Origin of the sequence: Mycobacterium sp. AT1 (assembly GCF_002043095.1) — a bacterium.
Taxonomy (GTDB): Bacteria; Actinomycetota; Actinomycetes; order Mycobacteriales; family Mycobacteriaceae; genus Mycobacterium.
Map to the genome: position 1 here is coordinate 1 of NZ_MVOC01000075.1, position 56,569 is coordinate 56,569.

58 protein-coding genes (1 of these 58 cut by a window edge) are annotated in these 56,569 nt (G+C 68.1%); 12 read left to right on the forward strand and 46 right to left on the reverse strand.

The window, feature by feature from the left end; translation table 11 throughout:
* Positions 1-638: 638 nt before the first annotated feature.
* Entirely contained in the window at positions 639-1,559 is a 921-nt protein-coding gene (gene puuE, locus B1790_RS30035; protein WP_079926937.1) for an allantoinase PuuE, read from the reverse strand.
* A 90-nt stretch (positions 1,560-1,649) separates the two neighbouring features.
* Here puuE and B1790_RS30040 point away from each other — a divergent pair, with 90 nt between their 5' ends.
* On the forward strand, positions 1,650-2,942 hold the full coding sequence (locus B1790_RS30040) for a deoxyribodipyrimidine photo-lyase (RefSeq protein ID WP_079926938.1): 1,293 nt from the start codon (positions 1,650-1,652) through the stop codon (positions 2,940-2,942).
* A gap of 61 nt (positions 2,943-3,003) precedes the next feature.
* Positions 3,004-3,258 (forward strand): DUF2631 domain-containing protein, encoded by a 255-nt coding sequence (locus B1790_RS30045; RefSeq protein ID WP_079926939.1) that lies wholly within the window; start codon positions 3,004-3,006, stop codon positions 3,256-3,258.
* Here the strand turns inward: B1790_RS30045 and B1790_RS30050 are convergent.
* The 3 genes from B1790_RS30050 to B1790_RS30060 are packed head-to-tail and all read right to left on the reverse strand — an operon-like array spanning position 3,255 to position 6,667.
* A complete protein-coding gene (locus B1790_RS30050; RefSeq protein WP_079926940.1) occupies positions 3,255-4,694 on the reverse strand; it encodes a wax ester/triacylglycerol synthase family O-acyltransferase in 1,440 nt (479 codons plus the stop codon). The two genes, B1790_RS30045 and B1790_RS30050, sit on opposite strands and share 4 nt — an antisense overlap.
* Positions 4,695-4,709: 15 nt before the next feature.
* The gene (gene rlmN / locus B1790_RS30055; protein WP_079926983.1) at positions 4,710-5,801 is read right to left on the reverse strand and encodes a 23S rRNA (adenine(2503)-C(2))-methyltransferase RlmN; all 1,092 of its coding nucleotides are present in this window, start codon (positions 5,799-5,801) and stop codon (positions 4,710-4,712) included.
* Between the two features lie 14 nt (positions 5,802-5,815).
* Positions 5,816-6,667 carry a LysR substrate-binding domain-containing protein gene (locus B1790_RS30060; protein WP_079926941.1) on the reverse strand — a complete coding sequence of 284 codons (852 nt, stop codon included), beginning with the start codon at positions 6,665-6,667 and terminating at the stop codon, positions 5,816-5,818.
* 169 nt (positions 6,668-6,836) lie between these two features.
* Between B1790_RS30060 and B1790_RS30065 the strand changes: the two genes are divergently transcribed.
* Positions 6,837-7,775 (forward strand): DMT family transporter, encoded by a 939-nt coding sequence (locus tag B1790_RS30065; protein ID WP_079926984.1) that lies wholly within the window; start codon positions 6,837-6,839, stop codon positions 7,773-7,775.
* On the opposite strand, the gene B1790_RS30070 is transcribed toward B1790_RS30065, so the two are convergent.
* The 4 genes from B1790_RS30070 to B1790_RS30085 all read right to left on the reverse strand — a co-directional run bounded on the left by B1790_RS30070 (position 7,686) and on the right by B1790_RS30085 (position 10,694).
* Positions 7,686-8,564 (reverse strand): phosphatidate cytidylyltransferase, encoded by an 879-nt coding sequence (locus B1790_RS30070; RefSeq protein WP_079926942.1) that lies wholly within the window; start codon positions 8,562-8,564, stop codon positions 7,686-7,688. The genes B1790_RS30065 and B1790_RS30070 overlap by 90 nt on opposite strands.
* A 33-nt stretch (positions 8,565-8,597) precedes the next feature.
* Positions 8,598-9,155 (reverse strand): ribosome recycling factor, encoded by a 558-nt coding sequence (gene frr, locus B1790_RS30075; protein ID WP_056548857.1) that lies wholly within the window; start codon positions 9,153-9,155, stop codon positions 8,598-8,600.
* A 36-nt stretch (positions 9,156-9,191) separates the two neighbouring features.
* Positions 9,192-9,932, reverse strand: coding sequence for a UMP kinase (gene pyrH / locus B1790_RS30080; RefSeq protein ID WP_079926943.1), 741 nt, complete (start codon positions 9,930-9,932; stop codon positions 9,192-9,194).
* Positions 9,933-10,007: 75 nt separating this feature from the next.
* Positions 10,008-10,694 (reverse strand): class I SAM-dependent methyltransferase, encoded by a 687-nt coding sequence (locus B1790_RS30085; RefSeq protein ID WP_079926944.1) that lies wholly within the window; start codon positions 10,692-10,694, stop codon positions 10,008-10,010.
* 37 nt (positions 10,695-10,731) lie between these two features.
* On the opposite strand from B1790_RS30085, the gene B1790_RS30090 reads away from it, so the two are divergent.
* A complete protein-coding gene (locus tag B1790_RS30090; protein WP_079926945.1) occupies positions 10,732-11,160 on the forward strand; it encodes a MarR family winged helix-turn-helix transcriptional regulator in 429 nt (142 codons plus the stop codon).
* Between the two features lie 4 nt (positions 11,161-11,164).
* Here the strand turns inward: B1790_RS30090 and B1790_RS30095 are convergent, their stop codons facing one another.
* The 9 genes from B1790_RS30095 to rpsB all read right to left on the reverse strand — a co-directional run bounded on the left by B1790_RS30095 (position 11,165) and on the right by rpsB (position 21,962).
* Positions 11,165-12,472 carry a DUF1254 domain-containing protein gene (locus B1790_RS30095; protein ID WP_079926946.1) on the reverse strand — a complete coding sequence of 436 codons (1,308 nt, stop codon included), beginning with the start codon at positions 12,470-12,472 and terminating at the stop codon, positions 11,165-11,167.
* Positions 12,473-12,535: 63 nt separating this feature from the next.
* Complete coding sequence (locus tag B1790_RS30100) at positions 12,536-14,551, reverse strand: primary-amine oxidase (RefSeq protein ID WP_079926947.1); 2,016 nt, start codon at positions 14,549-14,551, stop codon at positions 12,536-12,538.
* 4 nt (positions 14,552-14,555) lie between these two features.
* Complete coding sequence (locus tag B1790_RS30105) at positions 14,556-16,022, reverse strand: APC family permease (protein WP_142271581.1); 1,467 nt, start codon at positions 16,020-16,022, stop codon at positions 14,556-14,558.
* Between the two features lie 86 nt (positions 16,023-16,108).
* Entirely contained in the window at positions 16,109-16,849 is a 741-nt protein-coding gene (locus B1790_RS30110; protein ID WP_079926949.1) for an ABC transporter ATP-binding protein, read from the reverse strand.
* A 3-nt stretch (positions 16,850-16,852) separates the two neighbouring features.
* A complete protein-coding gene (locus B1790_RS30115; protein ID WP_079926950.1) occupies positions 16,853-17,419 on the reverse strand; it encodes an FtsX-like permease family protein in 567 nt (188 codons plus the stop codon).
* Positions 17,420-18,583 (reverse strand): ABC transporter permease, encoded by a 1,164-nt coding sequence (locus B1790_RS30120; protein ID WP_233165386.1) that lies wholly within the window; start codon positions 18,581-18,583, stop codon positions 17,420-17,422.
* Positions 18,584-18,733: 150 nt separating this feature from the next.
* Complete coding sequence (locus B1790_RS30125; protein WP_079926952.1) at positions 18,734-20,176, reverse strand: amidase; 1,443 nt, start codon at positions 20,174-20,176, stop codon at positions 18,734-18,736.
* A gap of 120 nt (positions 20,177-20,296) precedes the next feature.
* Complete coding sequence (tsf, locus tag B1790_RS30130) at positions 20,297-21,112, reverse strand: translation elongation factor Ts (RefSeq protein WP_079926953.1); 816 nt, start codon at positions 21,110-21,112, stop codon at positions 20,297-20,299.
* Positions 21,113-21,122: 10 nt separating this feature from the next.
* Complete coding sequence (gene rpsB / locus B1790_RS30135) at positions 21,123-21,962, reverse strand: 30S ribosomal protein S2 (RefSeq protein WP_079926954.1); 840 nt, start codon at positions 21,960-21,962, stop codon at positions 21,123-21,125.
* 310 nt (positions 21,963-22,272) lie between these two features.
* On the opposite strand from rpsB, the gene B1790_RS30140 reads away from it, so the two are divergent.
* A complete protein-coding gene (locus tag B1790_RS30140) occupies positions 22,273-22,797 on the forward strand; it encodes a M23 family metallopeptidase (RefSeq protein WP_079926955.1) in 525 nt (174 codons plus the stop codon).
* Here B1790_RS30140 and B1790_RS30145 read toward each other — a convergent pair.
* The 11 genes from B1790_RS30145 to B1790_RS30195 all read right to left on the reverse strand — a co-directional run bounded on the left by B1790_RS30145 (position 22,745) and on the right by B1790_RS30195 (position 34,833).
* Positions 22,745-23,644 carry a tyrosine recombinase XerC gene (locus B1790_RS30145; protein WP_369832455.1) on the reverse strand — a complete coding sequence of 300 codons (900 nt, stop codon included), beginning with the start codon at positions 23,642-23,644 and terminating at the stop codon, positions 22,745-22,747. The genes B1790_RS30140 and B1790_RS30145 overlap by 53 nt on opposite strands.
* A gap of 99 nt (positions 23,645-23,743) precedes the next feature.
* Complete coding sequence (locus B1790_RS30150) at positions 23,744-24,901, reverse strand: zinc-binding dehydrogenase (protein ID WP_079926957.1); 1,158 nt, start codon at positions 24,899-24,901, stop codon at positions 23,744-23,746.
* A complete protein-coding gene (locus B1790_RS30155; protein WP_079926958.1) occupies positions 24,898-26,076 on the reverse strand; it encodes an alpha-hydroxy-acid oxidizing protein in 1,179 nt (392 codons plus the stop codon). The genes B1790_RS30150 and B1790_RS30155 overlap by 4 nt, the downstream gene beginning before the upstream one ends.
* 23 nt (positions 26,077-26,099) lie before the next feature.
* The gene (locus B1790_RS30160) at positions 26,100-26,948 is read right to left on the reverse strand and encodes a siderophore-interacting protein (protein WP_079926985.1); all 849 of its coding nucleotides are present in this window, start codon (positions 26,946-26,948) and stop codon (positions 26,100-26,102) included.
* Between the two features lie 66 nt (positions 26,949-27,014).
* Positions 27,015-28,055, reverse strand: coding sequence for a cellulase family glycosylhydrolase (locus B1790_RS30165; RefSeq protein WP_079926959.1), 1,041 nt, complete (start codon positions 28,053-28,055; stop codon positions 27,015-27,017).
* A 24-nt stretch (positions 28,056-28,079) separates the two neighbouring features.
* The gene (locus B1790_RS30170) at positions 28,080-29,945 is read right to left on the reverse strand and encodes a fatty acyl-AMP ligase (protein WP_079926960.1); all 1,866 of its coding nucleotides are present in this window, start codon (positions 29,943-29,945) and stop codon (positions 28,080-28,082) included.
* 118 nt (positions 29,946-30,063) lie between these two features.
* Positions 30,064-31,188, reverse strand: coding sequence for a DNA-processing protein DprA (gene dprA / locus B1790_RS30175; protein WP_079926961.1), 1,125 nt, complete (start codon positions 31,186-31,188; stop codon positions 30,064-30,066).
* Positions 31,185-32,696 carry a YifB family Mg chelatase-like AAA ATPase gene (locus B1790_RS30180; protein WP_079926962.1) on the reverse strand — a complete coding sequence of 504 codons (1,512 nt, stop codon included), beginning with the start codon at positions 32,694-32,696 and terminating at the stop codon, positions 31,185-31,187. The genes dprA and B1790_RS30180 overlap by 4 nt, the downstream gene beginning before the upstream one ends.
* Entirely contained in the window at positions 32,696-33,067 is a 372-nt protein-coding gene (locus B1790_RS30185; protein WP_079926963.1) for a YraN family protein, read from the reverse strand. The genes B1790_RS30180 and B1790_RS30185 overlap by 1 nt, the downstream gene beginning before the upstream one ends.
* Before the next feature lie 68 nt (positions 33,068-33,135).
* Entirely contained in the window at positions 33,136-34,035 is a 900-nt protein-coding gene (locus B1790_RS30190) for an AraC family transcriptional regulator (protein ID WP_079926986.1), read from the reverse strand.
* 54 nt (positions 34,036-34,089) lie between these two features.
* On the reverse strand, positions 34,090-34,833 hold the full coding sequence (locus B1790_RS30195) for an SDR family oxidoreductase (protein WP_079926964.1): 744 nt from the start codon (positions 34,831-34,833) through the stop codon (positions 34,090-34,092).
* A gap of 98 nt (positions 34,834-34,931) precedes the next feature.
* On the opposite strand from B1790_RS30195, the gene B1790_RS30200 reads away from it, so the two are divergent.
* Entirely contained in the window at positions 34,932-35,546 is a 615-nt protein-coding gene (locus B1790_RS30200) for a hypothetical protein (RefSeq protein ID WP_079926987.1), read from the forward strand.
* Between the two features lie 15 nt (positions 35,547-35,561).
* Here the strand turns inward: B1790_RS30200 and B1790_RS30205 are convergent, their stop codons facing one another.
* Both B1790_RS30205 and B1790_RS30210 read right to left on the reverse strand, forming a co-directional pair.
* Positions 35,562-36,635 carry a glycoside hydrolase gene (locus tag B1790_RS30205; protein WP_079926988.1) on the reverse strand — a complete coding sequence of 358 codons (1,074 nt, stop codon included), beginning with the start codon at positions 36,633-36,635 and terminating at the stop codon, positions 35,562-35,564.
* A gap of 107 nt (positions 36,636-36,742) precedes the next feature.
* Entirely contained in the window at positions 36,743-37,789 is a 1,047-nt protein-coding gene (locus B1790_RS30210) for an aldo/keto reductase (RefSeq protein ID WP_079926965.1), read from the reverse strand.
* Positions 37,790-37,878: 89 nt separating this feature from the next.
* Here B1790_RS30210 and B1790_RS30215 point away from each other — a divergent pair, with 89 nt between their 5' ends.
* Positions 37,879-38,472, forward strand: a complete 594-nt coding sequence (locus B1790_RS30215) for a TetR/AcrR family transcriptional regulator (protein ID WP_079926966.1) — start codon at positions 37,879-37,881, stop codon at positions 38,470-38,472.
* A 10-nt stretch (positions 38,473-38,482) separates the two neighbouring features.
* Here B1790_RS30215 and B1790_RS30220 read toward each other — a convergent pair whose 3' ends face one another.
* The gene (locus tag B1790_RS30220) at positions 38,483-38,875 is read right to left on the reverse strand and encodes a heme-binding protein (RefSeq protein WP_079926967.1); all 393 of its coding nucleotides are present in this window, start codon (positions 38,873-38,875) and stop codon (positions 38,483-38,485) included.
* 174 nt (positions 38,876-39,049) lie between these two features.
* Between B1790_RS30220 and B1790_RS30225 the strand changes: the two genes are divergently transcribed.
* Genes B1790_RS30225 through B1790_RS30240 form a run of 4 tightly spaced genes read left to right on the forward strand, consistent with a single transcriptional unit; the run spans position 39,050 to position 45,176 of the window.
* Positions 39,050-40,069, forward strand: a complete 1,020-nt coding sequence (locus B1790_RS30225) for an iron ABC transporter substrate-binding protein (RefSeq protein ID WP_079926989.1) — start codon at positions 39,050-39,052, stop codon at positions 40,067-40,069.
* Positions 40,070-40,081: 12 nt separating this feature from the next.
* A complete protein-coding gene (locus B1790_RS30230) occupies positions 40,082-41,644 on the forward strand; it encodes an iron ABC transporter permease (RefSeq protein ID WP_079926968.1) in 1,563 nt (520 codons plus the stop codon).
* Positions 41,641-42,693 (forward strand): ABC transporter ATP-binding protein, encoded by a 1,053-nt coding sequence (locus B1790_RS30235; RefSeq protein WP_079926969.1) that lies wholly within the window; start codon positions 41,641-41,643, stop codon positions 42,691-42,693. The genes B1790_RS30230 and B1790_RS30235 overlap by 4 nt, the downstream gene beginning before the upstream one ends.
* Positions 42,693-45,176, forward strand: coding sequence for an AMP-binding protein (locus tag B1790_RS30240; RefSeq protein WP_079926970.1), 2,484 nt, complete (start codon positions 42,693-42,695; stop codon positions 45,174-45,176). Before B1790_RS30235 ends, B1790_RS30240 begins: the two co-directional genes overlap by 1 nt.
* Here B1790_RS30240 and B1790_RS30245 read toward each other — a convergent pair.
* The 8 genes from B1790_RS30245 to rplS all read right to left on the reverse strand — a co-directional run bounded on the left by B1790_RS30245 (position 45,154) and on the right by rplS (position 51,040).
* Positions 45,154-45,960 (reverse strand): acyl-CoA thioesterase II, encoded by an 807-nt coding sequence (locus B1790_RS30245; RefSeq protein ID WP_079926971.1) that lies wholly within the window; start codon positions 45,958-45,960, stop codon positions 45,154-45,156. The two genes, B1790_RS30240 and B1790_RS30245, sit on opposite strands and share 23 nt — an antisense overlap.
* Entirely contained in the window at positions 45,957-47,165 is a 1,209-nt protein-coding gene (locus B1790_RS30250) for a CoA transferase (protein WP_369832456.1), read from the reverse strand. Before B1790_RS30250 ends, B1790_RS30245 begins: the two co-directional genes overlap by 4 nt.
* Positions 47,162-47,935 (reverse strand): HAD-IIA family hydrolase, encoded by a 774-nt coding sequence (locus B1790_RS30255; protein ID WP_079926973.1) that lies wholly within the window; start codon positions 47,933-47,935, stop codon positions 47,162-47,164. The genes B1790_RS30250 and B1790_RS30255 overlap by 4 nt, the downstream gene beginning before the upstream one ends.
* Before the next feature lie 4 nt (positions 47,936-47,939).
* On the reverse strand, positions 47,940-48,752 hold the full coding sequence (locus tag B1790_RS30260; protein ID WP_079926974.1) for an SDR family NAD(P)-dependent oxidoreductase: 813 nt from the start codon (positions 48,750-48,752) through the stop codon (positions 47,940-47,942).
* 2 nt (positions 48,753-48,754) lie between these two features.
* A complete protein-coding gene (locus B1790_RS30265; protein WP_024450376.1) occupies positions 48,755-49,060 on the reverse strand; it encodes a DUF2469 domain-containing protein in 306 nt (101 codons plus the stop codon).
* A gap of 41 nt (positions 49,061-49,101) precedes the next feature.
* Positions 49,102-49,785 carry a ribonuclease HII gene (locus B1790_RS30270; protein ID WP_079926975.1) on the reverse strand — a complete coding sequence of 228 codons (684 nt, stop codon included), beginning with the start codon at positions 49,783-49,785 and terminating at the stop codon, positions 49,102-49,104.
* Positions 49,786-49,793: 8 nt separating this feature from the next.
* Entirely contained in the window at positions 49,794-50,612 is an 819-nt protein-coding gene (gene lepB, locus B1790_RS30275) for a signal peptidase I (RefSeq protein ID WP_079926990.1), read from the reverse strand.
* An 86-nt stretch (positions 50,613-50,698) separates the two neighbouring features.
* Positions 50,699-51,040, reverse strand: a complete 342-nt coding sequence (rplS, locus tag B1790_RS30280; protein ID WP_056548924.1) for a 50S ribosomal protein L19 — start codon at positions 51,038-51,040, stop codon at positions 50,699-50,701.
* Positions 51,041-51,357: 317 nt separating this feature from the next.
* Between rplS and B1790_RS30285 the strand changes: the two genes are divergently transcribed.
* Positions 51,358-52,299: a hypothetical protein gene (locus B1790_RS30285; RefSeq protein WP_079926976.1), complete on the forward strand. Its 942-nt coding sequence runs from the start codon at positions 51,358-51,360 to the stop codon at positions 52,297-52,299.
* A 6-nt stretch (positions 52,300-52,305) separates the two neighbouring features.
* Here B1790_RS30285 and trmD read toward each other — a convergent pair whose 3' ends face one another.
* The 7 genes from trmD to ngg form a co-directional block, all read right to left on the reverse strand.
* Positions 52,306-52,989: a tRNA (guanosine(37)-N1)-methyltransferase TrmD gene (trmD, locus tag B1790_RS30290; RefSeq protein WP_079926977.1), complete on the reverse strand. Its 684-nt coding sequence runs from the start codon at positions 52,987-52,989 to the stop codon at positions 52,306-52,308.
* Between the two features lie 9 nt (positions 52,990-52,998).
* The gene (rimM, locus tag B1790_RS30295) at positions 52,999-53,529 is read right to left on the reverse strand and encodes a ribosome maturation factor RimM (protein WP_079926978.1); all 531 of its coding nucleotides are present in this window, start codon (positions 53,527-53,529) and stop codon (positions 52,999-53,001) included.
* Positions 53,530-53,551: 22 nt separating this feature from the next.
* On the reverse strand, positions 53,552-53,794 hold the full coding sequence (locus B1790_RS30300) for an RNA-binding protein (RefSeq protein WP_056548932.1): 243 nt from the start codon (positions 53,792-53,794) through the stop codon (positions 53,552-53,554).
* A complete protein-coding gene (rpsP, locus tag B1790_RS30305) occupies positions 53,791-54,267 on the reverse strand; it encodes a 30S ribosomal protein S16 (RefSeq protein WP_056548934.1) in 477 nt (158 codons plus the stop codon). The genes B1790_RS30300 and rpsP overlap by 4 nt, the downstream gene beginning before the upstream one ends.
* 200 nt (positions 54,268-54,467) lie before the next feature.
* Positions 54,468-54,884, reverse strand: coding sequence for a nuclear transport factor 2 family protein (locus B1790_RS30310; RefSeq protein WP_079926979.1), 417 nt, complete (start codon positions 54,882-54,884; stop codon positions 54,468-54,470).
* Between the two features lie 28 nt (positions 54,885-54,912).
* Positions 54,913-56,130 (reverse strand): osmoprotectant NAGGN system M42 family peptidase, encoded by a 1,218-nt coding sequence (locus B1790_RS30315; RefSeq protein ID WP_079926980.1) that lies wholly within the window; start codon positions 56,128-56,130, stop codon positions 54,913-54,915.
* A gap of 89 nt (positions 56,131-56,219) precedes the next feature.
* Positions 56,220-56,569: the final stretch of an N-acetylglutaminylglutamine synthetase gene (ngg, locus tag B1790_RS30320; RefSeq protein WP_079926981.1), read on the reverse strand. The gene runs 1,351 nt beyond the window's last position; 350 of the gene's 1,701 nt are visible here — the last part of the coding sequence; its start codon lies off the right edge, out of view; the stop codon is at positions 56,220-56,222.

The window sequence follows — 56,569 nt, forward strand, 5'->3', positions numbered from 1 at the left end:
GCGCAGGCGGCGGACTCCACCCGCGACCACGACTCCACCGCGGAGGCACCCGAGGTACCGACCGCGGTGGCCACCAACGATTCGAACATACAAGCGACTCTACCGCCGCACGCCGACGGGCAACAGATCATTCCACCAGCCTGTGGATAACTCCAAACAGTCAGTGCCGCATGCCAATTGCTAGACAGTCTTGACGGTCCCGCCCACCTCGATGTCGGCGCCGACCACCGACGCCGCGGCTTCGGAGACGCCCGAGGGGAATGCCGCCCAGTGAATCCATCAGCGTCTGCAAGGCGGCTTCCTCATCCGTTCCCGCCGCTCTGGCGATCATTGCGACGAGCGCGTCCGCAGGGCCGCCTTGGCCGGGGCGTATCCCAGCGTGCCGTCATACAGGGGCCCTGTATGGACCCACGTGCACGATCGCACCCGACCCGGCGGCGATCCCCGCCGGCGCCAACGCACGGTCCAGCCGTACCGCACCCAGCAGATTCAGACGCCGCGAATCCACCTGAGGGAGAAAATGATTCGCCCGCCACGTGGATCAGGATTTGCGCACAGCCGCCCCGTCGGGAGTGGTGACGTCGGCCGTTCAGATTCATGCTCGTGTGACCACCGTGAGGTCTCCCCCAGCAGGAGGGTCAAACGCCGGGTGGGAAGTTCTCGATCCAGTGCCGCGCGACGTCGACTCTGCGCGCAACCCAGACCCCGTCGTGCGCCTGCACGTGGTCGAGGAACCGGCCCAGCGCGGCGGTCCTGGCTGGCCGGCCGACGAGCCGACAGTGCAGGCCCACCGACAGCATCTTCGGAGCCCCGGACGCACCCTCGGCGTACAGCACGTCGAACGCGTCACGCAGGTAGGTGAAGAACTCGTCGCCGGAGGGAAAGCCGCTGGCGGACACGTACTTCATGTCGTTGGTGTCCAACGTGTACGGCACGACGAGGTGGTCCTTGCCCGCGACCGTCGTCCAATACGGGAGGTCGTCGGCGTAGGAGTCCGAGTCGTACAGGAAGCCGCCGTGGTCGACGACGAGCCCGCGAGTCCGAGGGGAATCCCGACCGGTGTACCAGCCCAGCGGCGCCTGGCCGGTCAACTCCGTGAGGATGCGGACCGCCTCGGCCATGTCGGCGCGTTCGACGTCCGCGTCGACGAGCTGGTAGCTCCGCCACTTCAGGCCGTGGCAGGCGATCTCGTCTCCGCGTGCCAAGAAGGCCGCCACCGCCTCGGGGTTGCGCGCCAGTGCCGTCGCGACACCGAAGATGGTCAGCGGTAGTCGACGGTCGTCGAACATTCGCAGCACCCGCCACAAACCGGCCCTAGAGCCGTACTCGTAAAGTGACTCCATGCTCATGTGGCGATTCGGAAATGCCTGTGCGCCAACGATTTCGGACAGGAACGTCTCAGATGACTCGTCCCCGTGCAGGACGTTGTTCTCGCCGCCCTCCTCGTAGTTGAGGACGAACTGCAGGGCGATGTTGGCGCCGCCCGGCCAGTGCGGATGCGGTGGATTCTGCCCATACCCGACCATGTCGCGGGGATAGTCGTCGGCGGTCGGCGTCATGGTGGGATTGTCGCAGCGAATCCCTACGGATTCCTGACGAGCGTCCACCTCGACGTTTTTCCGCGGCGCACTACGGGGAAGATCAGGGGCATGCCAACGTTGCTGTGGTTCCGGCGCGACCTTCGCCTCCACGATCTGCCCGCGTTGCTCGACGCTGCCAAGGACGATCAGGAGGTCCTCGCCTGCTACGTACTCGACCCGCGCTTGAAGGCGTCGTCGGGCTCACGGCGACTGAAATATCTGTACGACGCGCTGCGAGAGTTGCGCGACGGGCTCGACGGCAGATTGCTGGTCGTCGAGGGACGGGCCGAGGACTGCATCCCCGCCTTGGTGAAGAAGACCGAGGCCACGTCCGTTCACGTGTCTGGTGACTACTTCCCGTTCGGGCTGCGCAGGGACGAGGCCGTCCGCGAGGCACTGGGCGAGGTGCCGCTCGAGGCGTCTGGGTCGCCCTACCTGGTCTCCCCCGGGCGCGTGACGAAGGACGACGGCACGCCGTACAAGGTCTTCACGCCGTTCTACTCGGCGTGGAAGGCACACGGCTGGCGGGCGCCCGCTCGCACGGGGGCGAAGACGGCACGGTGGATCGACCCGGCCGACGTGGGTGGTGGCGTCGACGTCCCCGCCGGTGACGCCGAACTGGATCACCCGGCCGGTGAGGCCGCGGCACGAAAGGCGTGGAAGGCTTTCGTCTCCTCGACACTGGAGGACTACGCCGACGACCGCAACCGGCCGGATCACGACGGCACCAGCCGGATGTCGGCGCACCTCAAGTTCGGCACCATCCACCCGCGGACGATGGCCGCCGATCTGGGCGGCGGCACCGGCGCGCAGGCCTATTTGCGTGAGCTCGCGTTCCGCGACTTCTACGCCAACGTCGTCTACTCGTGGCCCGAGAGCACGTGGTGGAACTGGAACACGAACTTCGACCGCATCGAGGTCGACGACGATCAGGACGCCAAGAAGCGGTTCGAGACGTGGAAGGCGGGCAAGACGGGTTTCCCGATCGTGGACGCCGGGATGCGTCAGCTGGCCGAGACCGGTTTCATGCACAACCGGGTGCGGATGATCACCGCGTCGTTCCTGGTGAAGGATCTACATCTGCCGTGGCAGTGGGGCGCCCGCTGGTTCCTCGAGCAACTCACCGACGGTGACATGGCGAGCAATCAGCACGGCTGGCAGTGGGCTGCGGGCTGCGGCACCGACGCCGCGCCGTACTTCCGGGTGTTCAACCCGACCACCCAGGGCAACAAGTTCGACCCCGACGGCGCATACGTCAGCCGGTGGGTACCGGAGTTTGGCGGTGACGACTACCCCGAGCCGATGGTCGACCACGCCGCCGAACGCATCGAGGCACTACGGCGATACGAGGCCGTCCGCTAAGTACGACGTGTTGTCGTATGCCAGAATGGGCGCAGTTGACCGGACCCCCTGAGGAGCTAGCGTGGCGAACACCGAGGTCGAACGGCATACCGGCGTAGACGTCGAGGACGTGCCGTCGGCGAACTGGGGTTGGTCGAAGCAGAGTCATCGAGTGAATCAGATCGGTGGCATCCTGGCCGGCTTCTTCATGCTCGCCATGCTTCGTGGCAATCACGTCGGGCACGTCGAGGACGTCTTCCTCGTCGGATTCGCGCTGGCGATTTGGGCAATCGTGTTCCGCGACTGGTGGATGCGCCGTCGCGGCTGGACCCGCTAGCCCGACACCGTCGCCTCCGCGAGGGGCATCGCGTCGCTCACGTCGGTGAGCACGTCGGACAATCCGGCAGCGCTGCGCAGTGCGACGAATGATCGGAACATTGCGTCCGTCACCTCGTGTGGGTCCTCTGTCGTCAGATCGTCGGTGAGCACCGAGACGTTGAGTTGGTCGACGTAACTCCACACCGTGACGTTCATGCCGCTCCCGGCGACCAATGGGCCGACGGAATAGATCTCGCTGATCACCGCTCCCCCGAACGATCCTCGCTCCCTCGGTCCTGGCACGTTGGAGACCGTCAGGTTGAAGATCATGCTGGACTCCATCCGCCTGGACTGCCAGCGGAACGCCGGCGGCGCCATCGCCGGCGGCAGGAAGTTCAACCACGTCGGGATCAGCTTGGGGCCGAGCAGGTGGTTGTTCTCCTTGGCGATCGCCGTGGCCGTGGCCGTCAGCCGAACCCGTTCGACCGGATCGGCGACGTGGACGGCCAATGACGGCGTCATGTAGGTGAACTCGTTGCCCGCCAATCGATCCGGGTCGCCGTAGCTGACCGGCACCCCGGCGATCAGCGGCGCGTCGGCGGCTCCGTCGTACTTCAGGAGCAGCTCGCGCAGCGCCCCGGCGACGGTGGCGAGGACGACGTCGTTGACCGTCACCCCGAGGGTCTTCGCCGCCTCCTTGACGTCGGCCAAGGCCAACGGCGCGGTCGCGAACCGGCGCGCCGGCGACACGACGTGGTTGAGGAACGTCGGCGGCGGGGCGAAGTTGGGCGCCAGTTCGGGGTGGCGTCCACGTTCCTTGGCACGACGACGCACTCGCGAGACACCGCGGGCGGTCTCGGCGAGAAGCATTGGCAGCCACCGAATCTGGCGGGCGTGGTCGCGGCCGGCGGCCAGCATCAGTCCGCTCGTCGTGCGCTCGCGCTCCTCGGTGTGGATTGCCTTCGCCGGGAAATCGGGCGGCTCGGCCTGGATGGCCCAGCCCAGCTGATTCGCCGAGGCGACGCCGTCGGCCAGCACGTGGTGGACCTTGTGGATGATCGCGACGCGGTCGCCGACGAGGCCCTCGGCGACGTACATCTCCCACAGCGGGCGGCTGCGATCCAGTGGGGTGCCCGCGATTTCGCCGATGAGTTGGTCGAGTTCGCGTCGCCCTCCCGGCGCGGGCACCGACACCCGGCGGACGTGGTAGTCGAAGTCGACGTCCGCGTTCTCGGTCCACATGGGGTGGTGGAACCTCATCGGGACGTCGACGAGTTGGTAGCGCAGCGGGGTCAGGGCACGCAACCTCGGCTCGGCCACCCGACGGAACAGCTCGTAGGTGAATTCGCCGTCGAGTTGCGAGACGTCGAGGATGCCGATCTTCAAGGTGTGCATGTGAATCTCGGGGGCCTCGGTGTACAGCAGCAAGGCGTCCACGCCGTTGAGCCGTCTCATCGCGCCCTCGATTCTCTATCCCTCCGCGGCGAGTTGACCGCAGGCAGCGGCAATTTCACGACCCCGGGTATCGCGCACGGTACAGGAAACACCGCGTTCGCGGACCCGCCTGACGAACTCTCGCTCGGCCGGCTTGGGACTGGCGTCCCACTTCGAGCCCGGGGTCGGGTTCAGCGGGATGACGTTGACGTGGACCAGCGGCCCGAGCGCGCCGTGCAGCTTCTTGCCGAGCAGGTCACCGCGCCACGGCTGATCGTTGACGTCGCGGATGAGCGCGTACTCGATGGACACGCGGCGTCCGGTCTCGTCGGCGTAATACCTTGCGGCTTCGAGGACTTCGCCGACGTTCCACTTGTTGTTCACCGGCACCAGGGTGTCGCGAAGCTCGTCGTCGGGGGCGTGCAGGGACAGCGCCAACGTCACCCCGAGCCGTTCGTCGGCCAGCTTGCGGATGGCCGGTGCGAGCCCGACGGTCGACACCGTGACCGAGCGCGCCGAGATGCCGAACCCGTGCGGCGCGGGCGCGATGATGCGTTTGACCGCGGCGAGCACACGGTTGTAGTTGGCCAGGGGCTCACCCATCCCCATGAAGACGACGTTCGACAGTCGCCCGTCGTGATCGTCGCGCATCACGGCCGCCGCGGCGCGGACCTGTTCGAGAATCTCTGCGGTGCTGAGGTTTCTGGTCAGGCCGCCTTGCCCGGTGGCGCAGAACGGGCAGGCCATGCCACACCCGGCCTGAGACGACAGGCACAGCGTGCTGCGGTTGGGATACCGCATCAGCACCGATTCGATGGTGGTGCCGTCGTTCGCGCGCCACAACGTCTTCCTGGTCTCTGCGTCGTCGCACTCGACGGAGCGCACCACGTCGAGCAGACGCGGAAACAGCGTCTCGGCGACCTGGTCGCGGGTCGCGGCCGGCAGATCGGTCATGGCGTGTGGGTCGGCGATCAGCCTGCCGAAGTACTGATTCGCCAACTGCTTGCCACGGAAGGCGGGCAGTCCGAGCTCGGCGACGGCAACGCCGCGAGCGTCGTCGTCGAGGTCGGCGAAGTGGCGCGGGGGCTTCCCGCGTTTGGGCGCGTCGAACACCAATGGAAGTTTCATGGTCCCGCTCATTATCAGCCCTGTTCACTCAAAACGTCACGGACGGCCCGGTCGACGGCGGCCAGGGCGTCGGCGTCGACGCCGGCCCGGCCCCGCACGCACACCGTTGCGCGGCTGGTGGGTGGTAGCCCCTCGGCGAGGCACAGGCCGTCGGGGAGTCGTCCGATCATGGGCAGCAGCGCAACGCCGAGGCCGGAACGGACGGCCGCGAACAGGCCGGACAGATCGGAACTCTCGGCGGCGATCCGGTACGGGACGCCGATGCGATCCAGTGCGGCGAACGTCGGCTCGCGCAGCGTGCACGGTTCGGAGAACATCACCACTGGCAGCGGATCGTTTGCCGGCATCGAAAAGGTCCGGCTTGAAATCCACTTCAGCGCAACGACGCCCGAGGCGTTGGCCGGATCCAGCCCCGAGCCGTCGAGCATCACCGCCAGGTCGAGGGAGCCGTGGTCGATCGCGTCGGCGAGCGTCACGTTGCGGTCCAGCCGGAATCTCAGCCGCCATTCGGGCAACCGCTTGCCGAGCGCGCCGGTCAGGCCGGGCAGCAAGACGTCGGCGCCGTGCTCGGTGGCGCCGATCACCAGCACCCGCTCCTCGGCCGCACCGAGATCGGTGAGCGCCGCGTCGTGCGCGGCGAGGATGGTTCGGGCGTGGGCGAGCAGTCGATGGCCCAACTCGGTGAAGGCGACGCCGCGACCGGACTTCTCGACGACCGGTCCTCCGACGACGGCCTCGATCCGCCGGACGTGCTGGCTGACGGCGGACTGGGTGAGGTGCAGAACGGTCGCGGCACGGTGAAATCCGCCACAGTCGGCGACGGCGACCACGCTCCGCAGCGGCGCGATGTCCAGGACCTGACTCACGCTGACAAGGTACTCCGATCAGCATCGACGATCAAAGAGCCGCCTTTGTGCCCGCAGGGCGTCGTCGCATCCGGGCAATCGATCAGCACAGGCGATCGAATTCGATCACCGATATTCGTTGGACGCCGCCGACGGCCGTCCGCACGATGGGTCCATGACCCCCACCCGCATGCCGATCCAGACGACGGTGGCCGTGACGTTCTTCTATGCGCTCGGCTACCCGATCGGCAACATGGCGGTCAACGCGATGTCCCCGATGGCGGTGCTGGCCTTCCGCTTCGGCCTTGCTGGGGTGATCCTCGGGTCGTGGGCCGCGCTCGCCAAGGTGCGCTGGCCGAGGGGGCGTGTGCTCGGCCACGTCGCCGTCACGGGTCTGCTTATGCAAGCGGTGCAGTTCTGTGCGCTCTATCTCGCCATCCAGCATGGGGCGCCCGCGGTTTTGTGCGCCGTCGTCGTCGCGATGAATCCCGTTGCCACCGCGATGCTCGCCGCGGCGTTCCTGAAGGACCGCCTCACGCCACTTCGAGTCCTCGCGCTGGTGCTCGGCGTCTTCGCGGTGCTCGCGGCCTGCGCCAGTCGGCTTATCTCCGAACGCGGCGTCGACCCTGCGGTCCTGCTGCTCTTGGTCGCACTGGTCGGCTTGGCGGCCGGCGGGGTCTACCAGCAACGGTTCTGCGCCGACGTCGACTTCCGCGCCTCGACGGCCGTGCAAAACGCCGTCGCGCTGATTCCGGCAGTGGCCCTGACCGTCACGACGCCGTTCGCGGTGCACGATCCGACGAAGGCCGCGTTCGCGGTGGCCGGCGTGGTGCTGCTCAACGCGACCCTTGGCGTCTCGCTGTACGTGCGGGCGATCAACCTGCACGGCGCCGCGGCGGTGTCCATGCTGTTCTGCGTGATCCCCGCCGTCGCGGGCGTGCTGTCCTGGCTGATGCTTGGCCAGCGGGTGGACGTCGGGGTCGGGGTGGGTCTGGTGCTCGGAGCGGTGGCCTGCTGGCTCAACTCGCGGGGATCCCGGTCAGGCAAGAAGCGTCAGGACGACCCACGTCGCGACGGCCGACGGCAGGACCGAGTCGAGCCGGTCCATCAGCCCGCCGTGGCCGGGTAGCAGCGTGCCCATGTCCTTGATGCCAAGGTCGCGCTTGACCTGAGACTCGATGAGGTCGCCGAGCGTGCCGGTGATGACGAGCATCAGGCCCAGCGGAATGCCGACCCAGGCCGGCTTCTCGAGCAGGAACGTCACGGCGAGCACCGACGCGGCGGTCCCGAAGATCAGCGACCCGGCGAAGCCCTCCCAGGACTTCTTCGGGCTGATCGCCGGCACCATCGGGTGCTTGCCGAACAGCACTCCCGCGGCGTAGCCGCCGATGTCGGAGAAGACGACGCCGAGCATCAGGCAGAGCACGCGCCAGCGGCCGTCCTCCGGATACACCAGCAGGACGCCGAACGCGCCGAACAGCGGAATCCAGGCGGCCAGGAAGATCGTCGTGGTGACGTCGCGCAGGTAGTTCACCGGGGCGTTCGTCATGCCACCGGAGAGCAACCGCCAGATCATGCAGACCACGACCGTGGCGCCGAACGCGCCAAGGGCGCCCGCGGGGCCGAAGGGCCAGGTCAGCCACACCATGGCCTGACCGCCGACCAGCAGCGGGACGATCGGGATCGAATACCCCGCCGTGCGCAGACGCTTGACGACCTCGTGGGTGGCGACGGCCATCGCGACCGCCACGACCGGAACCCAGCCCAACGGCGCGAACACCAGGATTGCGATGACGCCGAAGCCGAGGAACGCTCCGACCCCGATGGCGGCGGGAAGGTTGCGTCCCGCCCGGCCCGCCTTCTTCGTGGGCTCGGGTGTCCCGGCTCCGTCGGTGGAGGCCGTGTCGGTGTCTGCCACCGTGCTGTTGCTGAAGGTCAGGTCTGCTGCGACCTAGACCTCCAGCAGCTCGCCTTCTTTGTGCTTCACCAGGTCGTCGATCTGGGCGGTGTAGGTCTGGGTGCTCTTGTCCAGGTCCTTCTCCGCGCGCCCGACCTCGTCCTCGCCGGCCTCGCCGTCCTTCTTGATGCGCGCGAGCTCCTCCATGGCCTTGCGGCGGATGTTGCGCACGGTGACCTTGGCGTCCTCGCCCTTGCCCTTGGCCTGCTTGACCAGTTCGCGGCGGCGTTCCTCGGTCAGCTGTGGGATCGAGATCCTGATGACGTTGCCGTCGTTGCCAGGGTTGACGCCGAGATCGGAGTTGCGGATCGCATCCTCGATGGGACGCAACTGGTTCGCCTCGTAGGGCTTGATGACGACGAGCCGGGCTTCCGGCACGTTGATGCTGGAGAGCTGGGTGATCGGCGTCGGCGAACCGTAGTACTCGATCTTGATCCGGTTGAACATGCCGGGATTGGCGCGACCGGTGCGGATGGACGACAGGTCGTCCCGGGCGACCGAGACCGCCTTCTCCATCTTCTCCTCGGCTTCGAAGAGGGTTTCGTCGATCACTTCATATTCTCCCGTCGCTGTCGCTCGCCCCACCCGTCAGGTGGTGACCAGCGTCCCAATCTTCTCACCCGCCACCGCCCGGGCGATATTCCCGTCGACGAGCAGGTTGAACACCAGGATCGGCATGCGGTTGTCCATGCAAAGGCTGAACGCCGTCGCGTCGGCCACCTGCAGGCCGCGGTCGATGACTTCCCGGTGGGTGATGGACTTGAGCAGCTCGGCGTCGGGGTTCGTCCGTGGGTCGTCGGTGTAGACGCCGTCGACCGCCTTGGCCATCAAGACGACGTCGGCGCCAATCTCGAGTGCGCGTTGCGCGGCGGTGGTGTCGGTCGAGAAGTAGGGCAGGCCCATGCCGGCGCCGAAGATGACGACGCGCCCCTTCTCCAGATGCCGACGGGCGCGACCGGGGATGTACGGCTCGGCGACCTGGCCCATGGTGATGGCGGTCTGCACCCGGGTGTCGATGCCTTCCTTCTCCAGGAAGTCTTGCAGCGCAAGGCTGTTCATCACGGTGCCGAGCATGCCCATGTAGTCGGAGCGACTGCGCTCCATACCGCGCTGCTGCAGCTGCGCGCCGCGGAAGAAGTTGCCTCCGCCGATGACCACGGCGACGTGAACGCCGCCACGCACCACTTCGGCGATCTGCCGGGCGACCAAGGCGACCACGTCGGGATCGAGGCCGACCTGTCCCCCGCCGAACATCTCGCCTCCCAGTTTGAGCAGGACACGCGAATAGCCCGGTCGCTCAGGTGGGTCCGCCAGGACCGTTTCCGCCATGACACTCCTTCGGTCCGCACGCGAGTGTCCCCAATCCTGCCAAACGGCTCGACGGGAGGAGCGAAGGGGTAAGCGCTAACCCAGACGAGCCGACAGCAACCACGCGGGCATCGACATGCGGCCATTGCCCTCGTCACGGACGCCCGAGCCGGCGAATTCGGCCGACGCGGTGGGATTTTGCGCGGCCGTGGCGTGGATGCGGGCAGGCCGGACGTCGTCGACGACCCAGTACTTCGACACCGCGTCGCGCAGTTCCTGCTCGGTGACGGGGTTCATCGGGACGTCGTCGGGCATCCCGGCACGGTCGAACACCAGGACGTAGTACGACGCGCCAGGCGCGGCGGCGCGGACGATCGACTGCTGGTATCCATCGCGCAGTTCGACCGGCATGGAGTGGAACAGGGTGCAGTCGACGATGGTGCCGAAGCGTCCGTCGTATCCGGTGAACGCGCTGATGTCGGCGACGTCGAAGGTGGCCGAGCTCAGGCCGCGACGGGCGGCCTCGGCGCTTGCCAGCTCGATCGCGGTCGCGGACTGGTCCAGTCCGACGGTGGTGAAGCCACGTTCGGCGAGCGCGATGGCGGTCGCGGCCTCGCCGCAGCCGGCGTCCAGGACGTCGCCGTGGAACTTGCCTGCCTCGATCAGCGCGGCGATCTCGGGTTGCGGCTCACCGATGCTCCACGGCGGCTTGGTACCGAGACCCAACTGCTCCGCCTCGCCTCGGTAGGCGGCGTCGAACATGACTTCGAGTGGATTGCTCATACCGTCATGCTTATCAATCTAGTTGATATATGTCAAGATGATTGACATGAGTCACGACGACGCCGACGAACCGCTTGGCTACCTCCTGCACAGGCTGACGACGGCACTGCGCGCGGAGGTCACCTCGATCGCGCTCGAACCGGTGGGAGTGTCCTTCCCCCAGTACATTTGCATGCGCATCCTGTCGCAGTACCCCGGCCGATCCAACGCCGAACTCGCGCGTGAGGTGATGGTCTCCCCGCAGGCGATGAACATCGTGGTGCGCGGCCTGCAGGATCGGCAGCTGGTTGCCCGCCCCGCCACCGTGGCGGCCGGCCGCTCACTGCCCGCCGAGCTGACCCGCGACGGCCGGGCCCTTCTCCGGCAGATCGACGAACACGTCCGCGAGGCGGAGCGCCGAGTGCTCGAACCTCTGACACCCGCGCAGCGAACCGACTTCAAGGAGCTGCTCGGCGCGTTGAGTTAAACGATCACACCCGGGTGACCACCGGCGGCACCCAACGGCCGTCGAGCACCTCGGCCTTCGGCGCGTACAGACGCATCGTCACCCCCAGTGGGCCCAACGGAGCCGGAAGCCAATTGGATTCCCGCTCCGGCCCCGGATGGGCATGCTGCACATAGAGGGTCAGAGACCCGTCGGCGCCGTAGGTCAGCGCATCGCGATCGCCGATGGCAAACCTGTCGAGCTCGTTGGCGACCTGGAAACCCTCGGCGTCGTACATCGTCACCGACCAGAACGCCGACACCGGTGGCAACGCGTCGGCATCGAAGTGGATGACGTAGTCCTGGTCCCCGGTAATCGGATCACCGTCGGCGTCGACGTTGAGCAGCGGATAGACGGCGTCCTCCGGCGGGTTGGCCCCCAGGCCGATGAGCGTGACCACCGCACGTTGGAAGTAGGCGTTGCCGTAGACACCGATGTTGGAGGTCATCACCGTCCAGCCGTTGACGCTGTTGCCCAGCGTGGGCAGCGACGCCAGCATGTCGGCCAGCGCATCGGCCCTGCCGGCCTCGATCTCGGACCGCTCGTCGGCGCTGAAGCGGCTCGCGTCGAAGGGTGCTCCCGGGGTTATGCCCAGCCGCGCGATCCTGGCGAGTTGAGAGAAGTCAGAGGCGTGCGGCGGGTTGACCGCCAGCAGATCGGCTGCGTAGGAGAAGAAGTCGAACGCCGACATCCCGTTGACCGTCTTCAAGGGCTCGGTCGTGACGTCGTGGTCGGGGTCGATCACGAAGTCGGATGCACCGCCCAAGGGGGTGATGACGTAGCCGTCCTGCACCGCATGCACGGCCGGATAGTCCGCCACGCCGTTCGTCTGAGTGCGGCCGATGATCCACACGTACGGCGTAGGGGCGGTGATGACCGGCAGCCCGTCGGGCAGTTCGCCGGTATGACCGGGCCCGACGACGACCCACTCCGCGGCGTCGGTCCCCGTCGTCCGCTTGCCAGGGTTGGCGAACACGTCGGTCCACATGTCAATGCACGGCAGCATGTAGTAACGGTCGTCCGTGTCCGGAGCGGACAGTTTCACCGGGCCCGCGGTCAGGTCGAGCCACGCCGACGAATAAAGCGTGTCGAAGTTCGGTCGGACCACGGCGCGGAAGTCGGCGGTGGGGAACGCCCGGATGTGCGAGAACCGGTTCGGCGGACCCGAACCCGGTCCGCTGCCTGCCGGCATGTTCAGTGCCTGCAGCCGCGTGACGTCCATCATCACCAGCGGATAGAGGTAGACGAACGCCTCGTAGCCGAGTGTGCGGGGGTCGTCGGACAGTGTGCTCACGAGTGTGCCTCCGGTGCCGGGCCCCGTGGTCTCGAGGCCACGGCACCGAAGGCTACTCCTGTGTCAGGACTCCAGCGCCCGTTCCGCTACCGGCAATCCCGCGTGGTGCGCACCATGGCATGCCTTCGGCGGTGTCGGCGGGATGTCCAGCGCCGGGTTGCCGTCGAAGAAGCCGATCGGCTTGAGGTGGAATCCCGTGTACGCACAAGGCATTACGGGCCAGTCCTCCGGCCGGACCACGTGGTGGGCGCCCAGGGTGTACCAGAGCACGACGTCGGTGTCCTCGAGCGGTGCGTCGTCGGCGACGAAGTCAGGCAGGCCCTGGGCGTCGGCGGACTGGTACATGTAGTCACCCGCGGCGAACTTCTCCGCCTCGTCGTACTTCGTCACCCACAAGTTGTGCTGGATGAACCGCGCCCGGTCGTAGATGTAGGAGCCCTCCTGCACCATGACGGGCACTATGTCCTTGGGCACCAGCTTGTAGGCCGTCGGGCTGCCGAGTTCGTTCTTCTTCGAAGGGTTGGTGATCTTCCAGTACCGGCCGGTCTTCCAGTCCCAGTCGCGGGCACCTTCGGCCTCTGACGCCACCAGAGTGTCCTTGGTGATCCACGCGTTGTGGTGCGGGTTGAGTGCCGGATCGGGCTCGGGGATCGAATCCACCTCGTAGACACTGTTTCCCGGTCCGTCGACGCTCATGTCGAGCCGGAAGTTGAAGAAGTGCTGGTGGTTCGGTCCGTAGACGCCTGGGGCGACGAGCTTGCCCCAGCGGGGCACCTCGCCCTCGGCGATCGAGCCGGTGGTGAGCACGCCGGACAGCTTGACCTCGACCTCGATGGACGCGTCGTTGTAGAAGTACCAGAAGAAGCCGTACTCGTAGTTGCCGACGGTGCAGATCATCGAGACGACCAACCGACGAGAGCGCCGCACCTCCACCTCGCCGGTGCGAAAGTCGGTGTGCTTCCAGGAGATTCCGTAGTCCTCCTCGTGCATGCAGATCGCGTTCGGGATGGTGACGGGGTTGCCGTCGGAGTCGTTGACCGTGCCGTCGAAGTAGTGGATCTCGCCGAGACAGTCGCAGCCCAACGTCAGCGGGTTGGCCGAGAAGCCCATTCCGACCTCGCCCATGTCGAAGACGTTCTTGTTCCAGTGCGTCGGCGAGGTGTCGCCGTAGGGAACCACCATCTCCGACAGCGACCCGCGGTACATGATCGGCCTGGTCTCACCGCGGTCGGTGTAGGTCACCTCGTGCAGCGTGATGCCCTCGCGCGGGTTGAAGCCGATGCGCAGTGACCACTTCTGCCACGTGACCTGCCACCCGTCGACGGTGAAGCTGGGGCCCTCTGGCTGGGTGATCTCGATCGGCTTGACGTCGGAACGGAATTCGGTGAACGCGGGCCGGTTGTTGGGGTCGAACATGAACTTCGGGTCGTAGTTGCCCGCCGTCGGCGGCATCGGCACCACCCCGTGGTCCTCGATGTCGAGGACCACCATGTCGTCGAGGTCGAACGTGACGATGAGGCCCTCGACGGGCCGCGCGTAGCCGTGCTCGGACGGCGCCGCGCGCATGAACGTCAGTGGTCGGCAGATCAGTGGCGAGTTGTCGTAGTGATCGCCCTGGCCGTAGTAGCCGGCCGGCCACGGGTCGATCATCGCCAGGCTGAAGTCGGTGATGCCGCGCTTGCGCATCGCCTCCTGCCACCGCGGGTCCTCGCGGACCTTCTCCTCGACTCCGGTCATGTGCTCGACCAGGTAGGACGGAAAGCGGCCGGGAATGGCCTTCCACGACTCGATCATGCTGGCGCCGAGGTCGACGACCGCCTCGTAGATCAGCTTCGCCGCGGCGTCGTACATCGTGGCGAAGGCGCAGCGCGGCACGTCGAGACCGCTGAACGTCAGTTCGGCGGTCTTCGCCGGCTCGGCCAGCTGGATCATCACGAACTTCAGTGTCGGCGAGGCATATTCGGATGCCATGACGATCGCCGCCGCGGCTTGAATTTCCTCGCCCGAGAGTGGGTCCAGAGGGTAGCCGGTGGCGCCCTCGGTGGCGGCGGCGCTGCGCGTGGTGCTGTCCAGTGTCATCGGTTCAGACTCCGTCGGTGGTTGGGTCGGACTTCGTGAGGTCGAAGACCGCCAGATGCGCCAGCGAGTCCTCCTTGCTCACCTTGCGGGCCGAGCGCTTGCCGAAGACGAACACGATCAGGCCAAGGGCGAACATGCCGAGGCTGATCCCGCCGACCCAGGTCATCCAGGTCGACTGCGGCACGTCGATCCACGGCGTCACGAACGAGTAGTAGACGCCGCCGATGGTGGCGATCGTGCCGACCACCACGACGATCCACACTCCCACCATGCCACCGGGGATGCGCCAGAACTTCTCGTTCTCGTAGCGGTCCGCGTACTTCTTCCGCGCGATGACCACCGGGATCAGGAAGAAGAAGCCCGACAGCAACCAGACGGTGCTCAGGCCGCCCTGCAGGTAGATGGTCACGTTCGCCATGCTGCTCTGCGAGTACAGCCCTACCAGGATCAGCGACGACAGCACACCCTGAATCAGAATGGCGGTCACCGGGTTGCGGGTGCGCGGATTGAGGTGGGTGAAGATGCGCGGCAGGTGCCGCTCCAGACCCGAGACGAAGATCAGCCGCGAGTAGGCGACCTGATAGGTCATGAGAGCCACGATGATGATGCCGGCGAGCACGACGGCACAGACCTCCATGAGACCCGGGAAGCCAGACATGCCCAGCGCGCCGATGACTCCGGTGACGGGATCGATCTGGTCACCGGGCAGCGCCATCATGGTGCCAAGCGTCGTCAGCAGGTAGATGGCCACCAGGGCGGTCGAACCCCACAGGATCATCTTGGGCCCACTCTTGCGGACCGACAAGAATTCCGCGCCCATGTTGTACGGCGTCTCGACGCCGAGCAGGTACAGCAGCACGGTGCCGTAGAGGAAGCCCGCGACGGCGAAGTTCGGCACCGTCGCCTCGTGCCAGTCGAAGGGAGTGGCCGAGCCGTTCTTGACGGCGAACAGCAGGCCGCAGACGAAGATCGTCAGCGTCAGTACGCCGTATACGACGAAGACGACGTTCATGATCTTCTGATTGGCGGCGAGTTTCGCCAGCGCCAGCCCGACGACCGTCCAGAGGATCACCAGCTGCAGGATGATGCTGGTCGTCAGCCCCAGTTCGGTGTGGAACGCCAGCAGCAGGAACTGCAGCACCACTGCGGGCGAGGACGCCGCGTTCAGGATCACCGGCACCCAGGACAGGTATCCGCCGACGAATCCCCATGTCTCGCCCATGGTTCGGTGCGCCCAGATGTACACCCCGCCCTGACCGGGCCACAGGTTTCCGAGTTCGACGACGGCCATGCCTGCGGGCACCAGGAAGCTGACGATGCCGAGCACCCACATGGGGATCGCGGTCCAGCCGCCTGCGGCCATCACCGACGATCCCGTCACCCAGCAGATGATGAATACGTATGCCGCGGTGAGGCCGAACGTGCTCATCACCTTGGGCAGGATTTGTTCGGGGACGAGTTCCGTCGTCATCAGCGCGTCGCGATCGGCGGTGCTGGCGGGCCGCGCGGCTTCCATCTCTTGAGTCACTGCGATTCCTTCGATCTCGGGCTGTCGGGTCAGGTGACTATCTGTCCGTCTCTCATCCGCACGACTCGACTGGCCTCCTCGGCCACGATCGGATCGTGGGTGCTGGCGACAACGGTGACGCCCATGGTCGAGCACAGGTCGCGCAGCATGCGCACGACCGTCTCGCCCGTCTTGTGGTCCAGGTTGGCCGTCGGCTCGTCCGCGAGGACCAGCGTCGGGTTGCTGATCAGCGAGCGCGCGATGGCCGTGCGCTGCTGTTCACCCCCGGACATCTTCGTCGGCTGGTGGTGTACCCGATGGCTAAGGCCGACCAGCTCGAGCAGTTCCATTGCCCTCTTGCGCAACGCCTTTCGGTCATACGGCTCGAACATCAGTGGAAGTTCGACGTTCTCGACCGCGGAGAGGAACGGGATCAGGTTGTAGCTCTGAAAGATGAAGCCGATGGTGTCGTGTCGCAGCGCGGCGAACTGGCTCTCGGTGAGCTGCCCGGTGTCCTTGCCCGCGACCGAGACCGAGCCCTTGGTGGGGCGGTCCAGTCCACCGATGATGTTGAGCAGCGTGGACTTTCCGCTTCCGCTGGGCCCCATCAGGCAGACGAACTCACCGGGCAACACCCGCAGGTCGGCGGCGACGAGGGCCTTGACCACCTCGTCGCCCAGCTTGTGCAGCTTCCACACGTCCGACACCTCGATTACCGGTGCCGCCTCCTGGCTGGGCGCGGCCACCGCCGCGGCCTGCTCCGTCGTGTTCTCGTCGTCGACGACCGTCATGAACTAACCTCCACCGGAGAGCGAGCGAATGGGTGGCCGCGACGCTGCGGTCCAGGTGGGCACGACGCTGGTGACCAGCGCGGCGACGATGCTGACGACCACGGCGATGCCCCCGCCGAGAAGCAATCCCCCGACGGCGACGCCGGTGGGCACGAAACCCGTTGCCCCGAGCGCCATGGCGACGGCGCCGGCCAGTGCCGCACCGACCACCGCGCCGAGCACGGCTGCCACCAACGGTTCGACGAGCAGTGCTGCGACGACGGGGGTACGCGGCACTCCGTTGGCGCCGAGCACGCCGAGTTCCCTGGTGCGGTGGGCGACCGTCCTGGTGGTGGCCACGGCCACCTCGACGACGCCGACCAGCAGAACGGTCACCGAGATGAGGATGACGGCTCGGCCGATCTCGTCGGCATGCCCGAGCGACGCGGACTGCGCCCGAATGCCGTCCTGCATGCCGAACACGAGGACCACCAGGAAGGCACCCGTTGCCGTGGTGACGACCGGCAGGATCATCTCACCGATTCGGCGGCGCGCGGCCAGCCAGCCGTAGGCCAAGCCTTTGGTCAACATCTACCGATCCCCCAACAGGTCGACGGGTCGCTGCTGCAACAGCCTGTGCACCGGCACCAGTGCCCCGACGATCGCCATCGCGGGCAGGAACGCGGCGACCATGGCCGAGGCCTGTAGCCACGCCGTCGGTGTCGCAATGCCCGGAATCACCAGTGCCACTGCGGCTCCCGCTCCCGCGATGCCGACCAGATAGGCGACCACGAACACGACGGCCGACTCGACGAGGAAGAAGTACAGCACCTCGTCGGCGAGCCCGATGCTCGACATGATGCCGAATTCGCGCTTGCGTTCCTGCACTGCCGCCAGGAACGACGACACCGCGATGACGAAGCCGAGCCCGAGACCGATGGTCGAAATCAACCCGAGCGTGGAGCTGGTCACCTTGCCGGAGAACAACGCCGAGAACTTCTGCTCGAAGGTCAGCGGCCCACTGCCGCCGACGGTGTCGTAGATCAGGCCGCTGCCGCTGGCGTCCGGCATCGTCGCGGGGTCGGCGGTGAACGGAAGTCCCGTCGCCGCCCCGAATGTCTGCGCGAGGGTGCGGTCCTTCTCCCGGCCGTCGGGGGCGAACACCGTCCACCACCCCCTCTCACCGACGACCGACCTCGCGAGGTCGGTCGAGACGATGGCGGATTGGCCGTCGCCCTCGACCCCCACGACCAGGCTCTGGCCGGCGATCTCCACCCGGTCACCGGGGGCGACACCGAGGCGGTCGGCCAGCGCCGACCCCAGAATGGTTTGGCCCGATGGCATTTCATCGCCGCTACGCAGCGACACCGCGTTCCCTGCCACGGTCGTCACGCCGGACAGCGTGTGAACGCCGGTCCATCCCGCGGGCAACGCCAATTCGGGCGCGGGCCCGTCGGCCACCAGTGCTTGCGCGTCAGGATCGAAGTGCACACCGGCGGCGGGCACCGCCCACAGTTGGGCACCGCCCAGCACGTCGGTCACCGAGTCGGCGCCGGTGATGGCGAAGCTCGAGGAGATGGTGCGGACGATGGTGACGCATGCGATCGCCAGTGCGATGCCAAGCACGGAGAGCACGAACCGCTCGGGTCGACGACGAATGTTCGCCAGCGCGAACCGGACCAGGTACCCGAAGGTATTCCCGGACGCAGTGGCGATCGCCGGTGCTCGGACGGTCGTCGATGCAGTGGGGTCCACACAGGCGATGTTCAGCTCGCCGTGTTTCTTCGGTTGCCACCGATGATGTCCGAAAGGTTAACTCGACCTAAGTCCGATTACGGTGTTGTGTCGCGCCCCGCAACGGATTTCGTCGACGTTCGGGTGACGGATACCGGGACACCCTGCCTATCAGGGTGATTGGGTGTCGGATTCCGCACCGGCGGTGTCCGCGACGAGGCGGAACGGCACGGCCTCCTCCAGCTCGTAGGCGAGCCCCAGCAGCGTTGCCTCCCGACCAAGGCGTGCGCTGAACATCATGCCGACGGGCAGTCCGTCGGCGGAGTGGCTCAGGGGCAACGAGATAGCCGGGTCACCCGTGACGTTCTGCAACGGCGTGAACGCCACCCAGTCCACCAACCGCTCGATGATCTGGTCGTAGTCCGCGGACGGGTCGAGGTGCCCGACGCGCGGGGGCACGTCGGCCAGGGTCGGCGTCAACAGCACGTCGTAGTCCCGCACCCGGCTGAGCATCCGGCGACGCAGCGTCGCCAGCCGGGCGACCGCCACCGGAAGCCGGTGCAGATTGGCCGCCGCGAAGCCCTCCAATCCGAGGGTGAGGTTGTCGAGCTTGGCGCGGTCGAACGTGGCACCGAACCGACTCTTGCCGCCACGGACCAAGGCGAACGACAGCAGCGCCCAGTACAGCAGGAAGTCGTCGATGAAGGACTCCGGCACCGGCGGTGCGTCGAGATATTCGACGTGGTGTCCCAGGCTCTCCAGCAGCGCGGCGGTCCCGAGCGTGTGATCACGAACCTCTGGGCTGCACTCGCGTTTGACGGACTTGGTGAACACCGCGACGCGCAGCCGGGCCCGTCCCGGCCGAGTCACGTCGCCGATTGGCTCCAGCCTTGGGCTGCGCCAGACGTTCTCGGCCTCGCGATAGAACGCAGCGGTGTCACGGACCGACCGGGTGACGACCCCGTTGGCGACGATCCGGATCGGCATCTGGCGCATGTCGGCGTCCAGGGGCAGTCGGCCGCGCGACGGCTTGAGACCCACCAGCCCGTTGCACGACGCGGGGATGCGGATCGACCCTCCGCCGTCGTTGGCGTGCGCGATCGGCACCACACCCGCGGCCACGAAGGCCCCCGAGCCCGACGAGGACGCCCCTGCGGTGTGGTCGGTGTTCCAGGGATTGCGGACCGCGCCGAGCCGGGCATGTTCGGCGACGGCACTGAAGCCGAACTCCGACATCTGGGTCTTGCCGAGCGCGACCAGGCCCGTCGACAGGTAGGTGCGGGCGAAGTCGCCGTTGGCGAGCTCTGGCCGCGGGTGCCACGCGTCGGCACCCTCCATCGTCGGCATGCCCTCGACGGCGACGTTGTCCTTGACATAGGTGGGCACCCCGTCGAAGAACCCGCCGTAGGGGGTTTTCGCGGCGGCGCGTACGCGGGCCGCGGCGAAGGCCTCGTAGGCCAGACCGTTCAGCTGCGGGTTGACCTTCTCGGTGCGGGCGATCGCCGCCTCGACGACCTCAACCCGCGACACCGCACCCGATCGGATGGCCTCGGCGACACCGACCGCGTCCAGTCGTCCGAGTGCGTCGTCGTCGAATGCCGAAACGAGGGTCATCCCCCGACGCTAGCAACGGCCTGCCCGCCGAAAAGAGAAACCCCGCGCCCGCCGGGATCACCGGCGGAGACGCGGGGTCTCCCTAGCTGAGCGATTGGTGCGTCGCTCAAGTCGTGGCGCCTAGGAGCGACCGACCTCGAAGCGGACGAACCGCGTGACGGTCAATCCGGCGTCCTCGATCAGAGCCTTGACGCTCTTCTTGTCATCGGAGATCGCCGACTGCTCCAGAAGGACGACGTCCTTGAAGTAACCGGTCAGACGACCTTCGATGATCTTCTGCATGGCCTGCTCGGGCTTGCCCTCTTCGCGAGCGGTCTCCTCGGCGATGCGACGCTCGTTGGCGACGGCTTCGGCGGGGACGTCCTCACGCGTGAGGTACTTGGCCTTCATCGACGCCACCTGCAGCGCAACGGCGTGCGCAACCTCGGCATTGCCACCGGTGTACTCGACGAGCACGCCGACCGCGGGCGGGAGGTCGGACGACCGCTTGTGCAGGTACGCCTCGACCGTGCCGTCGAAGTAGGCGACGCGGCGAAGTTCGAGCTTCTCGCCGATCTTGGCCGAGAGGTCGGCGATGACCTGCTCGACGGTCTTGTCGCCGATCTTCGCGGCCTTCAGTGCGTCGACGTCGGCTGCCTTGGACTCGGCAGCGGCGTTGACGATCTGCGCCGCCACGGACTGGAATTCCTCGTTCTTCGCGACGAAGTCCGTTTCCGAGTTCAGCTCGATCAGTGCGCCACCCTTGGCGGCGACCAGACCTTCGGCCGTCGCACGCTCGGCGCGCTTGCCGACGTCCTTGGCACCCTTGATGCGCAGGACCTCGACGGCCCGCTCGAAGTCACCGTCGGCTTCGACCAGGGCGTTCTTGCAGTCGAGCATGCCCGAGCCGGTCAGCTCCCGAAGTCGCTTGACGTCGGCAGCGGTGTAGTTCGCCAATTTCTCTCTCCTACGAAGATTCAGTGGTCGTCTCGGTGGCGACCGGCGCCGCCTCGACGGGAGCAGCAGCCGCCGGTGCGGTGGCGGTGGCGAGCAGTTCCTGCTCCCACTCGGCCAACGGCTCGGCAGCACCCTCGGCGGCACCCTTGTCGGCGCCGGCACCCGAGCGGGCCTTGAGCCCCTCGGCGACCGCGGAGGCGATCACCTTGGTGAGCAGCGCAGCCGAGCGGATCGCGTCGTCGTTACCCGGGATCGGGTAGTCGACCAGGTCGGGATCGCAGTTGGTGTCCAGGATCGCGAGGATCGGGATGTTCAACTTGCGAGCTTCCGCGACCGCGAGGTGCTCCTTGTTGGTGTCGACGACCCAGATCGCCGAGGGCACCTTCTGCATGTCGCGGATACCACCGAGGCTGCGCTCGAGCTTGTTCTTCTCGCGCGTCAGCATCAAGATTTCCTTCTTGGTGCGACCCTCGAAGCCACCGGTCTGCTCCATGGCCTCCAGTTCCTTCATCCGCTGAAGGCGCTTGTGCACGGTCTGGAAGTTGGTGAGCATGCCACCGAGCCAGCGCTGGTTGACGAAGGGCATCCCGACTCGGGTTGCCTCGTCGGCGATGGACTCCTGCGCCTGCTTCTTGGTACCGACGAACATGATGCTGCCGCCGTGGGCGACGGTTTCCTTGACGAACTCGTACGCCGTGTCGATGTACGTCAGCGTCTGCTGCAAGTCGATGATGTAGATGCCGTTGCGGTCCGTGAAGATGAATCGCTTCATCTTGGGATTCCAACGGCGGGTCTGGTGCCCGAAGTGCGCGCCGCTGTCAAGCAGCTGCTTCATTGTTACGACAGCCATGAGTGGCTTTGTCCTTCTTCAGTCGGTTGTCGTCCGGCACCGGGTGATGCCGAACCCTGGCGGCCGTTGCATACCGGACCCGTGTCGAGGAATTCCCCAACATGGGACCAACCGGCATGCGCGTGCAACCCTGGAAGTACGGGGCTGCGGCACGGGCGCGCGAAGTCAACCCGCTCACACGGATTGCGGGACTGAGTTTACACCGTTGACATGCGTGCTCTTGCCACGCGGCGCTACACAGTCGTCGTTTCATCCACAGATGCCGGTTGACGCCTTTCCCCGACGCCGATTCGCACGCTGAACTGGTGCGATGAGATTGCTTGCGACGGTGACGGCGGTCGGCTTGCTCACCGCCGTACCCGCGGGCGCCGTCCCCGACCGACTGGACTGGCCGCTGCGACCGAGACCGGCCGTGGTCCGGGCGTTCGACGCTCCCGCGCCGAACTGGAATCGCGGGCACCGCGGTGTCGACCTCGCCGCGGCGACCGGTCAGACGGTGTACGCCGCCGCGTCGGGCACGGTCGTCTTCGCTGGTGAGCTGGCGGGGCGACCGCTCGTCTCGATCGCCCACCCCGGCGGTCTGCGCACCACCTACGAACCGGTGGACGCGGTGGTGCGCGCGGGACAGCTGGTCGACGCGGGAAGTGCGGTCGGCACGGTGGTCGCCGGTCATCCCGGCTGTGGTGCCGAGGCGTGCCTGCACTGGGGTGCGATGTGGGGTCCGGCATCGCGTGCCGACTACGTCGACCCGCTCGGTCTCGTCGTCACCACTCCCGTTCGACTCAAGCCCTTGGGTGCGCCTGGTCGTGCACCGCTCGTAGGCGCGCCACCGTGACGTGGGTGTAGAGCTGCGTGGTCGCCAGCGACGAGTGACCGAGGAGCTCTTGGACGACGCGCAGATCGGCCCCGCCCTCGAGCAGGTGCGTCGCCGCGCTGTGCCGCAAGCCGTGGGGACCGATGTCGGGGGCGCCGTCGACGGCGGCCATGGTCTGGTGCACCACGGTGCGGGCTTGGCGCGGGTCGATGCGCCCACCCCTGGCGCCGAGCAGGAGTGCGGCACCCGAGGTCGGTGTGGCCAATGCCGGCCTGCCGTCGGTGAGCCACGCGCTGAACGCCCGAAGCACGGGTTCGCCGAACGGAACCGTGCGTTGCTTGTCGCCCTTGCCGAGCACGCGCAGGACCCGTTGCCCGGTGTCCACGTCGTCGACGTCGAGACCGCACAGCTCGCTGACGCGAATTCCCGTGGCGTACAACGTCTCGACGATCAGCCGGTCCCGCAGCGCCATCGGATCGCCCTGCTGAGCGCCAGACGTGGCGGCGTTCATGGCGTCGAGCGCCTGGTCCTGACGCAGCACGGCGGGCAGGGAACGACGGGACCGTGGCACCTGCAGGCGGGCCGCGGGATCGCTCTCGATCAGACCGCGTCGCAGGGCCCAGGCAGTGAACGTCTTCACCGCCGAGGTCCTCCGCGCCAGCGTCGTCCGCGCGGCACCGGCCGCGGCTTGGGACGACAGCCACGACCTCAGCACCGGGAGCGTGAGACGGTCCAGCGACGGCTGCTCGCCGGCCTGCTTGCCGAGGAAGGCGAACAGCGAACGCAGATCTCCGAGGTAGGCGCGGCGGGTGTGCTCCGAACGGCCGCGTTGCAGCGCGAGGTATTCGTCGAACTCCTCGAACACCACCTCGACTGCCGCCGCCACTCCCCTACCGTGGCAGACGGGTGCCGGCGGCGCATTCGCGTCCACTCCGTGTCGGCAATTCGAGACCCGACGGTGACCCGGCTACGGCACTACCGCGGCACTCGCCGGATCGATCATGATCTTGGCGTGGGCCTCCGGATCACCAAGGGCGTCGAACGCCGCCTCGACGCCGTCCAACCCCACTGTGCCGGTGAGCAGTGGCGAACCGTCGACCTTGCCGTCGGCCAGCATGTGCAGGGTGTCGCGGAATTCCAGTGGCGTGTAACCGAATACGAAGCGCAAGTCGACTTCCTTGCTGATCGCCATGGCGGGACGCAGTTTGTCCTCACCCATGCAGACGCCGACCACGACGACACGCGAGCTCAGCGGAGCGGCGCCAACGATGCCGTCGATCATCCCCGGAACGCCGACGCACTCGAAGATCACCGGCCGCTTCGGGCCTGCCGCGCCAAGCGCGTCGGCGGCGCGGTAGACGTGTGACCACCCGGGAAGCTTGCGCAGCTTCTCCATCGAGCCCATCCCCAGTTCGTAGAGGGCGGGCGCCTTGGTGATCATGCCCTTGCTTCCCGCGCGTTCGTACGGTGAGTCGACGGCCGGGTCGACCACCACGTCCGCACCGCACTTCGTCGCGAGAGCCCTTCTACCGGAAGAGAAGTCGCTGGCGACGACGGTCTTCACCCCGGATGCCTTGAGGTGACTGATCACGGCCAGCCCAACCGGGCCGCAGCCGACCACGATCGCGACGTCACCCTTGCCGATCTCGCTGCGGCGCACCGCGTGCAACGCCACCGCCATCGGCTCGGTGAGGGCGGCGACGTCGACCGACAGCCCGTTGGGCACGACGAAGCTCATCGCGGCTTCGGCGAGCACACGCTCGGCGTAACCGCCGGGCGCCAGCGGTGACAGCCCGGTCAGGTGCACCCCGCCGGCGGCCCGTATCAAAGGAAACGAGACGACCAGCGTCCCCACCTTGAATTCCTTGGCGACCCCGCGTCCCCGCTCGGCCACCTCGCCGGAGAACTCGTGGCCCATCACCACCGGGGTGTCGGCTCGCATGAAGTCCTCGTAGCCCACCGCCTTCATGACGTCTTCCAGCTCGCCGGCGTGGTGGCGGGCGTGCAGGTCGGAACCGCATATGCCGCAACGCTTCACGTCGAGGACGAGTTGCCCCTTCTGCGGCCGTGGCTCGTCGGCGTCGACGACGTCCAGAATGCCGTCGAGGCAACGCACCGCCCTCATCGGGACACTCCCGCCGACTCGAGGCGCCGTAGCGCATCCGGCACCAGGTCATCGAGCGAGGGATATCCGTCGACGGCCATGATGAGGTCCGCCTCGGCGAGCAGGGATCGCAAGACGTGCACCACGCCGTCGGCGCCGCCGAGGGCCATGCCGTAAGCGTACGGCCGTCCGACACCGACCGCGGTGGCGCCCAACGCCAACGCCTTCACGACGTCGGCACCGCTGCGGATGCCTGAGTCGAACAGCACCGGTACCCCGTTGGCTGCGTCGACGACGCCCGGCAGGCAGTCGATCGCCGGCAGTCCCCCGTTGGCCTGTCGCCCGCCGTGATTGCTGCAGTAGATGCCGTCGACGCCGCCGTCGACCGCCCTGCGGACGTCGTCGGGATGCTGAATGCCCTTGACGAGAAGCGGGAGCGTGGTCAGCGATCTCAACCACGGTAAGTCGTTCCAGGACAACGAGTTTCCGAAGACCGAGATCCACTTTAGGATCGCGGCCTGTGGGTTCTCCTCGGGGGTCTGCGCGAGTGAGGCGCGGAAGACCGGGTCGCTGGTGTAGTTCGACAGGCAGTGCCCGCGCAGCTGTGGGAAGTTCGACGTCGAAAGGTCGCGGGGGCGCCAGCCGGGAATCCAGGTGTCCAACGTGACGACGATTCCCTTGTAGCCCGCGGCCTCGGCCCGAGAGACCAGGCTGGCCGCCAGGTCACGATCGGTTGGCGTGTAGAGCTGGAAGAAGCCGGGGGTGTCACCGAACTCGGCGGCGACCTCCTCCAAGGGGTCGGCCGTCAACGTCGAGGTGATCATCGGAACCCCGGTGCGGGCGGCCGCCCTCGCCGCTGCCAGGTCACCGTGACCGTCCTGCGCGCACAAGCCGATGACCCCGACGGGCGCCATGAACAACGGCGAGGGCAGCGTCATCCCGAACAGCTCGATCGAGACGTCGCGCTCCTTGGCGCCGACGAACATTCGCGGCACCAGGCCCCAGCGTTCGAACGCCGTGACGTTGACCCGCTGCGTGCGCTCGTCGCCCGCGCCGCCTGCCACGTAGGACCACAGTGACGGGGACATCGCGGCCTTGGCCTTGGCCTCCAGTTCGGCGAATGCCATCGGGTAGGACGGCAGGACTCCGGAAAGGCCCTGGAGATAGATCTCGAGCTGATAGTCACCGAATGCCATGGGTCTAAGCCTGCCAGCCCGGGTCAGCCGGCGGACGGAGACTCCGCTTTCGCCAGCTCGGCCTTCCATTGCCGGAAGGTCTCCTCGGTGCGACCGCGCCGCCAGTAACCGGAGATCGACGCCCACTTCGCGTCGACGCCGCGTTCCTTGCGGATGTAGGACCGCAGGTTGTGCATGACGGCTTGGGCCTCGCCGTGGATGAAGACCTGCACCTGGCCGGGCCGCCACAGGACCTCCTTGACCGCCTCGACCAGGGGCGCGTGGTCACCGGCGCGTTCCTCGGGGACCAGGTCGGCGCGACCGCCGCGGTAGATCCAGCGAATCTGGACGCCCTCGGGGGCGATCAACTCGATCTCGTCGTCGGGGCCACTGACCTCGACGAAGACGAACCCGATGGCATCCGGCGCCATCGCCTCGAGGGCGGCGCTGATCGCGGGCAGCCCCGACTCGTCGCCGGCCAACAGGTGCCAGTCGGCGGCGGGGTCGGGTGCATAGGCGCCGCTGGGACCCATCAGGTAGGCGGGGTCGCCCGGCTTGACCGACGCCGCCCACGGGCCCGCCACGCCGTGGTCGCCGTGGACGACGAAGTCGACGCTGATCTCGCCGCGCTCGCGGTCGACCTTGCGGACGGTGTAGGTCCTGACGACGGGCTGGTACTCGTCGGGCAGCTCCTTGAAGCTGTCGAGGGTCAACGGCGTCGGGAGCGTCGAGACGTCGGTTCCCGAACGGGGCAGCACGATCTTGACGTAGGAGTCGGTGAAGTCGGTGGGAGTGAACGTGGTGAAGCCCCCGCCGAGAACCACTCGGATCATGTGGGGCGTCAGCTGTTCGCTGCGCACCACGTCGAAGGTGTGGATCGGACGGCCTGCCACGGTCACCTCTTTGCATTCGTCGGTTGGCGCCTTCGACTATACGAGCGGGTGGGGTCGAGTGGCTGCCTACCGTGCGAGCACGCCTGCGGTGAACTTGGGCTGGAAGTCCGTCGTCAGCAGGGCGCCGAAGTTGTCCTCGCGATTGCCTCGGTTGGCGGTGTCGACGTCGCGAATGCTGTAGACGAACGCCGGCCCGGCCCACCCCGCGGCGGCCAGTCCGGCGAGCACGTCGAGGATCTGCTTGGCCTGCTCCTGCTGGCTGACGCCCTCCGCGGCGGGATCGGAGGTTGGCGCCCCGAACTCGGTCATCCACACCTTCTTGTCGCCGTCGCCGTTGAGCGTCATGACGTCGTGGGCGCGTGCGAGGTCGGACCACGCGTTGTCCGGGTCGGCGGCCAGGCCGGCGGGAAAGACGTAGGGGTGCATGGCAACTGCGTCGAAGTAACCCTTCGCGCCGTTGACGTACATGTCGTTGAGGAAGTTCGCGGGTCCGTCGACGCCGACGGCGGGGCTGAGCCCCGCCGAGATGACGGTGCTGTTCGGCTGCACCGCCTTGATCGCCGGGTAGGCAGCCTTCAGCAGGCCGACGTAGACGGCGGCGCGACTATCGGCGAACCCGAGGAACCGCGGCAGGTTCGGTTCGTTCCACAGTTCCCAATCGGTCACGCGGTCGCGGTAGCGCTTGGCGACGGCGGCCGCGAAGGTCGCGTAGTCGGCCGCGTCGGTCGGTGGTGCGTACAGCGCAGTGCCGGGGGCCTTGGCCCAGTCCGGGGTGTTGGTGATCAGACCGAGCACCCGCATTCCCCTGGCCCGGGCGCCGTCGATCCAGTGATCCACGTAGCCCCAGTCGTATTCGCCCTTCACCTTCTCGACGGCGTGCCAGTCGACGTGCACCCTCAACCAGCGCGCGTTGGTGAGTGCGGCCGCGTCCAGTTCGCGGTCCGCGTCCTCGGCGCTCATCCAAATTTGTGAGGCGCCAACACTGAATCCGTAGCCGTCGGCCGGCACCACTGGCTCGGCCTCGGCGATGCGACAACCGGCGACGGTCGCCGTGACGAGCAACAACATCAGGGCAAGGCAGCGGCTCCATGTTCCGACGCCGCGCATGGGGTCAACTTACCGGAGCCGCGCTCAACCAGAGGTCGACGACAGCTCGGCGAGATACGAGGCGCGGCACGCTTGGCGCGCCAGTTTGCCGCTGGTGGTGCGGTCGATCGAGCCCGCGGCCACGATCCGCACGTCCGCGACGGCGACGGCGTGACGGCGCGCCACCGCTGCGGTGATGTCGGCAACCACGGCGGCATGTTCCACGCGCCCCGCCCCTGCGGCGCGTTCGGCGACGATCACGACTCGTTCGCCGGAGTCGTTCGTGCGCCGATGCTGCGGAAGCACGTCGACGGGCACGGTGAAGGCGGCGACGTAGCCGGACCGGACGACCCGCGAGCTTTCCGAGACGGTCGCCTCGATGTCCTGCGGATAGTGGTTGCGTCCGTCGACGATGATGAGGTCCTTCATGCGGCCGGTGAGGTACAGCTCGCCGTCGAGGAAGACACCGAGGTCACCGGTTCGCAACCAGAGGCCGTCGTGCGGGGCGCCCTCGGCGTGGCTGCCGCTCGCCAACCGCACCAGCAACTTGTTGCGAAACGTCTGCTCCGTCTCGAGTTCCCGGCCCCAGTAGCCTCCGCCGATATTGTTGCCGTGCAACCAGATTTCGCCGATGTATCCGTCGGCCAGCTCCGCACCGTGCTCGGAGTCGACGATTGCGCCCCACTGGCTACGCACCATCTGCCCGCAGGAGACGTGGGCGACGCCGTTCGCGCCGGGTTCCACCGGAACGGCACGGCCTGCGGACAGCGCCTCGCGGTCGAGGAAGATCGCGGTCGGCTCGGCGTCGGGGGCGATGCTGGCCACCGACAACGTAGCTTCGGCCATGCCGTAGGACGGTTTGATGGCGCTGCGCGCCAGGCCGTAGGGGGCGAAAGCCGCCACGAACTGGTCGACGGCCGTCGGCGTGACCGGCTCCGATCCGTTGAGCAACCCGGCCACGTTGCTGAGGTCGAGGGCCTCGCCCGCGGCGGGTCGCCCTCGCTGGGCGGCCAGTTCGAATGCGAAATTGGGTGCGGCGGCGAAGGTTCGGCCGTGGGCGCCCTCGTCCGCAAGCGCCTTGATCCACCGGTGCGGTCGCCGCACGAAGGCTTGCGGTGACATCAGCGTGATGTGTCCCCCGCACAGCGCCGGGAACATGATCATCACCAGACCCATGTCGTGGTGCAGTGGCAGCCAACTCACACTGCGGATGTCGGTGTCGAGCCCGCCGGCGAGAATCATCTGGGCGACGTTGGTACACACCGCCCGGTGGCTGATCTCGACGCCAGCCGGGACGCGAGTCGACCCCGAGGTGTACTGCAGATAGGCGATGTCGTCGGTGGCCAGGTGCACGGGGTTGAACAGGTCGCCGACCGTGTCGGGCACCGCGTCGACCGCGATCATTCGTGGGCGGAGGCTCCGAGGACGCTTGCGGAGAAACGTCGTAATCGATTCTGCAGCTGGGCTCGTCGTCAGGATTACCGAGGGTGTCGCGTCGGCGATCACCGATTCGAGCCGTTCGGCCTGGCCGGCGAATTCGGGTGCGAACAGCGGCACGGCGATGCACCCCGCCTGGATCGCGGCGAAGAAGCCCACCACGTAGTCGAGACCCTGAGGTGCCAAGATCGCCACGCGCTCCCCAGGCGTGGTCACCTGTTGGAGCCGACCTGCGACGGCTCGCACCCGTTCCCCAAGTTCGGTCCAGGTCAGCTCGATCGCCGACCCGGCGTCCTCACGGGAATAGTCCAGAAACCGGTACGCCGGCGCCCCGCCGAGCTGACGAGTGTTGCGGTCCAAGTGCGAAATCAGCGTGACCCCATCGGGGATCGCGACATTACCCTCGGGGTCAAGAAAGTCGCCGAGGGCACTCTCGGATTGATCAACGTTGTCCTGCAAGGCTTCCCGACCCATATGCCGACAATAGTAGGACGGCTAACCTTTGGATGACCAGAATCCCTGTGTCACTCGTCACGTGGAGCCGCTTACGACGACTTGGTCTCAGTAGCCGACCAACCCGCGACCACGGCATTCACCGCGCGGCGATCCGCCACCGGCCCTCCTGCCGCCGCACCAGACCGGCGAGCTCCAAAGTCGCCAGCGGGCCCAGCAATTCGGTTGGCGGCAGACCGGCGGCCACCGCAAGCTGGTCGACGGTGCGGGCACCACGGGCTGGCAGGGCGTCGTAGGTGCGAAGCTCGACGTCGGTGAGGCCGTCCAGAGGCGAGACCGGCCGGCCCGGTTCGGGGGCCAGCTCGCCAGCTGCCCCGACAACTTCGACGACCTCCTCGACCCGCGTCACGAGGAGTGCCCCGTTTCTGATCAGCACGTGGCACCCCGCCGAGGCCGACGACGTCACCGGGCCGGGATAGGCGCAGACCGGGCGACCGAGGGCCTCCGCCCAACTGGCGGTGTTGGCAGCGCCGCTGCGCAGCCCCGCCTCGATCACCACCGTCGCACCGGAGAGAGCGGCGACCAGGCGGTTGCGGGTGAGGAACCGGTGTCGCGCCGGCCGCACGCCCGGCGGATATTCGCTGACCAGCAGTCCCTGTTCGGCGACCCGGCGCAGCATCGCGGTGTGCGCGGACGGGTAGGGCACGTCGATCCCACCGGCCAACACGGCGACGGTGAGGCCTTCGGCGCCGAGTGTCGCCCGGTGGGCGACCCCGTCGATCCCGAACGCGCCGCCCGAGACGACGGCCACGTCGCGCTCCGCGAGCCCGGCGGCCAAGTCCGCGGCCTGGTGCTCGCCGTACGACGTCGCCGCCCGCGTTCCCACGATGGCGCAGGAACGCTCGGCGACGTCGGCCAGCGAGTCCTCCCCGATCACCCACAGCACCATCGGCGCGACACCGGTCGGGCGGTCACACACCGGTCTCCCCCTGAACGAGGCGAAGGCCAGCAACGGCCAATCGGGATCGTCTGGGGTCACCAGCCGACCACCAAGCCGAGCCAGTGCCTCCAAATCTGCTGCCGCACGGTCGACGTCACGACGCGCCTCGGTGATCCGCTGCAGCTTCTCGTCCTTCAGCCGACCAGTCTTGATCCGCGTCGCCGCCTCGACGGGTCCGACGTCCGCCACGAAGGCCGACAATTCCCTGGACGGCGGTTCGACGACACGCGACAGGTAGGCCCAAGACCTGTCCTCGTCGGTCATCGCGCACCTCCGGCCTGCCGGAAGCTCAGCGCGGTGTTGACGTCGTCCAACACCGGCATCGTGCGGCCCTTCAGGTCGGCGAGAGTCCACGCGACACGCAGAGTTCGATCCACGCCACGGACGCTCAGATCGCCCTTGTCGAGGGCGGATCGCAGCGGCGCCATCACCGTCCGGTCCAGACGGAACCGGCGCCTCAGCAGTGGTCCGCTGACCTCGGCGTTGGTGCGCACCCCGTGGGGCGCCCACCTCGCCGCCGCCGCGTCGCGGGCCGCGGCCACCCGATCGCGCACCACGGCCGTGGACTCCCCCTCCTCGGAGCCGATCGACCCCGAGGGCACCGGATGCACTTCCACCCGCAGATCCACGCGATCCATCAGCGGACCGGACAACTTGCCGAGATATCGCCGCTTGACGACCGCGGGACAGACGCAGTCACTGGACCTCGCCGGCGCGCACGGACACGGGTTGGCCGCCATCACCAGCTGAAACCGGGCGGGGTACTGCGAGACCCCGTCTCGGCGGGCCAGCCGAATCTCGCCGTCCTCCAACGGCGTTCGCAGGGCTTCGAGCACACTGGAGCCAATCTCGGCACACTCGTCGAGGAAGAGCACTCCGCGGTGCGCACGGCTCACCGCCCCGGGACGCGCAAGACCAGAGCCGCCGCCCACCATCGCGGCGACGGTCGACGTGTGGTGCGGTGCGACCAACACCGGCCTGGTGATCAGCGGCGTGCGCCCCGACAGGAGACCTGCCACCGAGTGGATGGCCGTGACCTCGAGTGACTCGTCGTGGGTGAGCGGAGGCAGCAGGCCGGGAAGCCGTTGCGCCAGCATGGTCTTGCCCACTCCCGGCGGACCGGTCAGCAGCAGGTGGTGGGCACCGGCTGCGGCGACCTCGACGGCGAACCTGGCGTGTGTCTGGCCGACGACGTCGGCGAGATCGGCGACCGGTTGGTCCTCGGCCGCCACCTCGGCCACGCGGTCGTCGAGGGCACCCTTGCCCGCCAACCACGCCTGCACCTGTCGTAGCGTCCTGGCTCCCCACACCTCGATGCCGTCCACCAGACTGGCCTCGGCCAGGTTGTCGATCGGCACCACGACCGACGGCCAGCCCTCCCGCTTGGCGGCCAGCACGGCGGGCAGTACGCCCTTGACCGGCCGAACGCGCCCGTCGAGGGCCAACTCGCCGAGCAACACGGTCTTGTCCAAACGCGCCCAGGACGTCTTCTTCTCCGCCGAGATCACGGCCATCGCCAAGGCGATGTCATACACCGAACCCATCTTCGGCAGAGTGGCCGGCGACAGCGCCAACGTCAGTCGGGTCTGCGGCCATTCGTTGCCGCAGTTGGTGATTGCCGCCCGCACCCGGTCGCGGGATTCCTGCAGCGCCGCGTCGGGCAGCCCGACCAGGTGCACCCCAGGCAGCCCGTTGGTGATGTCCGCCTCGATCTCCACGATCGTGCCGTCCACCCCGCGAACCGCGACCGAGTATGCCCGGCCCAGCGTCATCAGCCCACCGCCCGAAGGTGGGTGATCTCCGGCGTCGGGCTCCGCCCGATCCGCACGCCGACGACGTCGATGCGCACCTTCGACCAGCCGCGGTCCTGGGCGGCCAACCACAGGCCCGCCAACCGGCGCAACCGCCGGACCTTCTGCGGCGTCACCGCCTGCTCCACGCCACCGAAGCGGTCGCTGGTGCGCGTCTTCACCTCGACGAACACCACCGCAGCCGCCGCGGCGTCCACGGCGATCACGTCCAATTCGCCGTACCGGCATCGCCAGTTGCGGGCCAACACCGTCAGCCCCTGCGACGTCAGATAGTCGACCGCAAGTTGCTCACCGAGAGCGCCGATCTGGGCCCGAGTCCACGTTTCCGTCATGACCCCACCGTGCGGGTGTGCACCGACAGCCAACCCGAGAAATCACGGCGTCATCCACAGACGTCGATTCATCCACAGGCACCCCGGGAGTACTCGCTCGGAGAGCAGCCGGCCACCCGGGTGAACGCCGTCGTGAACGCGGTCGCGGACTGGTAGCCCACCCGCTGGGCCAGCTTCGCCACCGACGGCACCTCGGTTCTCAACAGGTCCTTGGCCACCGCCACGCGCCATTCCAAGAGGTACTGCATGGGCGTCAATCCCACTGTGCGGGTGAATCTTTGGGCGAACACCGCACGGGACACCGAGGCTACCGCGGCGAGCCGTTCGACGGTCCAGCCGCGCGCAACGTCGGCGTGCATCTCGCGCAGGGCCGGCGCGAGCACCGGATCCGCCAGCCCCGCAATCAGTCCCCTGCCGCCGCTGCCCAGGTCCGGCGCGGCGGGAAGCCGGGTGGCCTCGATCAACAGCACCTCGACGAGGCGCTTGAGGATCACGTCCCGGCTCGGCCCGTCGGTGTCGGCCTCCTCGGCGATGAGTTCGACGAGCCGGGTCAGCCTGGCCGCACCCGGTCGTCCACCCCGGACCAGGACGACCGGCGGCAGGAGCGCCACCAACAGAGCCGCACTGGCCGGGTCGAACCGAAAGTACCCACCGAGCATCCGCATGGTGACCGGCTCCGACTCGGGGCCGTGGTGAGTGTCGTGCGAATGGTCGAGCGGCGCGAAAGTCGGTGTCACGCCTGGGCTTCCACTCATGGTGAACTCCGGCGTCCGCGGGAACAGCAGGAAGTCGCCGTGTCGGAGTTCGACGGCGTCGAGCCCGTCGGGCTCCAGCAGGCATGACCCGTCGAGCATCAGGCAGAACGCTGGGTCGCCGTAGCGCGGCTTCCTGACGCTCCACTGTCCGGCGCCGGTGATGACCTTGGCCAGCACCGCCTCGGGACGCAACAGCGCCATCAGTTCCTCCATCGGTTCCGCGGCGCGCATACCGCAAACGCTAGCGTGCCGCCGCGCCGAACCGCCTCAGGTCAACTGGGCCAAGGCCATGGCATCGGCACCGGCGGCAAACCTCAGCCGGTCCGACGTGTCGTTGGCGGCCTCGAACACCACGTCGGCGACGTCGCCGGGGGTTGTCACTGCCCCGGGCCGACCGAACGAGTCCAGGATGGGCGCCGCGAACGGCAGGTACTCCTCGGGGATCAGCCCCGCCATCCGAGCGGTACCGTTGCTGGTGAAGGCGGTCGACGGCCCGTATCCCGGCTCGACGAGCTTGACGCGCACCCCGAAGAAGCCCAGCTCCAACGCCAGCGACCCGGAGAAGCCCTCGATGGCGGACTTGCTCGCGGTGTAGACCGCGGCCAGCGGCATGGCCGCCAGGGTGGTGCTCGAGGTGACGTTGACGATGACGCCGGAGCCCCGCGACCGCATCTGCGGGACGACGGCCTGAGTCATCGCCATCACACCGAAGGTGTTGGTGTCGAACAACTCTCGCGTGGTGTCCATCGGAGTGGCTTCGAACGCTCCGACGGCGCCGATACCCGCGTTGTTGACCAAGACGTCGACGGGCCCACTTGCCAGGACGGCGTCGGCAATGCTCTCGGGGTCGGTCACGTCCAGCGGCAACACCGTCAGCCGGTCCGAAGTAGGCAAGACGTCGGGGCGCGGGGTCCGCATGGTGGCGACGACGTCCCAGCCCTCGTCGAGGAACCTCTGCGCGGTGGCGAGGCCGTAGCCGGATGAACATCCCGTGATCAGCACTGTTGTCATGAACGAAAAGCTAACGGGCACAGCGGCGTCGGACAACGCCGTGCCGTCTGAGAAACCTTCGCGATCGTCTTGGTCGCCAACGTGCCATGATGTGCGCCATGGCAAGCCGACCTCACCACCGGACCCTCTTGTCCGCACTGCCGCTCGTCGTGGCCGCGCTGACGGGTGTGGCCTGCGACTCCGGGACCGTGGTGAACACCGACGAGCCCCGGCCCACCGTCGAAACCAGCACCACGCCGCCGCCCCCGCTGGCGAACCGCCCCACCAACGACGCCCTCGTCAACGCCTTCGACTACGCCGCACCGCAGGCGGACGGCCAAACGGCCTACTACTTCAGCAGCCCCAGCAAGCGGTGGGTGTGCGCGATCGTGCCGCGCGTCGCGGCGGGGTGTCAGTCCTCGACCGGGTCGACGATCCCGATCAAGGGGGCGCCCGACACCGTGCCGGGCTCAGACGGCACCGACTCCGCGCCGAACGCCATCCAGGTGGGCAGGCTGGGCGATCCGAGCTTCGCCGCGCTCGACGCTCCCGGGTATTCGCTCGTTCCCGGTCCGGCCGCGATCCTTCCGTTCGGCAAGGTCCTGATCGTGTCCGGTTTCCGCTGCAACGTGCAGGAGGCCACCGGAATCTCCTGCGCCAGCGAGGTGACCGGCAACGGATTCACCTTCAGCGCTGACGGATTCACGCTTCAATACACCGATCTGCCCGCGTAGGGACCGCGCTTGCCCTCAGCCGCGTGGCGTGGTGGTGATGTGCACGTGGTCGAAATGGCCGTAACCCGAGGCCTGCGGACCGGCCGGCGTGTAGTACGTGCCGCGCCAGATCACGTCCTGGATTCCGAACCGGCCCGTGTTGCTCATCGCGAAGGCGAGTATCTCGTTTCCGAGCGCGATGCCCTCGGCGCTTTCGGGGTTGGGAATCATGATGTCGATCGCCAGTCCGCTGGGGTGCCACGGCTTGGAGTCCGGACGGACCCCGTCGATGGCAGAGATCTGGGGAAAGCGCGCGCTGACGGCCCTGGCAGCCAGAATCGTGTTGGGCTGCAAGCCCACCTCCGATGCCACACCGACGGGTAACGCCTCGGGAATGTCTACGACGGCACCCTCGGGCGGCGGGGCGACGTCGCCGGGAGGCAGTCCCGGCATCGCGGCGATCGCCGGAATCGCGTTGTCGATCACGGCCTGTTGCTGCGGTGTCAACACCGAATACTGCGCTTCCGCTGCTGCGATCTGACGCAGCAGTTCCTTCCACTTGCCCTGCAGCTCTGCGCGCACGGCGGCGGCCGATTCGGCCGCGGCACTGGCACCGGCAGCCGATTCCTCCGACGCCTTGGCCGCGGCGGACGCGCGCTCACGTGCCGATCGGAAGTCGGCCAACTGATCGGCGATCCCGGCGGCCACCGTCCGCTGCAGGGACAACTGGTCGATCAGCTGTTGCGGGGACGTCGCGGTAAGCACCGCCGCGAACTGACCGGTGCTCCCGCTGGTGTAGTTCATCGCCGCCACCCGGTCGAGCGCGGCCTGATGGGGCGCCAGCGCGGTGTTGGCGGCCTCGAGGGCTGTCAGGTCGGCACGGTGGCGGTCGGCGGCCGTCGCCTGCTCGGCCAGCCTGGCGTCGACGTCGCGCTGCGCCGCGGTGACGGCCTCGCGAGTCTGCACTGCCTGCTGGGACAGCTCGTCGAGCTTGGCCAACGCGTCGGCGGCCGGATCGGCGTTGACCTCACCCGTCACCGCAATCGCGACGAGGAGTCCGGCCAAGAGACCGCACGTCGTTCGCCGCAGACATTGGCGGACCCCGGTCACGCGGATTGTCACGATCCTTCGTTCGGGGACCACTCCTGGCCCGGCCGTCTACGTCCCGGGCAAGGCTACGAACTGACACCGACGATGTCTATTCGGAGTCGACCCGGTCAACGGGTCGGAGCGAACATCGGCGGGTTGAGCCGGGCGAACCCGGCCTGACGGTGATAGGGGAAGTACGGGTACGGCGCTTCCCTGGCGCTCACCGCGTCGAGCCGAGCGACCTGCTCGTCGCTCAGCGCCCACCCCACGGCTCCGAGGTTCTCGGCCAGCTGGGCGCCGTCCCGCGCGCCGACGATGACCGACGACACGGTCGGCCGCCGCAGCAGCCAGTTCAGCGCCACCTGGGGAACCGACCGCCCGGTCTCCTCGGCAATCGCGTCGAGTTCGTCGACGACGTCGAACAGCAGGGCCTCGTCAACGGGCGGCCCCGCATCCGCCGTCGCGTGCAGCCTGCTGCGTTCGGGCACCGCGGCACCGCGCCGGATGCGACCGGTCAGCCGTCCCCAGCCCAGCGGACTCCACACCAGAGCACCGACGCCCTGGTCGACGGCCAGGGGCATCAGTTCCCACTCGTAGTCCCGCCCGATCAGCGAGTAGTACACCTGATGCGCGACGTATCGCGACCGGTGCGCCGCGTCCGCGGCCGACAGCGACTTCATCAGCTGCCATCCCGAGAAGTTGGACACCCCGGCGTACCGAATCTTGCCCTGGCCGATGAGGCCGTCGAGGGTGTCGAGCACTTCGTCGACCGGTGTGTGCGCGTCGTAGGCGTGCAGTTGGAAGAGGTCGACGTGGTCGGTGCCGAGGCGACGCAGGGCGTTCTCCACCCCCTCGATGAGCCGCGAGCGCGAGGTTCCCGCCTGGCCGGGTCCGGCACCGAGCGGCAATCCGGCCTTCGTCGAGATCAGCACCTGGTCGCGCCTGCCCTTCAACGCGGCTCCGAGCACCTCCTCCGACGCGCCGTCGGAGTAGACGTCGGCCGTGTCGAACAGCGTGATCCCGGCGTCCAGACATGCGTCGACCATGCGGCGCGCCTCGTCGACGTCGACGGACCCCCACGCTTCGAAGAAGTCGCCCCGGCCCCCGAATGTCGCTGCACCAAAACTCAATTCAGAGACGACCAGTCCTGAATCGCCCACCTGTCGATATTCCACGCCAAACTCCCTAATGAGACGATATTCCCGTTAGTGAGGTTAACACCGGTCTGGCCTTAACGACACCGCAGTCCCGTTATGATGGCCGCATGACCGCCGCGACCAGACCTGGCGGCCGCACCGCCGCCGTCAGGGACGCGGTCCTGCGCGCCGCCGCCGACCTACTCGTCGAATACGGCCTCGAGGGCGTCGAATTGGCCGCGGTCGCCGAGCGGGCCGGGGTCGGCAAGTCGACCCTCTACCGGCGGTGGGGAACGGTTGCGGCACTCGTCGCCGATCTGCTGGTCGACATGGCGGACACCTCGTCGCGGCGCCCCGCCACCGGCTCGCTGTCGACCGACCTGCTGGCCGCGGCGAAACTGATCCGGCGCACGTTGACCGACCCACGCCAGGGACCGCTGTTCAAGGCCATCATCGCCACCGCCACCTGCGACCCGACCACTGCCAACGCCCTGGCGGCCTTCTACCGCAAGCGCGTCGACGAGGTGTCACACGTCGTCACCGACGCGGTCGCGCGCGGCGAGGCTCCGGACGGCGTCGACGCACGAGAAGTCATCCGCCACCTGTCGGCGCCGTTGTACTACCGCTTCCTGACCGACACGGCCCCGATCTCGGCCGCCGACGTTCGACGCTCGGTGGCCCTGACCATGGCAGGGGTGCACGCCGGCGTCTTCGGCCCGTGAGTTCCGCGAGCTACTCCGCCAGCGCCTCGAACAACGAGGCCAACTGACTCGGCGACAGGTCGACGCCACACTGAGCCTTGACGTCCTTGAGCGGCTGGACGATTCGCTGCAGGTCCAGGAACTCGCCGGGATGGGCCAGGAAGTATCCGCGCACCGATGACCGCGCCACCTCCGGCGGTTGGCTGGCCGCGGCGGTCAGCACGTCGTCGGCAGGCGGGTGTGCGTCCAGGTAGGCACCCGCCGAACTCAACACGCCGCTGGCCGTCGCGGCGAAACCGCTGGCCTTGCACGGCGCCGCACCGGCGGCGGGCAGGTTGCCGACACCTACCGCGACGGCCCCGATCGCACACGCGCCGGCGATCCCGGTGGCAGTGCGGCGCAAGGTGGAGGCAAACAGATTCATGGCGGTGAGTCCTTTGGATGTCGAGCCGGGCCTGCCGTGTCTCAGCCAACGTACAGAATTGCCAACCCGTCGTCCTGGCAACCGAACTACTCCCCAATCCGCCCAGGTATGTTGCTTAGGCAAGCCTCACTCGACGACTGCCGGGCCACGACCCGCGCGGAAGGGATGTACTCGATGCGATCACCTTGGAGGCGGATCGGCGTCCTGCTGACCGCCGTCGTCCTCGTCGCGAGCGCGACGGCGTGCTCGTCGGCATCCGACGAGTCCGACGGGCTGTTGATCTACAACGCCCAGCACGAGTCGTTGACCAAGGAGTGGATCGACGCCTTCACCAAGGCGACCGGCATCAAGGTCACCTACCGCCAGGGTGGCGACACCGAACTGGGCAACCAGCTGATCGCCGAGGGTGCCTCGTCGCCCGCCGACGTCATCCTCACCGAGAACTCACCCGCCATGGCCGCCGTCGAGAAGGCGGGCCTGTTCGCCGACGTCGACCCCGCCACCGTCGCGCAGGTCCCCGCGCAGTACCGGCCCGCCACCAACAAGTGGACCGGCGTCGCCGCGCGCACCACCGTCTTCGCGTACAACACGTCCAAGCTCACCGAGGCTCAGCTGCCCAAGTCGATCATGGATTTGGAGAAGCCGGAGTGGAAGGGCCGCTGGGGTGCGCCGCCCGTCAAGCCGGACTTCCAGGCCATCGTGGCGGCCATCCTCGACCTCACCGGGGAGCCCGCGACGGCGGCCTGGCTGGCCGGGATGAAGTCGGGCGCGGAGATCTTCCAGGACAACATCGCGACGCTACGGGCGGTCAACGCAGGCGAGGTCGACGGCGGCGTCATCTACCACTACTACTGGTTCCGCGATCAGGCCAAGACCAAGGAGATCAGCGGCAACACCGCTCTGCATTACTTCCGCAACCAGGACCCAGGCGCGTTCGTCTCCATTTCCGGTGGCGGCGTGCTGAATTCGAGCAAGAAGAAGGACGACGCCCAGAAGTTCCTCGCCTTCGTGACGAGCAAGGCCGGCCAGGAGGTGCTCGAGAAGGGCACCTCGTTCGAATACCCGGTCGCCAGCGGCGTGCCAGCCAACCCGGCGCTGGTACCGCTGGCCGACCTGCAGGCCCCCGCGGTCAACCCGTCGGACCTCGACTCCAAGAAGGTCACCGACCTGATGACGACGGCCGGCCTGCTCTAGATGGCGCGGTAGGTGATCACCGACACGGTCCCGGCGGCGCGGCGCCCGGCATCCGTCGAGCGGCCGGGGCCGGTGCTCGTCGGTGCCGTCGCGGTCGTCGTCGCGGCGACCTTCGTGCCGCTGGGCTACGTCGTCTGGTCGGTGGTCGCCACCGGACCGTCAGAGGTCTACGCTCTCGTCGTCCGCCCGCGAGTGGTCGAATTGCTGGTCAACACAGTCGGACTCGTCGTGGTGACGGTGCCGCTGTGCGTGGTGCTCGGCGTCGGTGCGGCCTGGTTGGTGGAGCGCACCGACGTGCCGGGGCGCTCGCTGTGGCGGCCGCTGCTCGTCGCGCCCCTTGCCGTGCCCGCGTTCGTCAACAGCTATGCGTGGGTCAGCGTGGTGCCGTCGTTGCACGGCTTCTTGGCCGGGATTCTGGTCGCGACGACGTCGTACTTTCCGTTCGTCTACGTGCCCGCGTCGGCGACGCTGCGCAGGCTCGACCCCGCCATGGAGGAATCGGCCAGAGCGTTGGGGTCCAGCCCGGCCGGCGCCTTCTGGCGGGTGGTCCTCCCCCAGTTGCGGCTCGCGATCCTCGGCGGCGGACTGTTGATCGGGGTGCACCTGCTTGCCGAGTACGGTGCGTTCGCGATGCTGCGATTTCCCACCCTGACGACGGCCATCTTCGAACAGTTCCAGGCCACGTTCGACGGTGCGGCGGGCAGCACCCTCGCGGGCGTCCTCGTTCTGCTCTGCCTGGTGCTGCTGGTCGGCGAGGCAGCCGCCCGCGGCACCGCCAGGTACGCCAGAGTGGGCTCCGGCGCCGCCCGTCGCCTCTCGCCGCATCGGTTGGCAGGCATGGCGATTCCCGCCTTCTCGGCACTCCTGGTCCTCGCCGTGCTGGCACTCGGAGTGCCCGCCTGGACCATCGCCCGCTGGCTGTGGATCGGCGGCTCGAGCGTCTGGACCGACGGCGAGATCGCCTCCGCGACCGTGCAGACCGCGGGTCTGGCGGCGGTGGCCGCGGTGGCGACGACCGTGCTCGCGTTCCCGTTCGCCTGGGTTGCGGTGCGGTACCGCGGAGTGTTCGCCCGGTTCGTGGAGGGCTCCAACTTCGTCACCAGCTCCATGCCGGGAATCGTCACCGCGCTGGCCTTGGTCACCGTGGCCATCCGCGTCGCGCCACCGCTCTACCAAACCGTCACGCTGGTGCTGGCGGCCTACGTGCTGCTGTTCATGCCCCGCGCGATGGTCAACCTGCGATCCGGCCTTGCCCAGATTCCCCAGGGAATCGAGGAGGCGTCGCGATCGCTTGGCGTGTCCCCCACCCGAACACTCCTACGAATCACGCTGCGGCTCACCGCCCCCGCCGCCGCGGCGGGGGCGTCGCTGGTGTTCGTCGCAGTTGCCACCGAACTGACCGCCACCCTGCTGCTGGCCCCGACCGGCACCAGCACGCTGGCGATGCGGTTCTGGTCGCTGAGCAGCGAGCTCGACTACGCGGCCGCCGCGCCGTACGCGCTGCTGCTGGTGGCCCTGTCGGTGCCGGTGACGCTCGTGCTGTTCCGACAGTCGACGAAGGCGGCCGCACTATGACCGGAAGCGCACTCGAGATCGCCGGTTTGGCAAAGTATTTCGGCAGCGATCGGGTTCTGCACGGTGTCGACCTGAGCGTGCCTGCGGGTTCGGTCACGGCGGTCGTCGGCGCGTCGGGCTGCGGCAAGACGACACTGCTGCGTCTGGTCGCGGGGTTCGAGACACCCGACGCCGGCACCATCTCCATCGCCGACCGCACCGTCGCCGACGCCGACGACTGCGTCCCCGCGCACCGCAGGGACGTCGGCTACGTCGCGCAGGACGGTGCCCTGTTCCCGCACCTGACCGTCGGACAGAACATCGCCTACGGCTTGAGTGGCAGTGCCCGCAGCACCCGCGCCAGGGTCACCGAACTGCTCGCCACGGTGTCCCTCGACGCCGACATGGCGCGCCGCCGGCCACACCAGCTCTCGGGTGGCCAGCAGCAGCGGGTGGCGCTGGCACGGGCGCTCGCCCGCGAACCCGCGCTGATGTTGCTCGACGAACCGTTCAGCGCGTTGGACACCGGTCTGCGCTCGTCCACCCGCAAGGCCGTCGCGCAGCTTCTCGCCGAGGCAGGAGTGACGACGCTCCTGGTCACCCACGATCAGGAGGAAGCCCTGTCGATCGCCGACCAGGTCGCCGTGATGCGCGACGGGCGGTTCACCAAGGTCGGCACCCCGCACCAGGTCTACTTCACGCCGGGTGACGAGTTCACCGCCCGGTTCCTCGGGGACTGCGTGCTGTTGCCCGGCACGATCACCTCCCGGGTCGCCGACTGCTCGCTGGGCCGGGTGCCCGTGCGCGACGGTGCCGACGACGGGCCCGCGACCCTGGTGCTGCGGCCCGAACAACTCGTCGCGACCACCGTGTCCGACGGCGACCGCGGCGCAGGCGTCGGCACGGTGCTGTCGTCGGAGTTCCGCGGCCACGACGTCCTACTCGTCGTCGACGTCGGCGGGGGCGAACCGATCACCGTCCGCCAGCACGGGCTCGATCCGCCGACCGTCGACGCCAAGGTCCGCGTCGACGTCGTCGGGACCGCGGCGACACTCGACGAGCGGCCGTGATGTTCGGCCGCCTCGTCGACCACCTGGCCTCGCGCGGCGACGATTCCGCGCTGCTGACCGTCGACCGACGACTGTCCTACCGCCAGCTCGCCGACGACGTCGCGGCCAGCGCGTCGGACCTCGGCTCGCGACGCAGACTGGTCCTGCTGGAGACCCACAACGACGTCGACACCCTGGTGAACTACCTCGGCGCGCTCGCGGGTGGCCACGTCGTACTGCCCGTGACCGCCGACGCCGACCACACCGCGATGGTCGACGCGTACGACCCCGACGTAGTCATCCGCGACGGCTCGGTGCTGCACCGCCACCACCCCGCCCACGAAATCCATCCCGATCTCGCCCTGCTGCTGTCCACCTCCGGCAGCACGGGGTCACCGAAGCTGGTGCGACTGTCGAGGACCAACCTGGCCTCCAACGCCGAGGCCATTGCGACCTACCTCGACATCCGCCACACCGACCGGGCCGCGACGACGTTGCCCATGTCCTACTGCTACGGCCTCTCGGTGGTCCACAGTCATCTGTTGCGTGGCGCCGGCCTCATCCTCACCGACGACTCGGTGGTCGAGGACGGGTTCTGGGACCTGATGCGCGCACACCGCGGGACGACGTTCGCGGGCGTCCCACACACGTTCGACCTGTTGGACCGCATCGGGTTCGACGACATGTCGCTGCCGCACCTGCGCTACGTCACCCAGGCCGGCGGCCGACTCGCCCCCGACACGGTCCGCCGGTACGCCGAGCTCGGTCGACGCCGCGGCTGGCAACTGTTCGTGATGTACGGCGCCACCGAGGCGACCGCCCGAATGGCTTATCTGCCACCGGAACTCGCCTACGAGAACCCGACCGCGATCGGGGTGCCCATCCCCGGTGGCGCGTTCGATCTCATTCCCGCGGACGGGATGGAGGACCAAACCGGGGAGCTCGTCTACCGCGGCCCTGGCGTGATGATGGGTTACGCGCACACCCCCGACGACCTCACGACGGGCCACACCGTCGAGGCTCTTCGCACCGGCGACCTTGCGCGTCGGCGCCCCGACGGCCTCTACGAGGTGGTCGGCCGCATCAGCCGGTTCGTGAAGCTCTACGGCCTCCGCATCGACCTGCAACGCGTCGAGACCGCCCTGCAAGACGCCGGAGTGACGGCGATCTGCGCCGAGGGTGACGGTGCCCTGCTGGTGGCGGCCACCGACCGTCCCGCGGGGTGCGACGTCGCACTCGTCGCCGCCCATGCCTCCGGGCTTCCCCGCTCGGCCGTTCGCATTCTCGACGTCGACGAGATCCCGAGGCTGCCGTCGGGCAAACCCGACCTTCTCGGCGTCCGCGCGCTGGCCGATCGCACCGCGGCGACGGAGCGGGACGCCGCGGACCTTCGCGTCCTGTTCGCAGACGTCCTTCACCTCGACGCCGCGTCGGTCGACCCGCAGGCCAGTTTCGTCGACCTCGGCGGGAACTCGCTGTCCTACGTGGCGATGTCGGTGCGGCTCGAACGCGCGCTCGGTCATTTGCCCGCCGACTGGCCGCGGCTGCCGCTGCGCGACCTGGAGGCCACCAGGAGAAGCCGCCGGTGGTGGGGCACCACGCTGGAGACCAGCGTCGCGCTGCGGGCCGTCGCCATCGTCCTCGTCGTCGGCTCACACGCCGGGCTGTACACGCTGTGGGGCGGTGCCCACGTACTGCTAGGCATCGCCGGCTACAACTTCGGGCGGTTCTGCCTGACCCCGCTGCCCCGCGCCCAACGCGCCAGGCACCTGGTGAGCACCATCGCGTGGATCGCCGTGCCCTCGGTCGCGTGGGTGGCCATCGCCTTGGTGATCACCGACGACTACACCGCGTCGAATCTGTTGCTGGCCAACAAGTTCCTCGGCCCGGACGACAGCATGACGGCAGGCAGGCTGTGGTTCGCCGAAGTCGTGGTCTGGGTTCTGGTGGGGTTGGCGGTGGTGTGCGCGACCCCGATCGCCGACCGGCTCGAACGGCGTCGGCCGTTCGCGTGGGCGTGTGCGTTCGTGGCAGTGGGCTTGGCGGTCCGGTTCGACGGTTTCGGCATGGGTCGCGAGGCGTGGTTCACCGTGCTCGCCTTCTGGTTCTTCGCCATCGGCTGGGCGGCGTCGAAGGCCACGACCGTCTGGCAGCGCGCCGCCGTCACCGCGATGCTCGCCGTCGGGATCGTCGGCTACTTCGGCAACCCGAACCGGGAACTGCTGGTGTTCACCGGCTTGGCGTTGCTGATCTGGCTGCCCGCCATCCGCTGCCCGTCGGCGTTCACGGTGGCGGCGGGCGTCCTTGCCGAGGCGTCGCTCCTGATCTACCTGGTGCACTACCAGGTGTATCCGCTGTTCGGGGAGCACCGGCTGCTTGGCGTCGTCGCATCCCTCGGTGTGGGGGTGCTGTTGACGATGCTGCTGACCATGGCGCGCAGACGGATTCGCCTCGTCGGCGCTCGGCCGGTCGGCTCGAGGGTTACTTCTCCCGCTCGGCGATGAGGCCCTCCTGCACCACGGTCGCCGCGATGCCGCCGTCCTCGCCTAGCAAGCTGCCGGTGATGACGCCCCTACCCCGCGCCGCCGCGGGCGACCTGGTCTCCAACAGGTTCCACCGGTCGGCCCGCACCGGGCGGTGAAACCAGATCGACGAGTCCGTCGTGCCGCTGCGGTGGGTCCGGGCCGCCATGGAGTGGCCGTGCACCTGCAGAGCCGGGTCGATCATGTAGACGTCGCACACGTATGCCGCGATCACGTCGTGCAGCAGAGGATCCTCGGGAACCGGCACCAGGACCCGCCACCACAGTCGTCGGACGAACTCCCCCGTCGACCGGTCGTCGACGACGCGAATGTCGATCTCGTCCAACGGCATCGACGGCGCGGGCCCCGGTGGTCCGGTTCGCGGCAAGGTCTCGGGATCCTCCGGAAGCGCAGCCACGCGACCATGCTCGGGGCCGGCCATCGGAAGCGAGAACGAGACGGTGGCCGCCGTGATCACGCGGCCCGCCTGCCGCGACACCACCCGCCGGGCCGAGGCGGTCCGGCCGTCGAAGACGCGCTCCACGGAGTAGTCGACGTCGTCGCCGGCCTCGCCGCCGCGCAGGAATTGCAGATGCATGTTGACGGGCCGCTTGGCGGGCTCGACCGTGCGGGCGGCGGCCGCCAGCGACTGTCCCATGAACTGACCGCCGAACGCACGCTTGCCCTCGGGACCGCTGGCGGCGCCGATCCACGAATCGTCGGAATCGCCCGACCGGACGTCGAGCAGTCGCAGCAGCGCGCTCACGAGACGGTGCCCGCCTCGGTCAGCTGGCGAATCTCGTCCTCCGACAGGCCAAGCCGGTCCCGAAGCACCTCCGCGGTGTGGTCGCCGAGCGCGGGCGCCGGCACCGCGGGCCGGTAGGCGCCGTCCACCTGCAGTGGCAGCCCTGGCGCCAGATGGGTCCCGATGCGCGGCTGGTCGAGTGCGCTGAACAACGGGTTGTCGGTCACCTTGGGGTCGCTGGCGGTCTCGGCGAACGTGCGGTAGCGCTCCCACAGCACCGACGTCGTCGACAGTGCGGCGCCGATCTCCTCGGCGGTGTGATCGGTGAACCACACCGTGAACAATCCCGTCAGCGCGTCGCGGTGGCGATACCGCTGCCCCTCGTCGCTGAAGTCGGCACCGAGCGCATCACCAAGCGCGGCAACGGCTTTGGTCGTACCCGTCAGCTCGGCCAAATCCCGGAAGTGCCGCCCGGTGAGCGCGACGACCATGAACGACACCCCGTCGCCGCTGACGAACGTCTGGCCATACTGCCCGTAGATCGAGTTGCCGATGCGCTCGCGCGCCACCCCGTTGACCATCACCTCGGTCAAGAAACTCAGATTGCCCGCCGTGGCCAGGGCGACGTTCTCCAGGGGGATGCCGACGCGCTGTCCCTCCCCGGTGGCGTCGCGGTGGCGCAGCGCGGCCGTCACCGCCAGCGCGACGTACAGCCCGCAGGCGACGTCCCAGGCGGGCAGCACGTGGTTCACGGGGCCGCCGGATTCCGGTGACCCCGTCACCAACGGAAAGCCGACCCCGGCGTTGACGGTGTAGTCGACCCCCGTACCGCCGTCGGCCCGCCCCGACACCTCGACGTGAATGAGGTCGGGCCGGAGCTTGACCAGCTCCTCGTACGAATGCCATTGCCGCCCCGCGACATTGGTGATCAGAATGCCGCAGTCGACGACGAGCCGGGTGATCAGCTCCTGCCCGGCGGCAGACCGGACGTCCACCGCCGCGGACAGCTTCCCCTTGTTCAGCCCGGCCCAGTAGATGCTCTCCCCGTCGTCGGTGACGGGCCATCGGTGATAGTCGGCGGCGCCGCCGACGGGGTCGACGCGGATCACCTCGGCGCCCAGTTGGGCCAGCGTCATGCCGCCCAGCGGCACCGCGACGAAACTGGAGATCTCGACGATCCGCACTCCGGCCAACGGCCTGGCGGCATCCCGGACGGTCACGGTCAGATGAGCTCGACGGCGTCGGCGATGGAGTCGAGAACCCGGCTCGGCCGGAACGGGTACTTCTGGATGTCGGCCACGGTCGTCGACCCGGTGAGCACCAGGATGGTCTCCAGCCCGGCCTCGATGCCTGCGACGACGTCGGTGTCCATCCGGTCCCCGACCATGAAGGTGGTCTCCGAGTGCGCCTCGATGCGGTTGAGCGCGCTGCGGAACATCATCGGGTTGGGCTTGCCGACGAAGTACGGCTCCCGGCCGGTGGCCTTGGTGATGAGCGCCGCGACCGAGCCGGTGGCGGGCGTCGGCCCCTCTGCCGACGGACCGGTGACGTCGGGGTTGGTGGCGATGAAGCGGGCGCCGCCACCGATGAGGCGGATGGCCTTGGTGATCGCCTCGAACGAGTACGTCCGCGTTTCGCCGAGGACGACGAAGTCCGGCCCGGTGTCGGTGAGCGTGTAGCCCACCTCGTGCAACGCCGTCGTCAGGCCGGCCTCGCCGATGACGTAGGCGGACCCGCCGGGCAACTGGTCGTGCAGGAACGCGGCGGTCGCCAGGGCCGAGGTCCAGATCGCCTCCTCCGGCACTTCGAGGCCGGAGCGCAGCAGTCTGGCCGCGAGGTCGCGCGGGGTGAAGATCGAGTTGTTGGTCAGCACCAGGAAGGGCCGCTTCTTCTCCGCGAGTCGCTGAAGGAACTCGGCGGCCCCCGGTAGGGCACGTTCCTCGTGGACGAGGACGCCGTCCATGTCGGTCAGCCAGGACTCCGGTGTAGATCGCATCGCCTCAGCGTACGACGACGCCGCTCCGTTCCCGAGGCGCCCCGAAGGTCGCCCGGTGCGACGGCGGCTGGCGGCCGTCGACGTCGGTGATGCCGTAGCGCATCGCCAGCTCGGCGCCGATCACGGTCTGACCGGTGAGTTCGCCAAGCCGCGGATCGCGCCACAGGGCGTCGACGAGGTACCCGGTGAATTCAGGTGTCTCGGCGTGCTTGGCCGTCTCGGCGAGCGCGTCGGGATGCCCGGCGAAGGCGCTGCGGAACTTCTCGGTCAGCAGGATGCCCATCCAGATCGACAGGGTCGTCACGCCGGTGCCCTCGAAGTCGACCGCCATGTCGGCGGCCATCTTGTCGACGCCCGCCTTCTGCGCGCCGTATGCAGGACCGTGCATGTACACCACCGAACCCGGCGACGAGGTGAACACGATCAACCCGCGGCGGTGCGGCACCATCAGCCGCGCGGCGTGCCACGACGCGACGTAGGCCGAGCGCAGCCCGACGTCGAGCACGTCGCCCAGCTCGAGTGGCTTCTCCCAGAACGGTTTCGACGAGGTCAGCCGATCGCTGATCGCCGCGGCGTTGTTGACCAGCAGGTCGAGCGCGCCGCATTCGTCGGCCACCCGCTCGAACAGGGCGGCGACCTGCGCGTCGTCGCGGTGGTCGACGGTGACCGCGACACTGCCGTCGCCGAGGTCCGTCACGGTCCGCCCGGTCAGGTAGACCCGCCACCCCGCCGTCAGCAGCGCGGTGGCGATGCCCCGGCCGGCACCACGGCTGGCCCCGGTGACGACCGCGACGGGGGGTCGCTCCTCGGCGCTCATGGTCAGTCGGGGAGTCGCAGCTCGGGCTTCTCGACCTCTTCGATGTTCACGTCCTTGAACGTGATCACCCGGACCTGCTTGACGAAGCGGGCCGGTCGGTACATGTCCCACACCCACGCGTCGGCCAGGCGAAGCTCGAAGTAGACCTCGCCGTCGGCGTTGCGCGGCACCAGCTCGACGCTGTTCGCGAGGTAGAACCGGCGCTCCGTCTCCACGACGTAACTGAACTGCCCCACGATGTCCTTGTATTCGCGGTACAGCGAGAGCTCCATCTCGGTTTCGTACTTCTCGAGATCTTCGGCACTCATCGGTTCAGTGGTCCTTCGTTCGGTGTGACGTACATCTTTCCTCAGCCGATTTCGGCATGCTGCCCGGCCTCCCCAACCGACACCCGTCGGACATTGACGAACGAGAACCGATGCTCGCTGCAGGGGCCCCGCTCGGCCAGCGCCGCGGTGTGAAACGGCGTGCTGTACCCCTTGTGGACGGCGAAGCCGTACCCGGGATGGCTCGACTCCATCTGCACCATCAGCCGGTCCCTGCTCACCTTGGCGAGCACGCTCGCCGCCGCAATGCAGGCCGCCGCGGCGTCACCACCGACCACCGGCAGCGACGGCATGGGCAACCCCGGCACCCGAAAGCCGTCGCTCAGAACGTATCCCGGCCGAAGCGACAGCCCGGCCACGGCGCGGCGCATGCCCTCGATGTTGGCGACGTGAACCCCTCGCCGGTCGACTTCCGTCGAGGGGATGAAGACCACGTGGTACGCCAACGCGTAACGCCGGATCAACGGGAAGAGGCGTTCACGTTCGCGCTCGTTGAGCTTCTTGGAGTCGTCGAGTGCCGCCAGGCTCTCCAAGCGATTGGGTCCCAGCACGCAGGCCGCGACGACGAGCGGCCCAGCGCATGCGCCGCGCCCCACCTCGTCGACGCCGGCCACCGGACCCAACCCACCCCGGTAGAGCGCGGATTCGATCGTGCGCAACCCCGCGGACTTGCGGATGACGGCTCGAGGCGGCCAGGTCGCCGGCAAGAGGGCTCCTACTGCGTGGTCTGCGGGTTGACTGCCGAGACACTGCCCCAGCGACCGGGCGGCCAGGCGATGAAGCGCGCCTTGCCGATCACGTTGTCGACGGGAACCGTGCCTGCCATCGGGTCGCCGGTGCACAGCAGACCCTTCTGAGCGTCCGCAGGCAAGTTGGTGCAGTGGGCGCGCGAGTCGGCGGAGTGCGTGCGGTTGTCCCCCATCACCCACAACCGGTTCTCCGGCACCTTCACCGGACCGAACTCGTTGCCGAGGCACGGGTAGATCGACGGATCCGCCATCATCGTGTTCACGTCGAGGTACGGCTCGTTGAGCTTCTTGCCGTCGACGGTCAGCCCGGTGGCGGCCCGGCACTCGACCGTTTGGCCGCCGGTCGCGATGACACGCTTGACGAGGTCGTTCTCGTCAGGAGGAACGAAGCCGATGAACGACAACGCGTTCTGCAGGTAGCGGATCGGGGTGCTGTCGGAGCGGATCGACTTGTAGCCGATGTTCCAGGCAGGCGGCCCCTTGAAGACGATGACGTCACCCGGTTCCGGCGTCGAGAAGTCGTAGGTGACCTTGTCGACCATGATCCGATCGCCGACGCAGCCTGCGCAGCCGTGCAACGTCGGCTCCATCGACTCGGACGGAATCAGGTACGGCCGGGCGATGAACGTGAGCATCACGTAGTACAGAACCAGCGCAATGCTCAGAAGGATCGCGGCTTCGCGGACGGCGCCGCGCTTCTTCGGCGGATCCTCGTCTTGGTCGACAGTGTCTTGGTCGACGATGTCTCGATCGGCGGCGTCGGGGGCCTCGGGGGATCCGGTCACGCCATCAGAGTAGTCAGCGCGGCGCTCGGCGCCGCGCTGCTCGGGGTCCAACCGTCACACCCGTCCGGGCGTACCGCCGGCGACGATCAGCGCTTTTCCTTGATCTTGGCCTTCTTGCCACGCAGTTCGCGCAGGTAGTACAGCTTCGCGCGACGGACGTCACCGCGGGTGACGACGTCGATGTGGTCGATGTTCGGGGAGTGCAGCGGGAAGGTGCGCTCGACGCCGACGCCGTAGCTCTCCTTGCGCACGGTGAAGGTCTCCCGGACTCCGCCGCCCTGCCTACGGAGCACGACGCCCTTGAAGACCTGGACGCGCTCCTTGGAACCCTCGATGACCTTCACGTGAACGTTCACGGTGTCGCCAGGACCAAAGGCTGGGATGTCGTCGCGCAGCGACGGCTGGTCGATGAAGTCCAGGGTGTTCATCGGTGACACTTCCTCGTTGTTCGGATCATGTAATCGTGATCTCGGTTGCGGCCGTGGGCGTCACGTCGACGTGCGACGTGTCACCGGACCGTGGTCTTCGCGCTTCTCGCACCAGGTGGGGACGACTCATCCCCGCCGTGCGTAGGCAACTGCTCGATTGTGCCAGATGGGGCGAGTAACGGCGAAATCCTGAGCCGTTGAGCACCGACTCTTCCACACCCTGCCGTCTCCGCTGCGGACGCGGCGCGCATCCGGAACGGTTAGGCTAGGGACACGGTTTCACCGCAATCATCCGCAGCAATCGTCCAGGGAGGGCCATGTTCCGGCAGCCGTCCAAGCTGCTGATGGTCACTGCGCTCACGGCGACGGTCGTCACGGTCGCCTCTGGCTGCGAGGCCAAGGTGTACGGCACCCCGCCAGACCCCGCGACGCCTGCACTCACCGTCGTCGCCCCGTTGGGCAGCATGGCACCCCTGCCGGAGGCCCCGCCCGACGAGCCGGCCGCCGCGTTCAGCGGGCTCGAGATGCGCGAACGGCAAGCCACCACCGCCGCCGCCGACGACGGGGCCGACATCACGGCCTTGGTCCTGGACCGCAACACCGGGCAGATGGTGTCCAACGGAAATTCGACGACCATCGCGATCGCCTCGGTGGTCAAGCTCTTCATCGCCGACGATCTGCTGCTTCAGGTATCCAAGGGACAGACCCAGCTCTCCCCCGAGGATCACGTCAACTTCGACCGGATGCTGCGCCAGTCCGACGACAGCGCGGCCGAGGTCTTCTGGAATCGCAGCGGAGGCAACGCCATCGTCACGCGCGTCGCGGCCCGGTACGGGTTGGCGTCGACGCGGCCGCCGAGCAACGGTCGGTGGTGGAACACCATCAGCACCGCGGCCGACCTGGTGCGCTACTACGACATGATGATGTCCGGCACGGGCGGCCTCCCGCCCGAGCAGGCCAATGTCATCCTCTCCAACCTGGCGCAGTCGGCCCCGCTGGCGCTGGACGGCACCCAACCTGGAGGCGTGTATCCGCAGCGGTTCGGCATTCCCGACGGATTGTTCGCCGAACCCGTTGCAGTCAAGCAAGGCTGGATGTGTTGCATCGGATCCGACTGGATGCACCTGTCGACCGGCGTGATCGGGCCGGACCGCCGCTACGTCATGGTGATCGCGTCGATGCAGGCCGCCGATTCCGCCACCGCCCGCGAGACCATCACGCAGGCGGTCAAGACGATGTTTCCCGGCGGCCGCATCTAGGCCCGTCTAGTTCTCGGCCAACAAATCTGGTCGGCGCTCGCGGGTGCGCTGCAACGACTGCTCGCGACGCCACGCGGCCACCTTGCCGTGATTGCCGGACAGCAGCACGGGCGGCACGTCGAGCCCGCGCCAGCTGGGCGGCCTGGTGTAGCTGGGGCCCTCGAGCAGCCCGTCAGAGTGCGAATCATCTTGGTGTGACACGGGATTGCCGAGTACGTCGGGAAGAAGTCGGACGACGGCCTCGATCATGACCAGGGTTGCGGATTCCCCGCCGGCCAGGACGTAGTCGCCGATGGACACCTCCTCGACGCGCATCCTGCGCGCCGCGTCGTCGACCACCCGCTGGTCGATGCCCTCGTAGCGGCCGCACGCGAAGACCAGATGCGCTTCGGCGCTCCACCGCTGAGCGTCGGCCTGGCGGAAGGGTCGACCCGCCGGGGTCGGAACGACGAGAAGCGTGTCGGGCGTGCAGACTTCGTCGAGAGCCTCACCCCACACGGGTGCCTTCATGACCATGCCGGGGCCGCCACCGTACGGAGAGTCGTCCACCGAGTGGTGCACGTCGTAGGTCCAGCGCCGAAGGTCGTGGACGGCTATCTCGATGATGCCGTTGTCGATTGCCTTGCCGGGCAACGACTGCCGCAGCGGATCGAGATAGTCGGGAAAGATGGTGAGGACGTCAACACGCATGGCGTCGCACTAGATCGAGTCCAAGTCCAGCAGGCCCTCGGGCGGGTCGATCTCGACGACACCGTCCTCCAGAGACACCGCGGTCACGATGGCGCCGACGAAGGGGACCAGAATCTCCGGACCGTCGCCTTCGCCTGGACGCACCGCCAGGATCTCCCCCGCCGCGGTGTGCAGCACCTCGGCGACGGTGCCCACGTCCAACCCGGCCGTGGTGCGCACCCGGAGGCCTTCGAGTTGATGGTCGTAGAACTCGTCGGGATCCTCGATCGGGGGCAGATCCGCCACGTCGACGACGAAGAGGCTGCCGCGCAACGCATCTGCGGCGTCACGGCTCGCGACGCCCTCCAGGCGCACCAGCAGCCGCCCACTGTGTTCGCGCATCGAGTCGACGACGAGTCGTCTCTCCGTCTTGTCGCGCGCCCTGGCCCGAAGGGTGCTACCGGGCGCGAAGCGCTCGTAGGGGTCGTCGGTCCGGACGTCGACGACGACCTCGCCGCCGATTCCGTGCGCCTTGACGACACGTCCGACGACGAGGTCCATGATCGAGTTGCCTACTGGGCTTCTATTGATCCGTGTCCACCACGTCGACGCGGATGCCGCGGCCGCCGATGCCGGCGACCAACGTCCGTAGCGCCGTCGCGGTGCGGCCACCGCGGCCGATGACCTTTCCGAGGTCGTCGGGGTGCACGTGCACCTCGACGGTGCGCCCACGACGATTGGTCACCAGGTCGACCCTGACGTCATCGGGGTTGTCGACGATGCCACGCACCAGGTGCTCGACGGCGTCGACGACGACAGTGCTCATTCGGTGGCGGCGTCGGCGACTGCGGCGTCGGCGGGTGCCTCCGCGGCCTCAGCAGCCGGCGCGGCGTCGTCGGCCTTCTTGGCAGGCGCCTTCTTCTTCTTGGCCGTGGTCGCGTCACCCGTGGGGGCGTCGTCGGCGGCGGCGAGAGCGGCGTTGAACAGGTCCAGCTTGCTGACCTTGGGCTCCTTGACGCGCAGGGTGCCCTCGGCGCCCGGCAGGCCCTTGAACTTCTGCCAGTCACCCGTGATCTTCAGCAGCGCGAGGACGGGCTCGGTGGGCTGCGCGCCCACGCTCAGCCAGTACTGCGCACGCTCGGAGTCGATCTCGATGAAGCTGGGATCTTCCTTCGGGTGGTACTTGCCGATGACCTCGATGGCGCGACCGTCACGGCGGTTACGCGCGTCGGCGACCGAGATGCGGTACTGGGGGTTGCGAATCTTGCCGAAGCGGGCGAGCTTGATCTTGACAGCCATGTGAAACGACTTCTCCTGTGATTGCCACGCTGGCAATTCAGCGACGCGGGCGGATTGCCCGGTCCGGTTTTGCCTTGCGTGTGTGACCGACGGGCAGCGCATCGAGCGAGCGGCAGAAGCACCGATCTCGCGTCGAACCGGGGTCGCCCGTCAGACAGCGGCCCATTCTGCCAGACCACGGCCCATCGGCGGAAATCGCGTCAGACGATGCGGTCGAAGCACTTCGTCTCGACGCGCCGCGTCATGCGCCACCCGTCGCCCGTGCGGATGAACTCGTCGTCGTACCAGAGCCCGCAGAACAGGATCTGGCCGTCGTCGCCGAGCTTCATCGGGTTGAAGCACAGGATCCGGGACTTCGCGGAGTCGCCCGAGACCCGGACGTCGAAGTTGCCGATCAGATGCGAGTACGCCGGGAAGTTCGGCAGCACCTCCGAAAGCCACTTCTTCACGTCCGCAAAGGTGCCGTCGATTCCGCCCATTGCGCGGTAGTCGATGTAGGCCTCGGGGGTGAACACCCGGTCCAGGTCGTCGAACCGCCGCGTGTCGATCGCGGTGGAGTAGTCGACGAGGAGCTGTTGGATTTCGAGGCGGTCGGAGATCTCTTCCAGACTCAGCATGTGTTCGATTGAACACCTCGCCCCGGTGTCAGGCCTGCGGACCCTCCGAGGGTGGCCAGTGCTCCCCAGGCGACACGTCGCCCGGCTCGGTGTGGTCACCGCGGGACAGCGGCACCCACTGCTCGCTGGGAGCGGGCTGCATCGACGACGGGAAGTCGCGGAGCTTGCCGGAGGGCTTGGCGTCCCACGCCTCGAACGTCAGCGGCGTCTCGAGCCAGCTCTCCAGCAGCAGGTAGCACGCCTCCAACGAATCGAGGTGGCTGCGCTCCCAGCCGTGGCTGCCGTCCAACCCGAACGCGACCAGCGCCGCCCTGGTGTTGGCACCCGCTTCGATCGCCGCCGCCGCATCCGACCGGTAGAACCGAAAGATGTCCCGCGCGTGGGCGATTCCCTTCTCCTTGGCCAGGCGGAGCAGGTTTCGCGTCAGGTGGTAGTCGAAGGGACCGTGCAGGTCGGCCATCGGGATGGTGACGCCATGCTCGAGCGAGTGCTGACCGGGTGCGCAGACCGCGTTGTCGACCGACACCAGCTCGGCGACGTCCGGCGGCAGTCCGCTGCTGGCGCCGTGCCCGACCTCTTCGGTGATGGTCACCATGATCGTGGTGCGGTGGGGCAGCACCACCTCGTCGGCCATCACCTTCTTCGCCAGCGCAAGGGCGACGGCGACACCCGCCTTTCCGTCGAGGTGGCGCGAGACGATGAAGCCGTCCTCGGTGAGTTCCGGGCTGGTGATGAACGCGACGAAGTCGCCGACGTTGAGCCCGATCTTCACCAGGTCATCACGGGTCGACACGTTGCGGTCGACGCGGACCTCCACGTGCTCCCAGTCGGTGATCTGGGTGTCGATCTCGTCGCCGTAGGCGTGCCCGGACGCCTTGAGCGGCATGACCGTACCGGTGATGAAGTCGTCGCTGTCGTCGGTGAAGATGCGCACCCGGGCGCCTGCGGCGAAGCGCGCCGAGAAGGTGCCGACCGGAATCAGCTCGAGACGTCCGTTGTCCTTGAGGTCGCGGACCATGCAGCCGATGGTGTCGGCGTGCACGACGATCGCCCGGTCCGTGGTGGCCGACTCCCCCGGCAGTTCGGCGGTCAGCGCACCGCGGCGGGTCAGCGTGAACGGCACGCCGAGCTCGTCGAAGATGCCACCGATCAACTGCATCACCGCGTCCGTCCGCCCCGACGGGCTGGGGGTCTGCAGCAGGGCGAGCAGCGTGTCGACCATCCAGCTGCGGTCGTCGGCGCTCATCCGTGCGGCGGTCGTTGGCGCGAGGTCAGTCAAGGTTGCCTTCCAAGTTCGTGGGTCTCGTGCATCGTCGGGCCGGGAGCTTAGCGACGTCAGTCCTGCGCGTCATGTCCGGGGACGGGGGTGGGTTGCCAGGCCCACGGCGTCGCGGCGGTACGGGGAAAGAGCAGGTCCACGAACGCCTGCGCCGTCGGCCGGGGTTCGTGATTGGCCAGCCCTGGGCGCTCGTTCGCCTCGATGAAGACGTACTCGTCACCATCGACGGAGGGCACGATCAGGTCGATTCCCGTGACCGGGATGCCGATCGCGTCGGCCGCGTCGACCGCGACCTTGGCGAGAACCGGATTCAGGTCGTCCGTCACGTCGCGGATGGTGCCGCCGGTGTGCAGATTGGCCGTGCGCCGCACCGTCAACCGCTCGTTGAGCGGCAGCACGTCGTCGA

Coding starts and splice junctions, on each gene's coding strand:
- puuE (WP_079926937.1), bottom strand. CDS start 1,559: ATGACGCCGACCGCCGACGACTATCCCCGCGACATGGTCGGGTATGGG.
- B1790_RS30150 (WP_079926957.1), bottom strand. CDS start 24,901: ATGAGGGCGGTGCGTTGCCTCGACGGCATTCTGGACGTCGTCGACGCC.
- B1790_RS30155 (WP_079926958.1), bottom strand. CDS start 26,076: ATGGCATTCGGTGACTATCAGCTCGAGATCTATCTCCAGGGCCTTTCC.
- rlmN (WP_079926983.1), bottom strand. CDS start 5,801: ATGAAACTTCCATTGGTGTTCGACGCGCCCAAACGCGGGAAGCCCCCG.
- B1790_RS30235 (WP_079926969.1), top strand. CDS start 41,641: ATGACCGGAAGCGCACTCGAGATCGCCGGTTTGGCAAAGTATTTCGGC.
- B1790_RS30180 (WP_079926962.1), bottom strand. CDS start 32,696: ATGACGCTGGGCCGGGCATACTCGGTCGCGGTTCGCGGGGTGGACGGC.
- B1790_RS30195 (WP_079926964.1), bottom strand. CDS start 34,833: ATGACAACAGTGCTGATCACGGGATGTTCATCCGGCTACGGCCTCGCC.
- B1790_RS30190 (WP_079926986.1), bottom strand. CDS start 34,035: ATGGAGGAACTGATGGCGCTGTTGCGTCCCGAGGCGGTGCTGGCCAAG.
- dprA (WP_079926961.1), bottom strand. CDS start 31,188: ATGACCGACGAGGACAGGTCTTGGGCCTACCTGTCGCGTGTCGTCGAA.
- trmD (WP_079926977.1), bottom strand. CDS start 52,989: ATGCGTGTTGACGTCCTCACCATCTTTCCCGACTATCTCGATCCGCTG.
- B1790_RS30040 (WP_079926938.1), top strand. CDS start 1,650: ATGCCAACGTTGCTGTGGTTCCGGCGCGACCTTCGCCTCCACGATCTG.
- B1790_RS30100 (WP_079926947.1), bottom strand. CDS start 14,551: ATGACACTGGACAGCACCACGCGCAGCGCCGCCGCCACCGAGGGCGCC.
- B1790_RS30170 (WP_079926960.1), bottom strand. CDS start 29,945: ATGGGTCGGGAAGCCTTGCAGGACAACGTTGATCAATCCGAGAGTGCC.
- rimM (WP_079926978.1), bottom strand. CDS start 53,529: ATGGACCTCGTCGTCGGACGTGTCGTCAAGGCGCACGGAATCGGCGGC.
- B1790_RS30285 (WP_079926976.1), top strand. CDS start 51,358: ATGTTCCGGCAGCCGTCCAAGCTGCTGATGGTCACTGCGCTCACGGCG.
- B1790_RS30165 (WP_079926959.1), bottom strand. CDS start 28,055: ATGCGCGGCGTCGGAACATGGAGCCGCTGCCTTGCCCTGATGTTGTTG.
- B1790_RS30140 (WP_079926955.1), top strand. CDS start 22,273: ATGAGATTGCTTGCGACGGTGACGGCGGTCGGCTTGCTCACCGCCGTA.
- rpsB (WP_079926954.1), bottom strand. CDS start 21,962: ATGGCTGTCGTAACAATGAAGCAGCTGCTTGACAGCGGCGCGCACTTC.
- B1790_RS30115 (WP_079926950.1), bottom strand. CDS start 17,419: ATGTTGACCAAAGGCTTGGCCTACGGCTGGCTGGCCGCGCGCCGCCGA.
- rplS (WP_056548924.1), bottom strand. CDS start 51,040: ATGAACACCCTGGACTTCATCGACCAGCCGTCGCTGCGCGACGACATC.
- B1790_RS30260 (WP_079926974.1), bottom strand. CDS start 48,752: ATGAGCGCCGAGGAGCGACCCCCCGTCGCGGTCGTCACCGGGGCCAGC.
- B1790_RS30300 (WP_056548932.1), bottom strand. CDS start 53,794: ATGAGCACTGTCGTCGTCGACGCCGTCGAGCACCTGGTGCGTGGCATC.
- B1790_RS30105 (WP_142271581.1), bottom strand. CDS start 16,022: ATGACGACGGAACTCGTCCCCGAACAAATCCTGCCCAAGGTGATGAGC.
- B1790_RS30225 (WP_079926989.1), top strand. CDS start 39,050: ATGCGATCACCTTGGAGGCGGATCGGCGTCCTGCTGACCGCCGTCGTC.
- B1790_RS30265 (WP_024450376.1), bottom strand. CDS start 49,060: ATGAGTGCCGAAGATCTCGAGAAGTACGAAACCGAGATGGAGCTCTCG.
- B1790_RS30050 (WP_079926940.1), bottom strand. CDS start 4,694: ATGAGACGGCTCAACGGCGTGGACGCCTTGCTGCTGTACACCGAGGCC.
- B1790_RS30220 (WP_079926967.1), bottom strand. CDS start 38,875: ATGAATCTGTTTGCCTCCACCTTGCGCCGCACTGCCACCGGGATCGCC.
- B1790_RS30215 (WP_079926966.1), top strand. CDS start 37,879: ATGACCGCCGCGACCAGACCTGGCGGCCGCACCGCCGCCGTCAGGGAC.
- B1790_RS30110 (WP_079926949.1), bottom strand. CDS start 16,849: ATGACGGTCGTCGACGACGAGAACACGACGGAGCAGGCCGCGGCGGTG.
- B1790_RS30255 (WP_079926973.1), bottom strand. CDS start 47,935: ATGCGATCTACACCGGAGTCCTGGCTGACCGACATGGACGGCGTCCTC.
- B1790_RS30315 (WP_079926980.1), bottom strand. CDS start 56,130: ATGAGCGCCGACGACCGCAGCTGGATGGTCGACACGCTGCTCGCCCTG.
- rpsP (WP_056548934.1), bottom strand. CDS start 54,267: ATGGCTGTCAAGATCAAGCTCGCCCGCTTCGGCAAGATTCGCAACCCC.
- B1790_RS30065 (WP_079926984.1), top strand. CDS start 6,837: ATGCCGATCCAGACGACGGTGGCCGTGACGTTCTTCTATGCGCTCGGC.
- B1790_RS30185 (WP_079926963.1), bottom strand. CDS start 33,067: ATGACGGAAACGTGGACTCGGGCCCAGATCGGCGCTCTCGGTGAGCAA.
- B1790_RS30125 (WP_079926952.1), bottom strand. CDS start 20,176: ATGACCCTCGTTTCGGCATTCGACGACGACGCACTCGGACGACTGGAC.
- B1790_RS30200 (WP_079926987.1), top strand. CDS start 34,932: ATGGCAAGCCGACCTCACCACCGGACCCTCTTGTCCGCACTGCCGCTC.
- B1790_RS30240 (WP_079926970.1), top strand. CDS start 42,693: ATGTTCGGCCGCCTCGTCGACCACCTGGCCTCGCGCGGCGACGATTCC.
- B1790_RS30085 (WP_079926944.1), bottom strand. CDS start 10,694: ATGAGCAATCCACTCGAAGTCATGTTCGACGCCGCCTACCGAGGCGAG.
- B1790_RS30090 (WP_079926945.1), top strand. CDS start 10,732: ATGATTGACATGAGTCACGACGACGCCGACGAACCGCTTGGCTACCTC.
- B1790_RS30310 (WP_079926979.1), bottom strand. CDS start 54,884: ATGCTGAGTCTGGAAGAGATCTCCGACCGCCTCGAAATCCAACAGCTC.
- pyrH (WP_079926943.1), bottom strand. CDS start 9,932: ATGGCGGAAACGGTCCTGGCGGACCCACCTGAGCGACCGGGCTATTCG.